The organism is Candidatus Brocadia sapporoensis (assembly GCF_001753675.2).
In the GTDB taxonomy this organism is placed as follows: Bacteria; Planctomycetota; Brocadiia; order Brocadiales; family Brocadiaceae; genus Brocadia; species Brocadia sapporoensis.
This window is the reverse complement of the sequence record NZ_MJUW02000056.1, coordinates 1-42,825: the sequence shown is the minus strand read 5'-3', so window position 1 is coordinate 42,825 and position 42,825 is coordinate 1. Positions and strand designations below refer to the sequence as shown.

General features: G+C 46.3%; 45 protein-coding genes and 1 pseudogene. 7 read left to right on the top strand and 39 right to left on the bottom strand.

Features of this window, described 5'->3' with window-relative positions; translation table 11 throughout:
• Window positions 1–154 precede the first annotated feature (154 nt).
• Both BIY37_RS04855 and BIY37_RS04850 read right to left on the bottom strand, forming a co-directional pair.
• Window positions 155–1,108, bottom strand: coding sequence for a carbohydrate kinase family protein (locus BIY37_RS04855; protein ID WP_070066708.1), 954 nt, complete (start codon window positions 1,106–1,108; stop codon window positions 155–157).
• A gap of 157 nt (window positions 1,109–1,265) precedes the next feature.
• A complete protein-coding gene (locus BIY37_RS04850) occupies window positions 1,266–2,165 on the bottom strand; it encodes a formylglycine-generating enzyme family protein (protein WP_080324851.1) in 900 nt (299 codons plus the stop codon).
• Window positions 2,166–2,259: 94 nt separating this feature from the next.
• On the opposite strand from BIY37_RS04850, the gene recQ reads away from it, so the two are divergent.
• Window positions 2,260–4,407: a DNA helicase RecQ gene (gene recQ / locus BIY37_RS04845; protein WP_070066710.1), complete on the top strand. Its 2,148-nt coding sequence runs from the start codon at window positions 2,260–2,262 to the stop codon at window positions 4,405–4,407.
• A 172-nt stretch (window positions 4,408–4,579) separates the two neighbouring features.
• On the opposite strand, the gene BIY37_RS04840 is transcribed toward recQ, so the two are convergent.
• Window positions 4,580–4,759: a hypothetical protein gene (locus BIY37_RS04840; protein WP_070066706.1), complete on the bottom strand. Its 180-nt coding sequence runs from the start codon at window positions 4,757–4,759 to the stop codon at window positions 4,580–4,582.
• Window positions 4,760–5,207: 448 nt separating this feature from the next.
• On the opposite strand from BIY37_RS04840, the gene BIY37_RS13115 reads away from it, so the two are divergent.
• On the top strand, window positions 5,208–5,519 hold the full coding sequence (locus BIY37_RS13115; protein ID WP_143299174.1) for a hypothetical protein: 312 nt from the start codon (window positions 5,208–5,210) through the stop codon (window positions 5,517–5,519).
• Window positions 5,520–5,669: 150 nt separating this feature from the next.
• Window positions 5,670–6,173 (top strand): annotated as a pseudogene (locus BIY37_RS13865) (ISNCY-like element ISCku10 family transposase); the annotation flags it as partial.
• Window positions 6,174–6,860: 687 nt separating this feature from the next.
• Here BIY37_RS13865 and BIY37_RS04825 read toward each other — a convergent pair.
• The 3 genes from BIY37_RS04825 to mqnB all read right to left on the bottom strand — a co-directional run bounded on the left by BIY37_RS04825 (window position 6,861) and on the right by mqnB (window position 9,954).
• The gene (locus tag BIY37_RS04825; protein ID WP_070066703.1) at window positions 6,861–7,097 is read right to left on the bottom strand and encodes a hypothetical protein; all 237 of its coding nucleotides are present in this window, start codon (window positions 7,095–7,097) and stop codon (window positions 6,861–6,863) included.
• A gap of 1,140 nt (window positions 7,098–8,237) precedes the next feature.
• Window positions 8,238–9,095 (bottom strand): 1,4-dihydroxy-6-naphtoate synthase, encoded by an 858-nt coding sequence (locus tag BIY37_RS04815; RefSeq protein WP_070066701.1) that lies wholly within the window; start codon window positions 9,093–9,095, stop codon window positions 8,238–8,240.
• Window positions 9,096–9,261: 166 nt separating this feature from the next.
• Complete coding sequence (gene mqnB, locus BIY37_RS04810) at window positions 9,262–9,954, bottom strand: futalosine hydrolase (RefSeq protein ID WP_070066700.1); 693 nt, start codon at window positions 9,952–9,954, stop codon at window positions 9,262–9,264.
• 350 nt (window positions 9,955–10,304) lie between these two features.
• On the opposite strand from mqnB, the gene BIY37_RS04805 reads away from it, so the two are divergent.
• The 4 genes from BIY37_RS04805 (at window position 10,305) to BIY37_RS04785 (ending at window position 14,750) form a co-directional block, all read left to right on the top strand.
• Window positions 10,305–11,081, top strand: a complete 777-nt coding sequence (locus tag BIY37_RS04805) for a tetratricopeptide repeat protein (protein ID WP_179129289.1) — start codon at window positions 10,305–10,307, stop codon at window positions 11,079–11,081.
• Between the two features lie 151 nt (window positions 11,082–11,232).
• Window positions 11,233–12,660: a hypothetical protein gene (locus tag BIY37_RS04800; protein WP_070066698.1), complete on the top strand. Its 1,428-nt coding sequence runs from the start codon at window positions 11,233–11,235 to the stop codon at window positions 12,658–12,660.
• A 647-nt stretch (window positions 12,661–13,307) separates the two neighbouring features.
• Entirely contained in the window at window positions 13,308–13,994 is a 687-nt protein-coding gene (locus BIY37_RS04790) for an aquaporin (protein WP_070066696.1), read from the top strand.
• A 108-nt stretch (window positions 13,995–14,102) separates the two neighbouring features.
• Window positions 14,103–14,750, top strand: coding sequence for an endonuclease III domain-containing protein (locus BIY37_RS04785; protein ID WP_070066695.1), 648 nt, complete (start codon window positions 14,103–14,105; stop codon window positions 14,748–14,750).
• A 94-nt stretch (window positions 14,751–14,844) separates the two neighbouring features.
• On the opposite strand, the gene BIY37_RS13110 is transcribed toward BIY37_RS04785, so the two are convergent.
• The 33 genes from BIY37_RS13110 to BIY37_RS04610 form a co-directional block, all read right to left on the bottom strand.
• On the bottom strand, window positions 14,845–15,057 hold the full coding sequence (locus BIY37_RS13110) for a hypothetical protein (RefSeq protein ID WP_143299173.1): 213 nt from the start codon (window positions 15,055–15,057) through the stop codon (window positions 14,845–14,847).
• A gap of 444 nt (window positions 15,058–15,501) precedes the next feature.
• Window positions 15,502–20,709 (bottom strand): LamG domain-containing protein, encoded by a 5,208-nt coding sequence (locus tag BIY37_RS04775; RefSeq protein ID WP_070066693.1) that lies wholly within the window; start codon window positions 20,707–20,709, stop codon window positions 15,502–15,504.
• Window positions 20,710–20,712: 3 nt separating this feature from the next.
• Complete coding sequence (locus BIY37_RS04770) at window positions 20,713–21,120, bottom strand: DUF6950 family protein (protein ID WP_070066692.1); 408 nt, start codon at window positions 21,118–21,120, stop codon at window positions 20,713–20,715.
• Window positions 21,117–21,860: a hypothetical protein gene (locus tag BIY37_RS04765; RefSeq protein ID WP_070066691.1), complete on the bottom strand. Its 744-nt coding sequence runs from the start codon at window positions 21,858–21,860 to the stop codon at window positions 21,117–21,119. The genes BIY37_RS04770 and BIY37_RS04765 overlap by 4 nt, the downstream gene beginning before the upstream one ends.
• Window positions 21,857–22,459, bottom strand: coding sequence for a hypothetical protein (locus tag BIY37_RS04760; protein WP_070066690.1), 603 nt, complete (start codon window positions 22,457–22,459; stop codon window positions 21,857–21,859). The genes BIY37_RS04765 and BIY37_RS04760 overlap by 4 nt, the downstream gene beginning before the upstream one ends.
• Before the next feature lies 1 nt (window position 22,460).
• Window positions 22,461–24,407, bottom strand: a complete 1,947-nt coding sequence (locus BIY37_RS04755) for a hypothetical protein (protein WP_070066689.1) — start codon at window positions 24,405–24,407, stop codon at window positions 22,461–22,463.
• Complete coding sequence (locus tag BIY37_RS04750; protein ID WP_070066688.1) at window positions 24,404–24,637, bottom strand: hypothetical protein; 234 nt, start codon at window positions 24,635–24,637, stop codon at window positions 24,404–24,406. The genes BIY37_RS04755 and BIY37_RS04750 overlap by 4 nt, the downstream gene beginning before the upstream one ends.
• Complete coding sequence (locus BIY37_RS13415; protein ID WP_230402440.1) at window positions 24,634–24,792, bottom strand: hypothetical protein; 159 nt, start codon at window positions 24,790–24,792, stop codon at window positions 24,634–24,636. The genes BIY37_RS04750 and BIY37_RS13415 overlap by 4 nt, the downstream gene beginning before the upstream one ends.
• Before the next feature lie 74 nt (window positions 24,793–24,866).
• The gene (locus BIY37_RS04745; protein ID WP_143299172.1) at window positions 24,867–25,265 is read right to left on the bottom strand and encodes a hypothetical protein; all 399 of its coding nucleotides are present in this window, start codon (window positions 25,263–25,265) and stop codon (window positions 24,867–24,869) included.
• 4 nt (window positions 25,266–25,269) lie between these two features.
• Window positions 25,270–26,538, bottom strand: a complete 1,269-nt coding sequence (locus tag BIY37_RS04740) for a hypothetical protein (RefSeq protein WP_070066686.1) — start codon at window positions 26,536–26,538, stop codon at window positions 25,270–25,272.
• Complete coding sequence (locus BIY37_RS04735; RefSeq protein ID WP_070066685.1) at window positions 26,535–26,762, bottom strand: hypothetical protein; 228 nt, start codon at window positions 26,760–26,762, stop codon at window positions 26,535–26,537. The genes BIY37_RS04740 and BIY37_RS04735 overlap by 4 nt, the downstream gene beginning before the upstream one ends.
• 126 nt (window positions 26,763–26,888) lie before the next feature.
• Window positions 26,889–27,326, bottom strand: coding sequence for a phage protein Gp37 (locus BIY37_RS04730; protein ID WP_070066684.1), 438 nt, complete (start codon window positions 27,324–27,326; stop codon window positions 26,889–26,891).
• Window position 27,327: 1 nt separating this feature from the next.
• Window positions 27,328–27,756, bottom strand: a complete 429-nt coding sequence (locus BIY37_RS04725; RefSeq protein ID WP_070066683.1) for a gp436 family protein — start codon at window positions 27,754–27,756, stop codon at window positions 27,328–27,330.
• A 16-nt stretch (window positions 27,757–27,772) separates the two neighbouring features.
• A complete protein-coding gene (locus tag BIY37_RS04720; RefSeq protein ID WP_070066682.1) occupies window positions 27,773–28,750 on the bottom strand; it encodes a hypothetical protein in 978 nt (325 codons plus the stop codon).
• Between the two features lie 30 nt (window positions 28,751–28,780).
• Window positions 28,781–29,125: a hypothetical protein gene (locus tag BIY37_RS04715; protein WP_070066681.1), complete on the bottom strand. Its 345-nt coding sequence runs from the start codon at window positions 29,123–29,125 to the stop codon at window positions 28,781–28,783.
• Between the two features lie 50 nt (window positions 29,126–29,175).
• Window positions 29,176–29,571, bottom strand: a complete 396-nt coding sequence (locus BIY37_RS04710) for a hypothetical protein (protein WP_070066680.1) — start codon at window positions 29,569–29,571, stop codon at window positions 29,176–29,178.
• A gap of 14 nt (window positions 29,572–29,585) precedes the next feature.
• Window positions 29,586–29,981 (bottom strand): hypothetical protein, encoded by a 396-nt coding sequence (locus tag BIY37_RS04705; RefSeq protein WP_070066679.1) that lies wholly within the window; start codon window positions 29,979–29,981, stop codon window positions 29,586–29,588.
• Entirely contained in the window at window positions 29,972–31,150 is a 1,179-nt protein-coding gene (locus BIY37_RS04700; RefSeq protein WP_070066678.1) for a hypothetical protein, read from the bottom strand. The genes BIY37_RS04705 and BIY37_RS04700 overlap by 10 nt, the downstream gene beginning before the upstream one ends.
• 718 nt (window positions 31,151–31,868) lie before the next feature.
• Window positions 31,869–32,384, bottom strand: a complete 516-nt coding sequence (locus BIY37_RS04685) for a phage virion morphogenesis protein (protein ID WP_070066675.1) — start codon at window positions 32,382–32,384, stop codon at window positions 31,869–31,871.
• Window positions 32,385–32,510: 126 nt separating this feature from the next.
• Window positions 32,511–33,800, bottom strand: coding sequence for a phage minor head protein (locus BIY37_RS04680; RefSeq protein WP_070066674.1), 1,290 nt, complete (start codon window positions 33,798–33,800; stop codon window positions 32,511–32,513).
• Entirely contained in the window at window positions 33,787–35,361 is a 1,575-nt protein-coding gene (locus tag BIY37_RS04675; protein ID WP_070066673.1) for a DUF935 domain-containing protein, read from the bottom strand. The genes BIY37_RS04680 and BIY37_RS04675 overlap by 14 nt, the downstream gene beginning before the upstream one ends.
• A 28-nt stretch (window positions 35,362–35,389) precedes the next feature.
• Entirely contained in the window at window positions 35,390–36,955 is a 1,566-nt protein-coding gene (gene terL / locus BIY37_RS04670; protein WP_070066672.1) for a phage terminase large subunit, read from the bottom strand.
• Between the two features lie 122 nt (window positions 36,956–37,077).
• Window positions 37,078–37,524 carry a helix-turn-helix domain-containing protein gene (locus tag BIY37_RS04665; protein WP_070066671.1) on the bottom strand — a complete coding sequence of 149 codons (447 nt, stop codon included), beginning with the start codon at window positions 37,522–37,524 and terminating at the stop codon, window positions 37,078–37,080.
• 91 nt (window positions 37,525–37,615) lie between these two features.
• On the bottom strand, window positions 37,616–38,140 hold the full coding sequence (locus BIY37_RS04660; RefSeq protein WP_070066670.1) for a sigma-70 family RNA polymerase sigma factor: 525 nt from the start codon (window positions 38,138–38,140) through the stop codon (window positions 37,616–37,618).
• Window positions 38,130–38,369, bottom strand: a complete 240-nt coding sequence (locus BIY37_RS04655; protein WP_070066669.1) for a hypothetical protein — start codon at window positions 38,367–38,369, stop codon at window positions 38,130–38,132. Before BIY37_RS04655 ends, BIY37_RS04660 begins: the two co-directional genes overlap by 11 nt.
• The gene (locus BIY37_RS04650; protein ID WP_070066668.1) at window positions 38,366–38,650 is read right to left on the bottom strand and encodes a hypothetical protein; all 285 of its coding nucleotides are present in this window, start codon (window positions 38,648–38,650) and stop codon (window positions 38,366–38,368) included. Before BIY37_RS04650 ends, BIY37_RS04655 begins: the two co-directional genes overlap by 4 nt.
• Before the next feature lie 19 nt (window positions 38,651–38,669).
• The gene (locus tag BIY37_RS04645; RefSeq protein ID WP_070066667.1) at window positions 38,670–39,398 is read right to left on the bottom strand and encodes a hypothetical protein; all 729 of its coding nucleotides are present in this window, start codon (window positions 39,396–39,398) and stop codon (window positions 38,670–38,672) included.
• Between the two features lie 346 nt (window positions 39,399–39,744).
• Complete coding sequence (locus BIY37_RS04635; RefSeq protein WP_070066665.1) at window positions 39,745–40,809, bottom strand: ORF6N domain-containing protein; 1,065 nt, start codon at window positions 40,807–40,809, stop codon at window positions 39,745–39,747.
• A 164-nt stretch (window positions 40,810–40,973) separates the two neighbouring features.
• Window positions 40,974–41,402, bottom strand: coding sequence for a Mor transcription activator family protein (locus tag BIY37_RS04630; RefSeq protein WP_070066664.1), 429 nt, complete (start codon window positions 41,400–41,402; stop codon window positions 40,974–40,976).
• Entirely contained in the window at window positions 41,399–41,851 is a 453-nt protein-coding gene (locus BIY37_RS04625) for a hypothetical protein (protein WP_070066663.1), read from the bottom strand. Before BIY37_RS04625 ends, BIY37_RS04630 begins: the two co-directional genes overlap by 4 nt.
• Window positions 41,841–42,044 (bottom strand): hypothetical protein, encoded by a 204-nt coding sequence (locus BIY37_RS04620; RefSeq protein ID WP_070066662.1) that lies wholly within the window; start codon window positions 42,042–42,044, stop codon window positions 41,841–41,843. Before BIY37_RS04620 ends, BIY37_RS04625 begins: the two co-directional genes overlap by 11 nt.
• Window positions 42,025–42,246 carry a DUF3310 domain-containing protein gene (locus BIY37_RS04615; protein ID WP_070066709.1) on the bottom strand — a complete coding sequence of 74 codons (222 nt, stop codon included), beginning with the start codon at window positions 42,244–42,246 and terminating at the stop codon, window positions 42,025–42,027. Before BIY37_RS04615 ends, BIY37_RS04620 begins: the two co-directional genes overlap by 20 nt.
• A gap of 60 nt (window positions 42,247–42,306) precedes the next feature.
• Window positions 42,307–42,687 (bottom strand): hypothetical protein, encoded by a 381-nt coding sequence (locus BIY37_RS04610; RefSeq protein WP_070066661.1) that lies wholly within the window; start codon window positions 42,685–42,687, stop codon window positions 42,307–42,309.
• Window positions 42,688–42,825: the final 138 nt, after the last annotated feature.

Here is a 42,825-nt window from a genome sequence, read left to right as displayed (position 1 = left end):
GATACCATGCCACCCCTACAGGGTTAACCGTCATTGCATAACGATATGCTATAATCATGACATCCCTTCGGAATTACAGAATCAATATTTTGTTCACTCATAGTGTTTGTGAGCAAAAGTACGCTGAATAGTTACAAAAGCTTAATGACTAATTTTAAAAAGCCTTTTCTCCAAAAGTAGCGCCGAATCGCTCATTAAATGATTCATAGGTGAAATGATAATTCTGTGGGCCATATACTTCTACACAATAAGCGGCACAAACAGCCCCTATCTTTGCCGCATGAATGATATCATGATTTGATGATGCGAGACCTTTAATTAATCCCGCCCGGTAAGCATCACCAGCCCCGGTAGGGTCATTTACCTGGTGGGCTTTAGCGATGGGGATATCTGTACTCCGTATTTTGTTGTTTTCTCTCTGCATGACGACGGAGCCATATTCCCCTTTTGTTACAATGAGTGTTTTCGTCTTTTCCAGGATATCTTCAACAGCCATTGCGGTTTTTTCCTGGGTTAATTGTAGCTCGTAGTCATTACAGATAAATATTTTTGACCCACTGATCAAATCTGTTAACAGTTCTTTCGTCCATGCAGGCAGGGATTGCCCCGGATCAAAGATATAGTCGATACCTTTCCTCTTATAGGTATTAGAGAAATTGACCATATCACCTAAATTTCCCGGTGCAACAATAGCAAGGGCTTTTTGGGCATCAATAGCATCGAAATGAAAGCTGGAACTGTATTTCATTGCTCCCGGATTGAACGCCGTTATTTGATTGTCGGACTTGTCTGTGGTTATATAGGCACCAGCCGTTAGTTCTTCGGGAATGATCTTTATATGCTGTGTAGAAATATTGCGCTGTGTTAACCAGTTACGGTAAGGTTCAAAATCACGTCCTGCCGTGGCGAGTATGGTTGGGGTTTCACCCATGAGGGAAAGTGCGTAAGCAATATTGCCGGCAGTGCCTCCAAAATTCTCGGCTAATCCATTTATCGTAAAACATACGTTCAGTATATGGATTTTATCCGGAAGTATGTGATCAGAAAACTTTCCCGGAAAGTCCATAATCCTGTCATAAGCCAATGACCCGGAAACAAGAATATTCATAGTGACTCCTTTTTGAACACGTCCATAATGAATCAGGCAAATGCTTCGCCCCTGTTTTTTTTAAAGTTAAATTATTGCAAATGTTATTCTGCGTTTGTCATGGATTGACAAGCTATCTTTTTTTGATTTATTTATGTAGGTAACTTTTGCAAAAGTTCTACTCCGGAGATTTAGCACAACGGAAACCGATAGTATCATTTTTGTAAGTGGGTTCGTCATAGTCCCGGTTTGAGCATCGAATATGAACAATACCTGACCCATTCCATGACCCACCGCGTAACACTTTGCATCCGCTGAGGGCTTTGCTTGTCGGAGAGGGTTTCAGGTCATAAATGGAGATGCCTACTTCTTCTGGTCTTCCAAAATAAGGGTTTTTTTCCGCCATTGTTGGTCCCTGAGGGTTTTTGTCAGAGGTGTAACGGTAGTATTGACTGTCGTACCAGTCTGCCGTCCATTCCCATACATTTCCTGCCATATCGAAACACCCGTAAATACTCTGGCCTTGCGGGTATTTTGTGACAGCGGTAGGCTTTTCAATCTTGGCCTCAGCACAGTTTAGGCGCGTTTTATCAAATTCATTTCCCCACGGGTATATTCTGCCATCCGTTCCACGGGCAGCCTTTTCCCATTCCGCCTCCGTGGGAAGCCTTTTTCCTGCCCATGATGCAAATGCCTCTGCCTCATACCAGGAGATGTTTACAACCGGACAATCCGCCTGGTCGTGGAAAGCGCCGTCCAGTTCGTTGTTTTCCAGCGGTTTCGCTTGAACAATATATTGCCATCCATCGTCCGACCAAAAGGTCTTTTGCATATAACCACCGGATTCGATGAACTTTTTATATTGAGCATTGGTAACAGGATATTTGTCGATAAGGTATGCATTCAAATAAACCTTGTGCTGGGGAATCTCATTTTCAAGCCGTTCCGCTTCAATATTATGGTCGAGTTCCAGCAAGTTAGTAATATCCTGTTTCGTGCTGCCCATGAAAAAGAGCCCTTCGGCAATGAGTATCATGTCCTCAGGAAGGTCTTGCTTTCTTTCATCTGTTCGTATCATAATTGTAAAAGTCTATCACAGAATATTCGAAATTCAAAATAGTTTCTCTTGTTTCCAATTGCTTCCGGAAATAAAAACCAGTATCATCCTTACCATGCTTATGTATGATTTACTGCAAAAATATTTTGGCTACACAAGCTTCTACCCGCTTCAGGAAGATATTATTAAGGAGGTGCTGGAACACCGGGATGTCTTTGTCCTCATGCCAACGGGAAGTGGCAAGTCCCTGTGCTACCAATTGCCGGCGCTTCTTTTCAGCGGTGTAACAATTGTCGTCTCTCCCTTAATTGCCTTGATGAAAGACCAGGTGGATGGGTTGTTGGCCAATGGGATTCCGGCGACATTCATTAATAGCTCTTTGAGTTATCACGAAATTGATACCAGAAGGCAGCAATTGTCAAATCATGAGATCAAGATCCTTTATGTCGCACCTGAGAGGCTTCTGATGTCTGAGTTTCTCGAATTCGTGCAGGGGTTAAAGGTCTCCCTGTTTGCCATTGATGAATCGCATTGTATTTCTGAATGGGGGCACGATTTCCGCCCCGAATACCGCCAGTTAAAAATATTGAAGGAGATATTTCCTCACATTCCTGTTATAGCCTTAACTGCCACCGCCACGCAAGTGGTTCAGGATGATATTATCAGACAACTGAAACTGTCCCGGTGTAAGGTTTTCAGAGCGAGCTTTAACCGGAAGAATCTGTATTACCAGATAAAACCCAAACAGGAGCCACTTCGTCAAATTCTGCAATATCTGGAGGGCCAAAGGAAGGATTCGGGAATTATTTATTGCCAGAGCCGCAAGGCTGTGGAAAACCTCGCGTCGGGTTTGCAGAAAAAAGGATATCGCGCTTTGCCCTATCATGCGGGGCTTACGGCTGAAGTCAGGACAGAGCATCAGGAACGGTTCATCCGTGACGACGTAGAGATTATTGTGGCAACGATTGCATTTGGTATGGGCATTGACAAGCCGAACGTACGGTATGTGATCCATTACGATTTACCGAAGAGTATTGAAGGATATTATCAGGAGACCGGGCGTGCCGGCAGGGATGGATTACCAAGTGAATGCATTCTCTTCTTTAGTTATGCCGATAAATTCAAGATAGAACACTTCATTCAACAAAAAAAGGATGAAAATGAAAAACAGATTGCATATAGACAATTGAGGGAACTGATAACGTATTGTGAAAGTAATGTTTGCAGAAGGAAGTTGTTGCTGGCCTATTTTGGCGAGACCTTCGAAGGGCCGAATTGCGGGGGTTGTGATGTCTGTTTAGAACCGAAGGAACGGTTTGATGGAACGATTGCTGCACAAAAGATATTATCCTGTGTTTACAGGACAGGTGAACGGTTTGGGATAAATTATATTGTCGAGGTCTTGTTAGGCACCAGAAATCAAAAAGTATTGCAGAACCAACACGACACCCTGAAGACCTATGGTGTTGGGAAGGAATACTCAAGGTTGCAGTGGCAGTCGTTCATCCGTGAATTAATCCAGTTTGGATACTTAAGATTGGACGGGGATGAATATCCCATTCTGAAACTGCACGAAAAAAGCCGACCTGTTTTATTGGGTAACGAAAAGGTTTCTTTGATAAAGCCCGAGGAAAAACTTCCTGTTCAAAAGACCGAAGAGTATGAAGCCTATGATCATACTCTGTTTGAGCGTCTGAGGACTTTGCGAAAAACACTGGCCGATCAGGAGGGAGTGCCGCCTTATATCATTTTCCACGATACCAGCTTAAAGGAAATGACGACTTATTATCCGCAGAGTTTGCTCGATTTACGAAAAATAAGTGGTGTCGGAGATCAAAAATTAATGAAGCACGGGAAGGTATTTATAAAAGAGATCGCCGATTATTGTGAACAACACCATATCATGCCAAAGCAGATCGCTCAGGAACATTCTGAATCTCCTGTAAAGCAGACGAAATATTCTACCGTTCAAACGACTTTGGGACTCTATCAGCAGCGCCTTTCAATTCATGAAATTGCACAAAAGAGGGGACTTGCATTGTCTACCATTGTTTCTCATCTGGAAAAACTTATTCTGAACGGCGAAAGTATATCCATCGATGGAATGGTTAATTCAGAAAAGCAGAACCACATCCGAGAAGTGTTGAATAAATTTGGCATGGATAGATTAACGCCCGTAAAAGAAAAACTCGGAGACGGCTATTCCTACGAAGAGATAAGATTGGTTAGGGTAAAGATGATGTGTGAAAGTGGGAGAAAGTAACGGACAAAAGCGTTTGGTTCTGCTATACTTGAAAACGTGACTCATCTGTGGAGGCTAACCTTATACAAAGCATCTAATTCCGGCCAGTTTCCACAAAACAAAAGGGCATCTCACGTGAGATGCCCTTTTGTCTATTACTTTTTAAACGATACCAAATGTTTTACCTAAAATCTTAGTGCTTCGCTTTATGGCATTCGCACTTGCAATCTTTACCTTCTTTTGCGGTATGCCCACATTTGTCACATTTCTTTTCCTCTGCCATAGCGGAGCCAACCAATACGCTATTTACAACACCAACACCCAATATCAACGCACCTGCTACAACCAAACTATAACCAAACCTCTTTAACATTTCCTTTTCCTCCTCGAATTAGGAATGCACAAGCCAAACCGTCGAGAACACTCTCGAAATACCTGGTTGGCTCTTCTAGATATAATATGTTACATTTTTGATATAAATACAATGAAATTGTTATTGTACGATTCAAAATAATGTATGTTTTTACATACACCTTAAAAATACCTTTGATGACTTGATAATAGAAACAATTATATGTATTCCACGTTGTCTGGTTAGAAGTTTGCCTATACGGTTTCTGTTATACCCGAACACCTTTATCGGGTATTCAGTGAACCAAAAACCTCATGGATTCCCGCTAAAAACATGCGGGAATGGCATCTCGAGAGGAACAAAACAAGACTTGCATATTTCTAACCCGACAGCAACGAGTGGATACAATTTAAGGGAAGAAGTTGTGATGAAAGTAAGGTGAAAAAGGGGTTGAAGAAGATGAAAAAAAATGGCAAGACACAACGATAGGAAAAAAGAAGCGGCTCCCGGACGAATATCATTTCCCCGGGTTTCGCCCGAAGGCAGAGATACAGGGGATAGTTGGCGATGCAAAGGCACGTGTTACCCGACTTGTTCGGACTCAAAAAAACGGTGTGCGGTTGTTGTGGTGATGCGCACCGGAGCTATTATACCAAGAAGGTCTGGTGGGTACGAGACACATTCTGCGCGGAGGTGCGGGAAGGTGAAACGAGAGGCGATGCCGGTCTATGACGATACAGGATGTGGCCAAAGAGTTGAAATTGGATTGGCATACGGTTAAAGAATTGGACAAACAATACATGGAGAAGCAGCTTCAGAGGACGGGAGTTCCTGCTCCCGGATCTACAGGATAGATGAAATATCGTTCAGGAAAGGCCATACGTATCGGATCATGGTAAGCGATTTGGTAGGGAAACGCCAATATGGTTTGGAGGCAAACAAAAGGGTGGAATTAGGGCATTGCATTCTGGTGGCAAGCGATCAATGGGGATTTATCGTAGAGCATCAGGTTGTTGAGAAAGAGGCGGAGGTGTCATTGTCGATTCCGCTGGCAGAGAGGTTGTTGAATCAATTTGGATAAGACGCGATTGGGAGTATCAGTTTTGACAAGGAGTTTTACAAACGAGAGAACAAGGAGTTGCTGAGTCTGTATATACCGGAGGTAATCATGACTAGGAAGGGTCGGAAAAACCAGGAGGAACAGGCAGAGGAGTCGGGCAGGACGTTTAAGAATCGCAGACATAAGCACTCAGCAGTGGAATCGGACATCAATCGTTTGGAACGTCACGGCTTGGACAGGTGTATGGACAAGGGGTTGCATGCATTTAAAAGGTATTGTGCACGGGGTGTGGTAGCTGCAAATTTACACAAACTGGGGAACGTGCTTCAGGAGAAGGCACGAAAGAAACACGATAAGTTAAGAAAGGCGGCCTAAAAAGCGTGGAAAAACAGTATGACAGGGAGATAGTATGCCCAGACGAGCCAAAATTAGTGGAAAAATGGGAAAAATGAGGAAAAGAACCTTCCTTTTGTCAAAAGACTAGCAGCAAATTTTAAGAAAAGATTTTAGTAAGCGAAAAACTACCCTGCCGTTTTTAAAAAAAAGCGTGTTTCCGTTCAGACCCTACGCAAGACAACAGATCACGCCCGCAACTGGCTTTTTTACCGGAAACATCAAGGATTATTCCTGTTACAATAGAATGAGTCGAGTGAATAGATGTTATACTGAAAATCTGACTTTGTGCTTTATTCCACTATCCTGTGGTATCGTGTAAAAACTGTACAGAATTTTCACTGCCAACGAGATTGATGAGGAAAGATTTAGCGTTGAAAGAGTCGGAGTGGTTTGCCGTGACGAATAAAGTTAATATGGGCATTCGAGAATGATTTTATGGAATGACTGGTGAACCAATGGACAAGGCATGACCTTACTGGAATGAAGCATGTTCGTGCTATTGTTTCACATGCCCTGTGCGATAATGTTCACTTATAGTAATCTCCATAAACATGAAGGACAACCACGTGGTTGTCCTTCATGTTTATAAATTTTTGGTTTTACATAACCCAAAAACGTTTTCGCGCTCTGTTTTAATTTTAATACCCTGCGTAATGATTTTAACAGCTAAATCAACTTTCCTGACTTTCCTTCTTTGTCTTTTTCTTCGTCTTTGTCTTCAGACTTAACAGGGACTGAGAAAGCAGTCTTTATGGCGCCAGGCATCAATTCTCCAGACTTTTCATCCTTCCCCTTTTCTTTGTCTTCTGCCATTACAGAGCAGGTAAAAGAACTATTCACAACACCTGCGCCAAACGTTAAGACACCAACAGCAATAATACCACAACCAAACTTCTTTAACATTTCCTTCTCCTCCTTAAGATTACAGAAAACTAAACCATGCGGTTGAGAACACTCTCATTATATCCGACTGGCTTTTTGAAATATGCTACTATATGTCATGCGATTGAATCATTGTCAACAAATTGTCTTCATGGTTTCAATAACATACTTATTTGAAATACCCTATGGTGTATTTAATGCGTATTTTTCTGACCACATTATTGAATTAGCAGATAATTTGTAATCCTTAGGCACGTTGTGTCGTGGGGTGATGCTGTGCTTTCACGCAACAAGCTGGTTAGTATTCCCAGTTTCCAGATAGTGTCTCTCTACGGAAGACCCTTTTGGTTTAATGATCGGGGTCTAGTGAATACGTGGTAGTAGATGTAAGCCGTGAGTGCGCTGTGCTGGTTTTATGAGGATAGATCACCATATTCTCCGGGTGATTCTGGGTCAGGCCTGTATTGAGATGCTTACACGAAAGCCAGACAGAAGCCTTCCAATTAGTGGCCCCACGACCCTCTTGTCAAACATTTTTACTCTCAATTTTAGCATCTTTCCAAACGATATTTTAACAGGAACAGGCACATGAAGAAGGAGTTGTTTAATAGAAGATTTTACGAAGGAATTAAACCCCTTTTTATGGGGATTTATTGGAACACTCAAAACTTCAGGCCATAATGTTAAGATAGGGCTTTTGCATAATATGTGCATTTGTGCTTTTCCGTAATCAGATACGAATATGTCATTCCCGCGGAAGCGGGAATCCAGAAAAATACGGGATTCCGGGTCAATCCCGGAATGACAGGCAGGTGTAAACTTATGTCGTTATGTATAGATCTCTACAATTAAAGGGTGTAAAAATACCCTTCCATGCAATGTTAATCTCCAATTGACGCATAGCGAGCCGGATGCCATGCCCTTGCCCCCATTCAAACAGATCCAGAAAGTCTGCATTGTGTATCTCTCTTAACCCCAAAACCCAGGTATGGGTACCGAAGAAAAGATGTGCAATTATCTTTGGAAAACTTTGGTAAAAGATAGGAGCAATGCCGCGGAGGCTGTGTGAGTATAAGGGGATAGAATTGCCCGAGAGGAAGGCGTGCATAGATCATACACACGTGTGCACATCAACACTGCCAAAGTATGCAGCGGTATCGATTACGCTGGTGGCTCTAACGATTCGGCCAAGGGAAGGAAAAGGTTCTCGTTGATTTTATGGATTAATTTATTTCTTCGTGCCCATGCAAAAAGTGTTGTGATGGCTTGCTTTCCGATGTCGCCCAAATTAACACTGTAGTTGTTAACGTATAATTGAATGTGTTGATTCCGGACGATTTCGTTCATCTCCTGGGCATAGCATCTGACGAACTCACGGGATGCTGCGGGGTAGGCAAGGGCATATTCTACACTTTTTCTTACAATACGATTTACTTTTTGAGCAATTTCAGCAGGGATATTTCGTTTTATGGCGATTCCACCCAAAGGGATGGGGAGCCTTGTTTGTGTTTCCCAATATTCTCCCAAGTCCATAATTTTAACCAGCCCTTTCCTCTGATAGGTAAACCGATTCTCGTGGATGATGACACCCGCATCTACCGTGTCGTGTACAATGGCATTTTCGATTTCTGAAAAAAGCATTTCGACTTTATTTGTTACCCGCGGAAATGCCATACTTAATAAAAAATTAGCAGTAGTGTATTTTCCTGGAATGGCGATGACCCGGCCTTCAAAGTCTGATTTTTGTTTTCCCGACTTTGTAATGAATAATGGTCCACAATTTTTGCCCAGAGCACTTCCTGCATCTAACAAAACATATTGGTTGGTTACGTAAACATAGGAGTAATAGCTGAGTTTTGTGATGTCTAAGGCATGACGAAAGGCGAGTGTATTTAGTTTTTCCACGTCGTTGACGACCAATTCAAACGATATTCCTTCTGTATCAATTTTATTATTTATCATGGCATCGAAGATAAAGGTGTCGTTGGGACAGGGGGAAATACCGAGAGTTAGTTTCATACGCTAAGGCATTCCTTTATAAAACGGACTTTTGCAGGCTTTTGTCCATGAAAAATCATCAAAAAATTCTTTGTAATTTTATTGTAAAAACATCTTTTTGGTAAGTTTTTCTTTGCGTCCTTCGACTTCTTCTTGGTCAAATTCTTCCGGTTGCGGCGTTATGGTTTTATAAGTGCTCGGTAATATGATGAATAATTTTTAAAGCGATTTTATTGAGATTTCCGATAGCCAGGGGGATGTTCCACCGGTCTTTGTTTCTGTCTTCTATATAATTTGAAACAGCTCTGATTTGAAGACAGGGGAGACGTTCCATAAAACAGGCATAAAAAAATGCCGCCCCTTCCATACTTTCAATGTCAGGATTGTATTTCAAAATGATTTTGTCAATACTGTATTGATAACCGTGGGCTTTATTAACGCTGATGCCTTTTACCTTTTTCAGCGCGGATACCCCATACACTGAGTCTGCGGTTGTGTTCACTAATTTGCCAGCTTGATAAGGGAATTGGTCCGGCGGCAAGAGGTGTAATTCTGTTACATCCAAAAAATTATCTTTATCTTCGGCGCCTAAATCCGCTACGGTCTCTTCTATAACGTTCACGGTCACGCCAGGTGCAATATCTTTCCTGAAACTACCTGCAATTCCAAATTGTAATGCCAGATCATAGGTATTTTTCGCTAAAACTTTTCCCATGAAATAGGCCGTATGCATAAGTCCGACCCCGGTAATAAGTGTATCTATGCTCAATTGGTGATAATGGAGCGTCTTTGTGCTAAAGTCTTTGGCTTCGCCCTGTCCGAGAGATGACATGAGCGGTTTAATTTCAGGGAGGGTTGCTGCAACAACAAGTAATTTCATAAAGTCGTTTCCTTAAAGGTATGGTGGTATTTTATAGGAAACGATTTGAAAAAGTCACGGCAAATTTTTCTTTTTTATATGTACCCTTGGTTTTAATCAAGATTATGGTATGCTTTATTAATTGTTTGATTTTGAAGGATGATTTTTATAAGATGCTAAATTCATTGTGTTGGTTTTTGTTTGTCGAACACCGGCATGATTTGTCAGATAATCTTAAGGATATGTATCATAGGCTAACTACTATAACTTTTTTATTCAGAACTCTTGTGGAGGGATGTTTATATAAAGGGATATTTTTCTTTCTGATAGCTGCTCTCTATTTTCCTTGTCAGGGCACATGGGCTGTCACTATGCAAGGAAAAATCTATAAAACCACATCGAAAAAACACAGTGCGCGGAAGTGGATTAAAAATGGAAATGCGCAGTATAAACGGGGCAGGTATGAACACGCTGTCAAAGCGTATAATAATTCCATAGCACGTTATCCAGGTTATTTTGAGGCGTGGGACGGGCTGGGTAATGCACTCTATTGTCTGGGGAATTATGATATGGCCGTTAAAGCCTATGAGAGGGCGTTGAGTATTAATCCCAATGCTAACTCCACCCTGGTAAATAAGGGAATTGCCCTCTATAAGCAAGGCAAGTTTGAAGAGGCCTTAGCATTATACGACAAGGTTCTTGCATCAGAACCAGGGTTTGCAGCTGCTTGGTATAATAAAGGTGTTGACCTGATTGCATTATTCAGATACGACAATGCAATGTATGCATTTGATAAAGCCATGGAAATCAACCCGAAAGAGGATTTGGCGTGGCATGGGAAAGGGTATGTCTTAATCCTCTTGGGGAGATATGACGAAGCTCTGAAGTTCTTTAGTAAGGCAGTAGAAGTAAATCCTCAAAGGGCATGGGCATGGAATAATATGGGGATTACCCTAAACCGGCTGGGTATGTACGATGATGCAATAAAGGCATTTGATAAAGCAATCGAAATCAACCCGAAAAGCGCAAGGGCATGGCACAATAAGGCAAATAGTTTTTATAACCTCGGGAAGTACGATGAATCTATGAAATTTTATAATAAAGCAGTGGAATTAGATCCCCTTTTGTACGCAGGAGCAAAAAAATAAAAAGTTTTCCGGAATCATCTCAATGATTATGGTAGGGGATAAGAAGAAAGATTTTGTATAATCCCGGTCGTTCAGTTCTTCGCAGACGTTTTAAGTGTATAATTGTTTATTCAGTTTCTGAGTGCACATACATAATGCAGTGAAAAATTTTATGAATACCACCTTAAGAACAATGTCCCGATCAATACTCATTTCTTTAATAGGCGTATTTCTTTGTGTCTTTGTTTATCAGCAGATGTCCGTAGCTGCATGGTCTTCTCATTCACAGGAGAATACGGCTATCTGTACAGCTTCCGGCCAGCAAAGTTCGCCGCAAATAATTGACGATGGTGTTGGTGGTGCTATTATTGCATGGGAAGATGCAAGAGATATCCATTTTGATATCTATGTTCAGCGTATTGATGCTCAGGGGAATGCCCTTTGGCAAAAAGACGGTGTACCTGTTTGTGCTGCACCAGAAAATCAAAAACGTCCAAGAATGGTAAGCGATGGTGATGGGGGCGCAATAATTGTGTGGCATGACATGCGAAGTGGTATTGGCAATTATGATGTTTATGCCCAACGTATTGATGCAAAAGGAAATACATTATGGATGAAAGATGGGATACCTGTTTGTAGTGAGGTGAAAGATCAGGACAGTCCCTGTATTACATCAGATGGAGTGGGAGGTGCTATTATTGTTTGGGAAGATTTTCGAACGAACTATGCGGATCTTTATGGCCAGCGAATTAATAAAAATGGAGAAACGCTTTGGGCGAAAAACGGGGTACTTGTCTGCGGCGTATCAGGTGCACAAAATGCACCAGAAATTGTATCTGACGGCACAGGTGGTGCTATTGTGGTGTGGCAGGACTTTCGGAGGAATTACGCAGATATTTATGCGCAACGATTGGACGCAAGCGGAACAATGCTATGGGATAAGTTTGGGATAGCGGTATGTACTGCTCAAGGGCATGAAAGTTTTGCTGTTGCTGTTAGTAATGGAGCCGAAGGGGCAATCATAACTTGGGTAGATACCCGTAATGGTACCAATAATAACGACATCTTTGCCCAGCAGATTGATGGGAATGGGGCAGTGCAGTGGTTGCTCAATGGAATTCCCTTATGTACTGCACCGGGAAACCAAAATTATCCGGTGATTACTACTGATGGAGCTGGAGGTGCCATAAGTGCCTGGTGGGATATGCGCAGTGGAGATTTCAATATCTTTGCTCAGCGCATAGATATTTCTGGTTGTGTTCAATGGGAAGACAATGGTACCGCAATATGTATAGAATCCGGTATTCAAAATCGTGTGTCTATAGTCAGCGATAACAATTGTGGTGCAATACTTGCATGGAATGATAATCGTGGTTTCCCGGCTGACTTTGATGTGTATGCACAACGAATCGATAGGAAAGGTATGCCTTTATGGAAAAAAAATGGAGTCGCTATCTCGACGGCTTCTGATACCCAGTGTTTTCCTGTGTTAGTTGGAGATGGAACTGGTGGGGCAATTATTACCTGGCAGGATGGCCGTCAGAAAGATAAGAATTATTGGGACCTTTATGCTCAAAAAATCAATAATGATGGTTTGTGAGGGGGGAATCAAGCGTTGAGTGACTGTTGCTTTGGTTTATCTGGTTATGCCGATACATTATTATTGTGTTATGTTCTTTTCCTCCGGCAACCACCTCTTCGGAAATTATTCCATTCCTACTTTCTTGAAAAATTTTTTACAGCGTATGACCTGCCGCGCTTATTGAATAATTGATACTATACATAGCGACATAAATTTGCACCTGTCTGTTATTCCGGGCTTGACCCGGGATTCCATGTTTTTCTGGATTCCCGCTTCCGCGGGAATGGCATATTCGTATCGGATGAATGACGCTGTGTATAGGATAGAAGCGAAGACGATTGCACCGCTCTTATCGGGAAACCAACCCCATACAAAGGTTTTATCGGCCTTCATGTATTGGCAAAATTGGAAAAAATCTTTTTGCTTGACAGGGTTCGTTGATTGTGTTAATTTGCTACAAATTTATGCATTTAGCGTAGTTATGTATAAATTACAATTTTGAAAGGAGGTAGTTTAAGATTGGTAGAGAACTTTAGTTAGTGTATAGAATAATGATAGCTTAAATTTTATTTCTGAAAATTTACAGCATCAGATGATTGTTAATATATAAACGTTTATGTTACGTATGAAGAAAGAATTCAGATAAAAAATATGGGAGAAAATGAATGAAAGCGTACAAAAAATATATGGCAGAGTTGGTTGGAGCCTTCACGCTAGTATTTATAGCTGCAGGCGCCGTATGCGCTGATTTTTATTTGAGGCGGGAAGGGGGGCAGGGGTTAGGTCTTTTGGGTATTTCTATTGCATATGGTGTGGTAATGATTGTCGTTATTTATGCAACGAGTTATATTTCTGGCTCCCATGTAAATCCGGCTGTGACGATCTCATTTTGGATTAGCAAAAGAATGGATCCCAATACAGCAATTATGTATATTCTCTCTCAAATTACCGGCGCAATAATTGCGGGACTGGCATTGAAAGTGCTCTTTCCCGAGGCGTTGAACACGGTATATCTAGGTACCTGCATGTTATCTCCCGGCGTTTCAATCGGTCGTGGCATATTAATGGAGTTTATTGTTACTTTTTTCCTGGTCTTTACTGTCTATGGGACATTAGTAGATAAGAGGGCTACTGCAGGGTTTGCGGGTGTCGCTATTGGTATGGTGACGCTTTTTGGGGCTATGATTGGTGGGACAATCAGCGGGGGTGCAATGAATCCTGCGCGTGTTTTTGGTCCCGCTATTGCGTCCGGGCAGTTTACCCATCACTATGTCTGGTGGATTGGACCGATTCTGGGTGGAATTGTTGCGGGTTTCGTATATGATCAACTCTTTGCAGATGTGAGAAAATAGGAATCACAAGCATAGGGTAAATCTTGTTGTTCTAAAACAGAAACTTAAAAAGAAGCGGCAACATGTAAACGCAGTTTGCATGTTGCCGCTTTTATTAAAAGAGTTAATTTGTTTGATATTCATAAAGTCCTCAGAATTCTTGAGCGAGAAAATAGACGGTTTGTCGAGCCCATCGTTACAACCATTTCCCGTGAACGAACCCCGTTTCACGTACTTATTTCCTGTATTTTAAGCCTCAGAACAAAGGATAGGACCACCCGCGAAGCTTCAGACCGGCTCTTTGCCCTGGCCGATAATCCAGAAGAGATGGAAAAGATTCCTGCAGAAAAGTTGGAAAAAATTATCTATCCGGTTGGATTTTATCGAATAAAGGCGAGGAAGATCAAAGAGATTTGTGCGGTATTGATTAAAACATACTCGGGTAAGGTGCCTGATGAAATTGATGAATTATTAAAACTTAATGGTGTAGGCCGCAAAACAGCGAATCTTGTGGTGACTTTGGGATATCAAAAACCGGGTATCTGTGTGGATACCCATGTTCACCGGATCACCAATCGCTGGGGATATGTTAAAACAGGGAATCCTCACGAGACTGAATTTGCCCTCCGTGAAAAACTTCCCAAAAAAAATTGGCTTACCATAAACGATATCCTTGTTACATTTGGTCAAAACATCTGTGTTCCTGTCTCTCCGAAATGCAGCATTTGTCCTGTCAATGTCTTTTGTAAAAGGGTGGGAGTGACAAGGAGTCGATAATTTTGTAATCGAGCGATAAACTTTTATAGGAAAACTAACAAACGAGACCAAAATTTGCGGTTCGATGGTATCAAACGGCGTTTGAAAAATGTACCTAAGCTAAAGACATGCCAAATTGTTGCAGGTGTAGGGCGTGGTGTGTGTGGCACAAGGGTTGCGAAAGGGTTCTTTTGCCAGACTTGTGGATCACGGTTTTAAAATCATTAGTTGCCTTCAAATATCCAACGAACTCATCAAATTCCCTGTGCTCCTTTAACCGTTTTAGTTCCTGCCCATCCTTCGCTATTAAATCCTGTTTTTCTTCCATCAATTACCTCCCTTTCTTTTTTAGAATTCCCGATACTATCCGGCAATTTCAAGGTAGTGGGATATTCCCTATGCGGGTTCAGGTTTGCAACCTGGACCAAACCTTCCAATCCTTTGCAGGCCGACTGCGACACTCTCCTCGCGGATCGACACCCTGGTCGAGCATCCTGCAAACATCCCAATTTTTTAGTAACGCTTTCCCTTCCGTCCACTGCGCCCTCCTTTCATTTTGGCGGAATAATTCCGCCGCCAAAAGTCATAAGTCCTTGATGTTGTTGAATCTAATTTTTTCATTTGGCGGAAAGTTCCGCCAAATCATTGTATATCGCAAGGCATTCTTCATCTTTTCTTTGCGTCCCCCATGCGGGTTCAGGTTTGTAGCCGGAACCCAACCTTGATCTGTGTTGCCGAAAGCACCTTGTGGATCAACTTTTTAAAATCAAAGTCAAAATGTAATGTAAATTACTCCGGAAAATGAAACGTCCGTTGGAGCAGTAGCCCAATTAGGAGTAACGCACTTTATTTCCATATAATCCCCTGCCGATACCGCTATTGCCAATGATGTATTGACCCATGTACGATCTGCACCTGCTACGCCAACCGTCTGTATCAATGTATCGGTCGTGTCGTTTCTTCTGATATACAGCGACCAATTTTCACCAGTCCCCGCAACATTGTTCGCCCTCGAGTAGATACGAGCCAATGTTATTGTTCCGGAAACAGGGAAATACAACCTTGCCTTAGCTCCGTTTGTTCGTGCAGGCGCAGCCGATGCTCCAAAGTAATAGGTAGTTGATTTAGCAGGGCTAAACTCATAAGAAAATACCTGCAAATTCATGCCTACATTTTTACCGTTTACCGTTACAACGCCAGTCCCACTTGTACTCAATGCTATGTTTTTGTTTGCCGTTGTGTTTGCAATGGTAACGTTATTACCGCTTGTTAAGTCAATATTGCCGCCGACAGACGCCTTGCTTAAAGTGCCGTCCCAACTAAACGCAGCGGGGAAATTGACTGAGGCTGTAATGGGATCAGACCATGACAATTTCAAGTCATCCTTTATATATAAGGTATCTACCGGTCCGGAGTTGCTAAATTGGATTCTATATCGTATGTATCGTTTTGCAGTTATTTGCAATGCGCCGACTTCAAGTCCAGAATACCAGGTATACAAGGAATCATCTGCACTAGTGCCTACGCTTATGGTTATTTTCCCTTCGGTATTTTCATCTGTGCCAATTGTAGGTGTCGATATCTTGAATACTTTAGAAACATTGGGCGCACCATTGCCCCTGTCATATGCAAGGCTTGTATAACCTCCGCTAACCACACCAAAATAAAAATTATCAAAAAAGGCGCCGGACTCACTTGCTTTATCCGTCATTGCTTTTAAATAAAAAGTGTCCGGGGCATATTGATCAGACGTGAACCTTATATCCAGCCGTTGCCACGAGCTATTGCCGCTATGATAATTAGAATACAGATAGTATTCTTTATAGGGATCATGAAAGGCATAGTCAAAATATAATCCAATACGGTCGGTATTTTTGGAGCTTGAATACACCCAGGCTGAGAAAATGTAGTTTTTATAACCATTAATCACACTCCCCAACTCTGTGTAACAGCTTACAGCTTTATCACAAGCCGCCCGCTTTAACGACGCCGGTGACGAATAATATCTTGCGGTACTTCTAACCCAGGACCCCTTCTCTATCGTCCATCCGGTTAGATTCGTATTGAATGATGGGTTGGAGATCTGATTCTGCGTTAACCATAAATAGTAAAGGCCGCCAGGTCCGACTTTCCTTTCCGTATCTGTCTTTGTGCCGGTCGTAAAGTTGCCGGTGATAATGTCAGTCCATGCCGGCTGCCCACCGCCAACAACAATGACTCCGCCATCCTGATCAGTAACCGTAAACGCCTTACTTGCAAGTGTCGTGGCGTTAGATGTCTTCCCGTTAGCGTCAACCGCTTCAACGAGGAAATACCACGTACCCGCAGACACGGGACACGAATACCAGGTAGTATTGGTTATGTCGCTCAACACAACTCCATCCCACGAATTACTTGAAGAGATAGCAACATTAAAATGCCGGTAATCCCGAACGTAATCTGAAACATAGGTATTTATATTGTATACCCATGAGACCTGTATCCGGTGATTAACGTTGTCGGTTGTAGTCACTGTGATATTAATCGTATTTGGATCAATATCGTCCATTGTGTTCGTATCGCCAATGGTATGCGTGAAGACAACGGACGTCGAAAAATCCTGCATGACGCCAAAGGTATTAACCGACAATATTTTGAAATGGTAGGTTTGGAAGCGTTGCAGGTTACTTACTTCAAACACATTGCTGTTTGACTTATCTATTTTAGTAAGAAAATCATAATTGTTTGCTGAAATATAATAGGTGTCAAAACAATACAGGTTATAAACATCAGCATCGGATAGTGCTTCAGAATACAAAACAAAACTCTTTATCTGCACATGGGAATAATTGGCTGCATATCCGCTGCCCAATTGCATAGCCGTCCTATTAGGCGGCACGATGGTATTACCTGCAGGGTGCATTTGGTAGTCCCGGGCAATGCCGTCGATCGACAGCGTTTGTTTCCCGGAAAAGGCGTCATACGTCACCGTTATCTGATGCCAACCATCTGTAGAGTTGACCATATCATAGGTCGCTGTTTTTGATGTCTTATTGTTGCTTGAGTCCTGAGTAACGAGCAACCATTTAAGAACATGGGAATTGTCGTCAAAATAGATACAATATCCGTCATTGTCGGTTGCATTTCTGTTATTCAGGAAGTAACCAGCTGATCCCACTTTTACGGCCAAACGCTTGAATCTGAATGACAATGTTATCTCCTCGTTGTTCAAAACGGTTGCATCAGCATAGTCATTAACGCCATCAAAAATCAATATGTCGCCGCCGTCGTTGCCCCAACCTACACCGTTATATAATGTCATATTGGCTTTGTCGCTGCCGCTATCACATAAGAGGGTTCCGCTACCTTCAGTTAATTTGTAATGCCTGACTTTGCGAACGTCCAAATAAACCGGGCGATTGTTGTACAGGTTATCAATTTCATCCGGCTCCAATATCTCATCGTAGATGACTAAGCTATCGATAATGGCATTAATATAATTAGCTCCAACCGTAGCGCCCACCAATAAATCAGGATTGGTGTTTGGCACGATGGTATTTCCCGCCGTATGTCCCGCTCCGGCTGCAAATGCGTTATTGATAAACATACGTTGCTTGCCTGTGTTTATGCTGTAAGTGCAAACGACATGATGCCAGGCATTAAGAGATGCCACCATATTGTAGGATATAGTTTGTTCTGTTTTCGTTCCGCCGCTGGTCTGAGTTACAAGATAGTACTTTAGCGTGTGAGAGTTAGTTTCAAAGTAAATATAAAAACCGCTTTTGGATACAGCAGTACCATTATAAATCAAAAAGTCACGTCTTGATGCATTCACTGACTTGCGATAAAACCAGAACGACACCGTTACCTCTTCGGTAATAACTGGCTTTGCACTTGCATATCCGGATGTGCCATCGAACAAAACTCCGTAATTAAATTTTCCCGTTGTCCATTCAGCTGAGCCGTATAAAGTCAAATCCGCCCTATCATTACCACAATCCGTTACATAATTGTTTGAGTTGTCGTCAAATTTGTAATATCGCACTCGTCTTGAGTCACTTTCAGGTTTCCAGTATACGTTTGAATATGCCCAAAAGGGCGAGGTTGGATTATCATATGTTACCGACAAGTCAATCACGCTATCGGCATTTTGCGTATTCTTGTGCTCAAGGAATACCACCTTGCTGACGCTGTCGGGAGGATCATTGATGTCCGGAAGATCTGTATCGTCTGAGCCAGATGTATCGAGGCTTAACGTCTCATAATCGTAACACGTGGCGTCATATTCCTCAAGCCCAATGCCAATTGTAGCGTTCGGATAATAATCGACTGAGGTAACCCAGAATTTCTTTTGCGACCAACCCAGCCGATCATATGTCACTGGCACAATATCGCCATATTTCAAAACAATTGCCGAATAATTACAAATGCAACTGCACCTGATTCCCTGCCGTGATTCTTTGCGAATAACCTGCGCTATTTGCAAGGCGGTTGTTTTGTTTGTGGTATATAATAAATCGATCGTCCTTTCATTTTCCTGCATAGCGTCTTCTGCAAGATACTTATTGTTTCTTCGCAAATCCGGCCAATAAACAAAATCGGTATCCCATTTCTTTTTAGGGTTTGTGAAGGATGCCTTAATCTGATTGCAGGTCGGCTGTATGCCAGGAGTCTCAAAACTCCAGTTGCCCACGATATTGTCCTTGGTTATTTCAAAGCCCACAGCACTACCAGCCTTGCGGATGAAAAAGGAATATTTACCCATATTGTAAACAATATTACCCCGGCACGACGTAAGTAATTTTTCAATATTCGATTTAACATCGTTTTCGTTTTGCACCAGCCCGCCAATTTCAAATCGCTTTTGTTGCTGGCCTCCGGAAGAAGTGTTATTTGTCGTAGGTGCAGCAGCCCCCAAAGACGCATCGGCAACGGAATCTGTCCAAATCAGCTCCCCCGCACTGGTGCTATTATCGATTGTTCCAGCAAGCTTGAACGTAGTCATATCTCCTGCTACGTTACGGTAAATATCAATCTTGGTAATAGTTGATGCCTCACATGCCTGAACAATAATCTTCACTTTGGTTTTTTTGTCGGTCGTAGTTACGGGGTTTGATTTTTTGCTTGCGGCTGTATGATTTCCGCCTGCATCCCGATATGCTATTTTGTAACGGTATTTGGTGTTTGTGGTTAGATTGCCGGATTCATTCAGCAATTTCACAGCAGGCGGCACAGGATCGCTTACCGGAGTACCGACAAGCTCATCGCAATAGTTTGCGGCCGCAATCCAGCTTGCCGTATCGATTTCGCCAGGCAGTGCACCGTGTCCATAAATCTTATTGCCCCTTGCATCCTTTTTGCCAACGAAATAGTCCAAAATTGCAAGTACAGGATTTGTGCTATACGCCGGTGTAGCGTTCGGCCAGGAACCATCCCGCACGTCCTGCACTTTTAATTGTTTTACAACCACGCCAATATCATTCGGTAACCCGTTTGGGAATACTTTTGCATCCAGATTTATTGAACCCAAAAAATAAGCAACGTAATTGCCCGTGCAATTAGAGTCCCAGCTATCGGGGAATAGGTTTATTATCGTAGAGTTTGCATTTTGCGCAGACTTTCCCTTGTATGCGGCCGTATTAATAAATCCAGCATACGGAGTCAGCGCTCCAGCCGAAGTTGCATCTTGTCCATCAGCCCAGGAAGCTGCCCTATTATTATCAAAATATAAGGCGTCTACATGCTCAATCTCGCCAACGCCAATTGCGCCGATATACCAATATACTTGCTGATTACCAGGATCAGCCGCGTGAAATACGATGTCAATACCTTGCTTGATTCTGCCATAACCAACAGACAGGTATTTACGGGTGTCTGTGATGCTGGCAGTTATATTCCGCTCGCCAGGCTTTAACGGCTTCTGCGTAAACTTTTGAATGGCATATTGCGCCATCATCATACCAGCACTTATTGCCATCGGTATCCATACTACTGCGGGCATTATTTATCCTCCAACAAACCGGAAAGCCTGCCAGTTATCCAACTCAAACAGAGACTTCATATATACACCTTTGTCGGGATCAATCAGAGGGCATTTACCATCAATTGCTACGGATGCCGTTTGCATTGGTTTTGTGTCCAATATAATAACGTCTCCGCTTTGTACATAATTTTTGGGTATCTTCTGCCAGCCATGTTTCTGTAAATACTCAACAAGCGATCCGTGCCTTGTGTACTCACGCAATGCGCCTTCCTTTGTGTCCCACGTATTCAGGTCGTCAAATGACTCCGGGAATATTGTTCGGATGCCGCCGATTGCAAGGCTAACACAATCAATCTTGCCCCATTGATATTTGCAGCCAAGCAACCCGTCAATCCATTTAACAAGCTCGTAATGTTTATCGATTATCATTTTTTCATTTTCTGTTTTAGTTGTATCTCTTTTGTTCGCAAACCAGGTACATTTCGGAAGAACATGTCCCCAGGACTGATCCTCTGGTGCGATGCAATATTTGTCTGCACTCCGGTTATCACCTCGATCTCGCCAAGTCTGTCGGTCATCCTGGCGACTACCGTGCACGTCGGGACGTCGTTCGTAAGGTCTTCTGATATCCGGAAACCTCCGTTTATGAGTCCCCAGAACAATAGCAATGGTGTGCCGTCTATCGTTCCGTCATCTTTATATTGCATCAGATACATTTTACAAACCCTTCCCACGTATTTTTTTTGCAGCACCAAAGCAATAATGCTCCTGTCAACGCCCGACAACGTAATATTTACCCCATAGCTGCTTAAATCGCTCGTTGACGATACCTTGTCGAATGCCATATTGCCGCCGACACCGCTCCAGGTCTTACTATCATACACAATATTTTGCGCCGCCGTACAAATATAAACAGGCTGAGGAATATCCAGATAACCCTTTGTGTCGCCAGCTACATACGCACGGGCAATGCGGAAACTATCCGCAGCTACATTTGAAATGGTAAATGTTCCATCAAAGGCATCCGTGCCGAGAATAGAGCAGGAGTTTCCGTTTGAAAGCCCGTGCGCTACACAAGTAACAGTCGTATTCCCGCCGCCAGCGTCAGCAAAGCCCGTAATATCTTTGATGATTGAAAAATCAAATTCAAACAGATACACAATGTTCATGGGCATTCCCTAAAGGTTAAAGTCAGGCCGGCGTAGTAAGTAGTTCCGCCAGAGCGAGCAGGCATCTTAAGAGATCCGGTTAAAGCAGCTCTGAATTTTACCCCCGTAATCGTGATTGTTGCACCATTAGATGGGCTTCCACCGGCAAAGATTGGCGGATATATGCTGATTGATCCGGCTGTTGGCGATGTCATGTCGGTCTTGATGTTGTAAACAAGATTTAATCCGGCAAATTTTATAATGTCTCCGGCTTTTAAGATCTTATTGAGCGTACTGGTTACGTTGATCATTGTGCCGGTTTGATTAGCGCCATTTACGCTAATAGCGCCGGTAATTGGCGCATTTGCCGGAGTCTGCATGTCCAGGTGTACTATGTCAAATATCGTCCTGGCGTGATACAGTTCGTTGATATAGGAAAAAAAAGACCTTGCGTTTGCGTCTTTTGCCGGGATGATGCCGTATTTCTCCGTCCATTGCCTGCCCACCTGCAAGGCCGTGTCAAATTGCGCCTTGCCGCTTATAGACCACGACTCAAAGCCGGTCGGAAATTCAGGGTAGGTATGTTCTGTTGGATTGAATATGCGATTGAAATCGGCCACGCTACCCTCCTCTTATCTGGCTGGCGTATGTCCTTGATTGCTGAATACCCTCGCTGACTATTTGCCGGATAGTCCCAGCCTGATTCTTCAATACTCGCGCTGAATCCTGTCCGTCCAGCGACGAGACATTAAAATTTACTGTTTGTTGAACAATCATGGCGGGGTCTTTTCCCCCGCCGAATTGCCCATTATTAATCTTGTCGAGCATATCGACTCCACGCCTGCTCACTACGTATTCACCTCTTTGCAGGATCGCAGGCACTTCGTCCCCGGACAGTCCGCCAGCGTGAAACCTGGGAATGATTCCATTTGCTGAAACTCTTCCTCCGGAATGCCCAAAAATTGCAAGTCCTCCGCTTTCTCCACCACCAAACCCGCCGCCTAATCCGGCCCCTGCAATGCCCAGCAAGCCCCCAAGCCAATCAAAGCCAGCACCCATTGCCTTGCTCATCATATCGGCCATGGCCTTTGCCCATGCCTGCTGTATCGTTTTCAGGAAGCCTTTAAAATAGTCTCCCAGCGATTTAAACTTAAGCTGCAGGCCGTCAAAGAAAACCTGCTGAAATGAATCATGCATTGCCTGGGCTGCGTCTTTTGCAAACTGAGCGCCCGATTGAAAGGCTGTATTAGCGTCCTGCATATACTTTCCAAAACCATAAACCATGCCTTCCGAAAGCGTGCCGAACTGCTCCTTCATGGCCAGATTAAGCTCAACAAGTGCCTGCCTTGTCTCGTTAATAGCATTCTGTTGTGCGTACCAGGATGCAGGGTCTTTCTCCTTGTCCAGCCCGGCAAGATACTCTTCTTGTATTTTCTGGAGCTCCTTATATAGCTGCACCCGCTGCCGCGTGGCTTCGGGCTTGTTTATAGCAAGGTTTTGCTGTGAAAGGTCTATCTCTTTGATTTGCAATTGGATTTCAGCCTCACGGGCTGCCTGGAGTGTCCTTGCGTGCTCTTTCTCGGCCTTGTCCCGTTTGTCTAAGTTGTCCAGGATTTCCTGCCCTGCCTTATCCACGGTATCGGCATACTGCCATTCCCATTCCATCCACTTGCGGCGGTCATCGCTTATTTGTTTCTGCTCACTCTCCGTGGTTATTTTCGGCGCAACCGACTTCCGCTCCCCTGGCGCAATAGCGGCATTGACTTCCGGGATCTCCCTGCCCATCGTGTAATCAAGCGCCTTATTGATGCCCTTGTTTACCAGGCCAATCGCGGCAAATGCATTGAATATCGGGGCAAGGCTTTTTACCGCAGATGAGTTCAGGACGTCAAACATCTTATTGAGTGTCGGCATAAGCTCATTGCCAATGGCGTATGTCAGCTCGCTCATATTGCGTTTTAAAGCGCCGATATTACTGCTGAATTTATTGGCCGCCAAAGCGGATTCTTCGGAGAATGCCTTTGCAATGTTCTGGCCTCCCTGCGCTATATCGTTAAGCACGGGTATGATCTGCGATCCGCTCCGCCCAAACAGCTGCATCGACAGCGCCATTTTATCCTCGCCGTCCCGCATTTGGGAGAATCGCACCGCCAGGTCTTTTATAACGTCCCCAAGTGGTTTTGCCGTATCAATTCCGAGCGTCTGAAATATTGCCCGAGCGTCGCCAGCCTTGGTCTTGGCCTCCAGCAGGTTTCTGGATAGTGCGCCAATTGCCATGCCCATCTCATCAAAGCCGATATCCGAGGACTCAGCAACGGATTTCAGCTCGTACAACGCCTCCACGCTCATGCCGGTGCGCTGGCTCATTTTATAGAGGGCGTCTCCCGTGGCAACGGTCTTTGCCAGGAGCAGGTCATAAGCCTTGCCGATATTGCCGGCAACGGATTGAAATGAATAGTTCCACACGGCAACTTTTGCGGCCAGACCCTGAAATGATGAGGTAATTTCCTGGAGCGCTTTATTGGTATTATTGACACAACTGATGATTAAATCTACTCGTTGACTCATATCTGTTTTCCTGTTATACTTTTTCTTATGGGACCAGCAATATTTTTTATCGCTTTTTTGTGCGCCTTACGCTCCTGGCTGCATTGCAAACAGACATTCAGCAATTGCCGCCGGATATCTGCAGAAAGGCAACCGCAACAACCTGCCAACGCCAGTTCCCTTTCATTTCGCCACCTGTACAAGGAACCACCCGTAATTGCGCTGATTATTGTTGTAATATTCGTTCTCATTTTCGGGTAGTGCAATTCCCGCACGCCCATTCAAAGAACTCGCCATACTCATATTTACACACAGCCTTTTGCCTGGCATCGCATCCCTTTCCCTTTTTCTTTGCCTTCCCGTCATTTCCTGCTCCCATAAACGCCAGCACAGACTCGCGGAACAATATTTCACGGCTCCGGTACTCAAGCCAGGGCTTGCATTCCTCAGGCGTATAATGCCAAAGGATATCGTCCCTTTTTATAATGTCTCCGCCTGCAAGGGCGATGATTGCCGGTTCGATCCAGTCGGCATCTTCATCCCCGCCATGATCCCCGTCAGCCTTTCCAAGAGTGACGCTGCCGGGTTGCAGACGAAAAAATCTTCCACCACTTGCACGACCTGTTCGGCCGTGATCTCATATTCAATTGCCGAAATCACTTCGTCAAGGTTCTTTTTCCGGATCTCCTGCCCCTCTTCCGTAAGCACAATGGCAAGGAATTTTGACAGATTGTCGCCAAGAATGCCTGCAATGGAAGCATAATTAATCTGCTCCAGTACCGTGAATGACTGAAACAGGGGTATGATCTGCTTTATCTGCCCCCAGACGAGCGGTTTCTGGATATAGGTTTTATTGCCGATTGTGTATTTTTTTCCCATTTCATTACGCCCCATACGTGGCCACTTTATTGGCCACCTGTGCCCAGACGGAACCATACGTGTCATCTTCCAGCACGGCAATATCCCCCGCCTCAGCCAGCACCTTGCCGTTGACGCTCAGAGGGGCCTTGAGCACGTTGCAGCGCGGGAACACGAGATTGGCATAATAGTTCTTGCCGGATTCAAACTCAGCCCCCACGGCGTTGATCTGCACGCCGAAATATTCATTATCGATCATGTGCTGCTGCAGGATGAAATCCCTCGCCTCACGGTTCAGCTTCAATGTCTGCAACCTGCCCTGCCTCAGGATATAGTTCGCATAAGTATCGTTTCCCCCGATGCGAAACTCAACCAGCATTTGATTATTCAGGTTATATTCCACGGAAGAAACCTCGGCGCTTAACGTGCGCCCGCCATTAAATGCAGAACCGTCCCACTTTCCGCCGATTTTAAACACAAGTCCGGCCGTCCTGAGCGGTGGTTCAACCACTCTGGCCGGGAACGTGCACCATGCCGCTTCCGTGGGCACATACATAATTTCATACGTAGTGGGCGTCGCTGCGCCTCCGGGCGCCGTGAAGGTTATCACGGCAGGCGTTGCATCGGATACCACAGTATACACGACCTCTTTCCACTCGTTTGTCGCCGGCACCTGCACCCTTATCCTATGGACGTTGTCCAGGCGCAGCGCTGCCGTGCTTCCCTGCACGCCATTGGCTGCAAGGGTGAAGGTGGTGGCGTTATAATCCGCCGTTACTTTTTCCGTTGTTACGTTATCGGTATACTTCCCCGTGCCTTTGATGCCCAGAGACAGCTTTGCCCAGGCGTCTTTTTCAAAGGTGGCCGTCAGGGTGTCGATTATGTTGGATGCAAACCGGCGCTTAAGGATCGTAGAGCCGAGGCGCATGGCTGCCGTAAATGTCGGGTTTGTGATATCGCTTGTTGGCGTTATGGTGTGTTTATAGCCTCCGCCCCATCCCGCAGTGCTTCTTGTGCCCAGCCCGTAAGTAAGCCCAAAGGCAAAGTGCTGAGCCTGCGCCTTCGGGAAATCGAGGGTGGCCGCGGAGAGGGAGCCAAGGTCGTAGACGGTGTCTGCCTCTTCCTTTCCGGTCAGCTCATCGGAATTACTCTCCCGGCGCTTGTCTAACTGCAGGATATTGGATTTGTCTATGAGCAGCGAGGTGTCTAAGGTTTGTTCCGTGTTTAATGCCGTTTCTTTTGTATTTGCGGAGACGGCCAGCAGGTCATAATTGGCAAGATAATTCCTGGTCATTGGTTAACCTCCACTTTCTTCTTTTTTCCACCCCCTGCACCCCCGCCAGCGGGGGACAATGGTTCTCCTTCGGAGGGGAATAAAGAAGGAGTAAATTCCGGGTCAAATTTATGCCGTTCTTCCGCTGGTATTTCGTTGTAGATTTGGCCTGACGTATATTTCCGCCCGGCATATGGGCCGTCAACTACTTCGAAATCCGGAACATTAGGTTTCAGGCGATACATAATCTCATTCCTCCCATAAAAATAATAAACACCGTACAGACGCACGGACCACTATATAAAGCGCCATAAGAAACAGAAACGCTTCTAAATAATGCCAGGAATCTATAACGTTCACGATGGTTTCTTTCACCATGAAAATGACGTCTGTATGTCGAAGCTATAAATACTGAATGCCCTGGTAATCAATGTTGGCTCTATCCGCACCGGATGAAGCGGCTCAATATCCATTCCAAGATCATTGTCGGTCAGGCGTGTTTTAACATCTTCCAGGATCGGATATATGGCCGCCCGCAGCTTGTCATTACCCCGCAAATCCTTTGCGATAACGATTACCGTAAAACTCGCCTCCTCGTCATACGAGCGGTTGGCCGTCTCATCGAAATTGGATCCGCCATAGAGCACGTAAATGGCAGGCAAGCGAATAATGAGCTGCGACGCCTGTGACACGAGATCGTCAATCTCTCCGTGATATGACGAGATCGTCTTGCAAACACTGCTGAGCGGAGCGAACGATTGCAAATATACAACAATCGAATCTTCGATTTGCGCTATAGAGTATGTCATATCAGAAACTCACCATCGTGCCTTTCGTAAAGACCCTGTCGTCCATCGTTGTGTTTGTCTGCACCCCGCCAGCCTCGGTTACAATACTACCGGGTTCTCCGATGGATATCCTGCCCGATGCAATGTCGCCCAATTGCCGTATCGCATTCTTATACCTCTCTGCCCTGGTTTCCGGTATCTCCTCAACTCTTCTCGAATAGAGGTTGTAAATGGCGATGTCCACGGATATCTTCTTCACAATATCTGGCACGGCAGCAAAGGGGACGGTGTACCGTCCCCCGCAATAGCTGTCAATCTCCGCATCGGCCTGTGCGATAGATTCATTTACCCGTGTTTCATTTGCTGTACCGATATTTTCATCATCCGTCAATTGAATGATTGCCGTTTCCGGAAGCAGCTTTTCAATGTCTGTTAAATTGGAATAGGACATATATAACCTATAAGACCTATGTTGAAAGCGTGTCGTACCAGAGAAATCCCAGATCGGCTCCGACCTGAAGGATGTGCGTCTCTTCGGCCACCTCATAAACATCCTGGTGTTCTGCCGGTTCTCTCCAGGTGGTTATTCGCCTTCCTCCGCCCTGGAGATATGACTTCCGGGCCTGATAACCCGCACTCAGGGTCTTGAGTCCTGCAACTGGCGGACGGTAGAAGAGAAATGCGGAGCCTTTACCGGCATTCTTTTCCCAAATGTTGCTTGCCGTAAAGTCCGTACCGTCCTTCTTTTCCTTCGCTGTGGAGTATATTGCTTCACCGATAAGCACTTCATCAAGCTCAAGGATGGCTGCAAGGAGCTCCTTTGTTAATACAGCACGTTCAGTATATTGAATCTTGCTCAGGACCGTGGACTCTTCTTTAAGGCTGTTGTAGGTGCCAAAATCCACAACCAGGACATTGGGTTTCATCCCGGTATTTGCGCGTATCGTTCCCACCCTCAGCCTCACGTCCTCCAGGAATGTGTTTCCGGTACCGGCAGCCCATTTCCCATCCGCATCTTCACCGGCAGCACCAGACCAGGTAGAACCAAGCACAATGGCGGCCGTCCTGCGCTCCTTTTTTAAATCTATCTTGTCCGTTGCAAACTCTATAGCGTCCTGATCAGGGTTCAGCGGTGGAGCATTGCCCAGCCTCGCAATTTCCCTGTCTTCGTCCGTCACTTCCTTTGCAAAAGCGTATTCTACGGTTGAAATATCCAGGTAATCCACTGGATATCCCCCGCGGTTTGCCCGTGCACCCGGGCCACGAATCCCGGCCTCATCCCTGAACCATGCGCCTTTGAGATATCGGGCAATCTTCGCATCCGGCGGCACGTTGTCAATAATAGGAAAAACCCTGTCAGCTATGTAGCTTTTGTTGCGGTATGCAATGCTTACGTTTTGCAGCGGCCCGGCAACAAGCTGCGACCGCGTGTTTGGTTGTGTCATTGTGTTACCCTCCTGAAAATAATAACTGAATTAAGGCGTTCCGACGCCCATATAATCCACAATTGCCGTAGACGACGTATTCGTTCCCACTGCTGAATACGCTTGTATCGTGATATTGCCTTTAGATTTCGTAACGACCAGCCGTACCGTGTCCGTGCCTGATTGCAAACCCTGCGACACTGCTGCAACTGCCGACGTCACCGTCCCCGTGGGCAACACATTTACGGTTTTTGATCCGACGCCAAGCGTTGTTGATCCGAAAAACAACTTCTGTCCGGCATCCGTCGTCATCAATTTATAGCTCTGGGCATGGGCACCCCCTGCAGGTATGAGCAGGATGGCCAGGATACCTGCTAAATATCCAATCTTCTTCATGTTCTTCCTCCCAAAAAATAAGTCCTATAAGTCCTATATGACTTATGCTGTTAGATTCCCGGCGTTGCCGGTATCAGATCCACGGTCGCCAAATCATCCTCAGCCGATGCACTGCCAACCACCAGGCCCACCGCATAACCTTCATTCGCCACAAGGGGCACAGCCTTGCCTGCGTCTGCTGCGTCATTGTACTCAATGCGCACAAAGGTGTTGTTCGTTAACGCGGCACCTGCCTGCAATTTTGTCACTCCAAGCCTGCGCACCACAGCGGCTCCGCCGGAGGCAGGGGCGTTTTGCAGAACGCCAAAAGGGATTTCATTCTGTGCGTCCGGCCTGCGTACCTTTGCCGGACTATCGGTTGTCAACACCACAAACCGGTACTGGTCATTCGTAAGGCTCTCTGCGGCCTCGAACGACAAATCCAGTACTCCATTTTCTGTTGCCATAAGTCCTCCTTAAGTTACGATACTGCGTTTACCTGATGAACCGCACCGGAAAGTAATACCTCGCCAAGTTCATCCTCATCCCCACCGGCAAGACACCTTCCTACGGCAAGGTCAAGAGCTCCATCTGCATCCAGACCCTTGCCAGCGTCCGATGCGCTTGAGTACTCGAGCTTTACCCACTCGTTCTCCGCCACCGTCTCTCCCAGCTGCACCTTGCTTATCCCTATAAGCCTTACAACGGCAGCTTCGCCGGATGCCGGGGCATTTTGCAGCACTCCCAGCGGGATTTCAGATGAGGAGTCCGGCCTGCGCACCTTACCGCTTGCCAGGACTACAATACGAAACTGATCGTTTGAGAGGTCTTCTCCGGCCTCAAACGTCACGTCTATACACCGGTTCTCTATTGCCATAAATCCTCCTTGTATTCGTGCACCAATTGCGGGTGCTCTTTCTGCACCTCAGTAAATGCCAGTTTGTAAGACATGTCCTTATTCTTCTCCATCTTGTCCTTTATGAGCACGGCGATCTTTTCACCTGCGTTGCCTTTTCTGCCGATATCCTTATCCGCACCGGCAACCTCGCCAAACTCGATCTGCTTCTTAAAAGACGAGAGGAAAGACGTCATAAAGTCGAACGGCGTTTGAGTTTTCTTCGTATCGCCATCAGAAAACTCAACCGGTGCCTCGATCTCCGCAATCCGCTCAAGAAAGGTCTGCATCCCCATGCCGTGCTTCGTCATGGCCGGGGTGAGTTTCCCTTCTTTACAAAGCCCCTCGCAGAAATCTTTGATATCCGCCTTTACCTTTTCAGCCTTCGCAGCCGCCAGCTTTGCCTTTTCCGTCTCCAGCGCTGCCTTTTGAGACGCAAGACCTTGCGTCTCTGCGGCTAATTTTTCGGCAAATTCCCGCTCCATCGCCTTCACCCTCTTTGCCACCTCGGCCTCAATATCCACCGCTGCCGGTACAGACGCACGAACGTGCGTCTCTACGTCGCTGAACGATTGGGCATCATCAATCGTCACCCCTTCGTCAGCGGCCTTTTTCTTCATCCACTCAAACCACTTCATCTTCACTTCCTTTCCCGCATTTTGTACAGACGCACGGCTGTGCGCCTCTACGGTTGCGCAAAAATTGTTTAATTGTTCACAGCCCTTACATGTCTTGCAATCGCCAAATTCAATAATAATCCCGTCTTTATCGTTAAACGCCACGTCCGGAAGTCCTTTCACTGCCGGTGGCACGGCGCCTAAAAACCCCACGTGTCTTAATCCCAAATCCGGATACAGTGAGATGGATCGCTTTTTGAATAACCCCTTGCGCACCATATCCACAAATTCGGGCACAAGGTCTTTAAATTTAGCGTAGAGGATATCTCCTTCCCGTTTTAACCCTTCCACCCAGCCAAAAGCCGGGCTGTTGTCTTTCGGATGCCCGATAACGACCGGAGCTTCGTGCCCTGCCGGATGATAACTTGCAGCGATCTTATCCAGGTCTGCATCCGTCCAGGTCTTTTCATTGCCTGCTGAATCCGTATGCGTGCCGGTCTTAAAAACCGGTATCCACTGTTCTGTGTTTTGCATCAATTACTCCTCAAATAGTACAGACGCACGGCCGTGCGTCTCTGCACTAACGATTTCATTCTATTCTATTTCATGCGGGTTCCTTTACAATTTGAACCCCTGTTTTATACCGCTCGAACTAAAACGCATTTAAACGCCACCAAAACACTTCGGAATACCCCAAGCGCCCGATACCAGCCACACCGTTTTCTTGACAATCTTGACACCCTGTCAAGTCTTCGTGAGTTCATGTTTTTGGAAAGCCCTTAGCCCGTCCAGGCATGGGTTTTTGTTTCCAATACCTTTTCGCTTAGGATTTGTCCCAAAACGATACGGATGCAGATAGTAAAGTCGTGTCTCGTGCAAAAGCCTTCCCGTGCAATCTTTCACTTCTTGTTTGGTTTCCACGCAATCCATACAATGCGCCTTTATCCGTTTCAATTTCGATAGGGATTTGTCGTTTAACTTACAAATCTTGCTTTGACACGTCCTGCCTCTTACCTCACCAAGACATCAATAGCATTCCTGTTTAATCGCCTTTGATGGACTTGTAATCATCATTCATTCCTCCTGAATTTAAAATCCGAAATCCAAAAACCGCAAAAACGCATTTAAAGCCCTTATAAGCCCTCCGGAGCGTTTTGATCGATCTAGACACGCAGGGCATTTTCTTGACAGTTTTTGAACATGTCAAGGGAAGCCGTTGGGGCATTTAAATGTGCCATCCCTGCATCCCAAATCATACATTGCCATCCACAAGGTAACTTCCAATCTTTTGTTTTATCTTTTCCAGATCGCCTGGCGTCAGTTTCATAAATGGCCTGGCTGGTATGCCCGGATGATGTATCTCTTTCTTCGTTACCCATTTGTCCCCGATCTGAAACCGCAAGTATGGTTTGTTTTTGGGACGGATAATAAACGGGCGCGTTCCGAACTGCTGAGCGGCGGCATACTCTTTGTTGTTGCTTACCCAGGCCGAATGATTGTTGTATCCCTGCGTATTGGCGGCAGCCAGTCCACCCTGGCTTAGCTGGAGTATCTTTCCGGGCCATTTTCCCTTTTTCGCCCTCTGCTCCTCTGTGGATTTGGCCAGTTTTTTCCATTTCGGACGCCCTTCCCGCTCAAAGTTCTCTTCAACGGCGTCGTGCATAATTCCGGATATGGCCCGCATGACCGGGCTCAGATTCTGCATGCGTCCCGACAGCCGGTTTAATAACCCTCTTACCTCTCCGTCTTCTACCTTGATTTCAATCATAGGTGTGATATAATTCTTTTAGGAATAGTGCAGGATGACAGTAGGAAATTTTCGGCGTTGCCTACGGCGTTTCCGGGTATCAACCGGCAGCGATATGATGGGAAGAAGCCGGCCATCCATTCTGCATTATTCCAATACTCCTTTTATCACCGTGTATTTTTTCTCCCTCAGGTTATACAAAGACACCTTGCCAGCAGTGTTCACAAAATTAACGACTCCCTTCTTTTTCAAATCCCAGTTTATTTCCACAACGATCTTGTTTTTCCTGTCGTCCGTGCCTGAGCTAAACACATAGAGAATGTTTTGTTTTTCTGCATCAAAGAGAATGGCCTCAGGATTTCTTATAACTTCCGGGATTCGCTTAATCTCATCAACGCTCAGGGCGGCCTCTTTCAGAATTTTTGCATCTCTTATGGCATGCATGATGTTTTTGTCATTCGTAACGATCACGGGCGTCTTCGGCTCTGCTCCCTTTTCTCTAAGCTTATTCAATAAAACGTCATCCATCCACCCAACAGTTATTGCAAAACCCTTCGCCTTTTGCTTCGCGAGTATCCCATCCACCCACGAAGGGAACATCTCCTGGTGTATCTTCGCCCTGGCCATCTCGCCGATAAACTTTTGCCGGATATTCGGGGGCAATTCCAGCGATTTCTCATAAGCCATCACGTCCATTTGCCACGCGGCGCCGGGATTATTGCTCCAGCCCTTGCCGGTCACGGTCTTTTCTCCGGTTACCGGGTCTTTATACAGTCCCACGGAGGTCTGTATACCCATAGGCATAATCCGGTCTTCCGTTGTCAGATTCTCCGGAGACGTCTTTTCAACCCGCAAATTACGCTCTTGTACATTCTCATGGTCCAGCGCCCTCACGCGACACCTGCATCCCCAGTCAATAGGCGGGTAAAAGTCGTTCCAAAACGGGTCGTCATACCGGAAGACCTTTCCGTGAAGCTGTGCATGGGCAGGACGCGTCCTGCCATCCAGCACCGCCACGTATTGCCAGTAGGGCCGGTCATCCACATTTTCCATAAACGCCTGGTATCTGCCAGCCATGTAAGCAGACTGGAGATTGTTCCGGTAGATATTCTTCAGACGGCGGGGCGATCCCAATTGAACCTCTTTCCCGTCCTCACCCATGACTTTCCCCCACCATCCCTTTGCCTTCAGGGTGGGTTCCAGTTCCTTTACAAACGTATCAGAAGTAATGCCTTCATCCAGAGCCTTCTGCACCATACCCCTTATATCCTGCAAGATATCGAGATTCATAGCCTTTGCCACCGTGAATGCCTTTGCGTGCGCCTCGTTAAGCATTTCATACCAGTTCCAGGTGATCTGGTACCCCTTTGCCTTAAAATATTCAATCGCCTTTTCCGGCGGCAATCCTATGGCGTACATGAGATCAGCGTCCGGCATTGAGTTTCCCCCAGAGTTCACTTACGAAGATGGCCCTCGTAAGCATATCGTCCAGACCTTTGTCCTCCATATCAGGATATGCCTCCGCAAGATTCTCCAGAATCTTGTTATAGTCTAATCCGCTCCGGATCATGTCGATGATGGGTTTTAATACCCCTTCCATCTGTTTCTGCAGGTCTGCGGGTTTCAGGGACTCTATGGTATCGTCAATTGTCTGTTGATCAGGAAACAACCCCCTATCCCTCTGGTAGGAGGAATTATTACCGGCAAAGCAGTGCGGACACCTGGATTCACCAAATTGCTGATTCTGCAAATCCCCCTTAATAAAGGGGGACAAAGGGGGTTGTCTCTCCCCATTAACAAAGGGGAACAAAGGAGGTTGTGTTTGTGGCATCTCAACCAATTCATCCCCGTCCTCCGGTTGCGGAATGCCGTAGGTTTCGTAAAAATACCGCTTCGTCACCGGCAGGCGCAAATCCCTGACTAATATCAAATCTCGGTCGGCAAGCGGCTTTAAATCCTTTTCCTCTTCCGTGCGGATCCATACCTTTGGATACGCCTTCACGTTCGGGAAGTTATAGTCCACCAGCCAGGGGATAAGCGTCTTGTTCTGGCACTCACACAATGAATCGGCATCGGCCTTGATGTAATCCTTCCGTATATCCACCGATTGCTGCTCGTTCCCCAGCCTGCCTGGTGTGGATTCTGTCGCCGCGCTATGGCCCAGCAATACCTTACTGATCGTTTTATCCATGTAGGCGCAAAACGTTTCATAGGTGTTTATAGAGCCCGTCCGTGCCGCTTCCAGAAGTTCTATGGTCATGGTATCGGGTATCTTAATGCCGGATTCCTGTTGTATCGCCTCAACGGCGTCCAGGAGTTTGTCCTGTTGCTCCTTTGGGGTGCCGGGTGGATATTTACCGATCGCCGTTGGCGAGCCGAATTTATCGCAGAAGATTGCCCAGAATTTAATGCCGTTCTTACGGAACCATACCGGCCAGTACAGATTCCTGCCAAGCCCGTCTCCATAATAGCTGCCGTTATCAGAGACGTTCCGGTACACGATAAATTTCCGTTCGGGCAGCTCCTCGCCTTCGATCATGTTCTGCAGGGTGAGCAATCGCAGATTACCGTCCAGGCCAAAGACAAAGCGCCGGGATGCCTTCCCGACAACGTCCTTAATCCAGACGTCGCCCTCAGAATATTCCCACAGGATTTCAGCGGGCTTATACCCCAGCACAATCCCGGATAAGAGCGACCTGCGCGTATCGTCATAGCCAAAGCCCAGGAATACATCCTTTACGAAGTCCGCTATCTTCACGTCTTCGGGGTCATCGGACGCCGGGATGATCTCCCATTCCTTACCCACCACAGCCAGTTTCCTTGTTTGCAGCGCGGAGCTGACTTCTGAATCGCGCAGGAGGTCTTCATATACCTCAATTCCTTTTCCGCTGCCTTCAAGCCTCAGCAGCGAGTCGGGATTCAGCGCCGTTCTGCCGATATAGTCCATGACTATATCGTTTCTGATGGTTGTTATTTCGTCGGTTATTGGTTTTTTCATAAAATATGTCCTATAAGTCTTATAAGACCTATGCTGTAAATCTCGCCATTTCCCTGCCCATCGATGGCCGCCTTTTGCCGGTGGACTGATATTCAATCACGCCGGATCCTTTTTCAGCCAGGTCAATGGCGCCCTCAAGGGCATCGGGGCCGTCGTCATTGACCGCAGACGAGGGGAAATAGATTAACTGCTCGATCAGCAAGTCCTGATCGCCCTGCCCTTTTCTGAATCTGACCAGCCCGCGCTCCACGTGGGGCGATATCCTGCCGATCCTGGCCTCCTTTGAAATCGTCTGTTTTATCCCTTTTAAGGGCAACTGATATTTCTTGTCCCGCGAGACAAGCAGAAACGGGCTATTGGCAAACTCGCCCAGGGCGTTTTCTTCCATGCTCATAACAAGCGGGTTATACTCCTCATACCGGCTATAGCCCACCCGCGCCATGGTATCCACCGAACACCTGCGGATGAATGCGTCCAGGACGTAGATAATGCCTTCCAGATCGATGCCGATGGTGATGATGGCCTTGTAGTCGCTGGATGCCCCTGATTCCATAGACGGGTCAATGGCTGCGTATTTTCGCAGGGTTTTGCCGATTACCTCTTCGGGATGGTAGTACCGTATCCATTCTTCACGGAATAACCCTTCGTCGTCTTTCGGATCGTTCTGGTATTCCTTGTTGAACCGTATGGAGCCAATCAGCTTCCTCTTCTGCGTAAGGCGCTCCTTTGTCCATCCGCCAGGCCAGAGGGGTTTGCCGTCATCGCCCAGGGCCTTGTAGAGACGCGAAATAAAACGGGGGTTTTCACCCACCCCTTTATCCTTATGCGGGTTCAGGTTTGTAACCGGAACCTCTTCCTTCATCGCAATCATCTGCGCCAGGACGCTCTTTTTTGAGAGTAACGTCCCGATCATGGTCATGGATCCACCTTCTGCCAGGGTGTTGATCACCGCTTCCAGCAGCCAGTCAATCCCTTCTTTAATCAGCCGCGGGTTTTTAACGTTTTTATCGTTTTCCAGGTCGTCAATCACAATGCGATCCACGCGGTATTGCCGGTTTCTGAGACCCCTGACCCTTTGTCCACGTCCACGCGCCTTTACCCGGATGCCGTTTTTCGTAATAAAATCCTTCGATTCCCAGTTGCCCTGGTTAGTCAGATCGCCGAAGTCCTGCTTAATCCGCTCGTTTTCCTCCAGTTCAAGCTGTATGAACTGGGAGAAGTCGGCAGCCAGGTCTTCCGTATCGGAGATGATCAGGATAAAATGCCTCTTTCCCGCACAGATATCATGCACCGGCACGCCCAGGGTGAAGAATGTCGATTTGGTATGCTCACGGGGCGCAGCGATAAAGACCGGTTCGTCAGCCACGTCGGCCAGGGTGTTCCACTCCCTGTGGAAATCGCCAAAGGGTTTGGAGAAATAATGGGGGAAATAGGTCACAAAGAACCAGAGACGGTCTTTCTTTGCCCGTTCAATACGCTCCTTTTTCGCCTTTTCGGAGTTGTCTTTAAAGGGCGTAGTCTCCTGTTTCATGCGGGCGATGATCTCTTTTGCCCTGAGTTCGTATTCGCGACGGGAGAATTTTTTGATTATCATAGTATTTCCCACGGGATTAAGGGGGAGGAGCGGACGCAGTAATCGATCGGCTCCTCCCTGAACAGGCCTTTTCGTGCTCCGTTTGAGCTATTGGCCTTATATGCCCTATAGACCGTATTGACCTACATTCTTCTCGTTTCTTCGAAAAATCCGTGGATACGCTCCGATATCTTTCCGATCAGTTGTTTGTCTTCTTCAGCGCGCATGAGGTATCTGGTGAACCTGTCCATTGTCTCGATCGTAGCGCCCAGCACGTCCCTGCCGCCTTCAATCTTCTCGATTGCGGCAATGATCTTTGTGATCTGGTCCGTTATCCTCGTGCTTTCCAGGATGTCCCGCGGATTAATCTGCTCCAGCATTTCTATAAGCGTCTTCTTCAGCTTGTCCGCAGGGCCGGTGCGGGTGGATACCAGATATTCCTTGCGCTGCCGCATCCATTCGCCATCGGACGACCATCGGGAGATCGTCTTTTCCGAGATGCCGAGCAGCTCGGATATCTCACGCTGTGTCTTGCCTTCCTTTACCGACAGGCGCTCTGCATCTTTGTAATAGTCCTGGAATTTGCTCATATTCTATAATCCCCTCCCGGGAGGGGTTAGGTTAGTGGTTAGTGGTTAGTGGCTCTCCACTGTCCACTGTCCACTGTCCACTCGCCACTCTTTATCTTGGATTATTCCCTATCCTTAGTTTCAACAGAGCCAGGGATTGTGTCCGTAGCCGGAATAGCGCATTTCTTTTCAATCCTGTCGCCTGCATCGTCTCTTTTACCGATATTTCATCGAGATAATACATCCCGACAAACCCTTTGTGTGGTTCGGGCAGCCCGTTAACCACACACCGGACATAGGCCATTTCATCTTCCGCATCGTATTCCGCGAACAAATCCGTATTGTCATACGGGTTCAGGTTTAAGGCGTTTAAGGATATGTTTGCCTTCTGGCATTTTTGCCGCACAAAACTCATGATGGCTTGCCGCGCCTTTTTGCATGCAAATGTCACAAAGCTGACGCCTCTTGCCGGATCATACTTCCTGGCTGCCTTAAGCAGCCCCAGAACCCCATAGCCCACCAGATCGTCTTTTTCTATATACTGCATGGCGTTTTTAAAATCCCGGTCGACAACATATGCCACCAGATCAATCCCGCAATTTTCCAGCGTGTCCAGCAGCGGGTAATCATAATTCATTTTCAATACGCCGCATCTCTTCCCTGAGCACCTTGTATTCATCCACAGCACAGCTCAGGTCTTCAAACGCCTGACGTGCCTTATCGAACTCCATACCCTTAATCCCTTCATAGGAAAAGAGGTAAATATTAATATCCTTACGACACCGGTCTGCCTTGATCTCCAGTTCGGCAAGCCGGTCTTTCTTGTGCGCAATCAACCCCTGTTTGAAAATCCGGTCCCTATTCACCCGTTTCCTCCTCCAAAGAACTTTGCGATGGCCGCGGTAATTGCCGCAACCCCAGCGGACATGCCACCCGACGCGTACCATACTTTTTTTTCCATGGAAACGATGCGCTGGTCCTGTTTCTCAACAATCTTTTCCACCCGATCCGCAAAGGCTTCCTGAGACGCCCTCATTGCCTTCATGATCTCATTCCCGGAGCTGAGCTGGCTCTTGATCTCGCCGTGTATCTCTTCCAGCTTTAACGCCACGTCGCAGTATTTCGACACACTACAATCATCGCCCATTATTATGCCCCCAGGTTAGTTATAACGACACCAATATCATCACATGCAACCGCGTGCCGGACATCGACGCCTTTGCCCGGAACCGGGTCGCCTGTGCCGCATCAAGAGTAAGGCATTGGGATATTGCCAGAGACGACACCCCATCGGTCAAAACCGGCTCGCTGCCGTCCAGGGTATACACAATACTGCCAACGGACACCCATACGAGCACCTCTTTGACCATTTCCGTGATGCCATAGATCCGGATTGAATCGCTGGCGCCGTACGTGGCTTCGCTGACAGACACGACCTTCAGCTTTCCCAGGTCGCTGACGCCACTTTTTCCTTCATATCCCTGACCGACTTTTTCAACGCTTCCTTGTCCTGCTCGTTCAGCGCCTGCGACTTCTGAATCTCCGCTACCAGGTTCGTGATGAGTGGCAGGAGCTGGGTAATTAACTGTACGATCGACGCCGGGTTCATTCGTGCTGCCTCCTTCTGTTTGTTGTGGGTTTTGCGCTGGCGGTTCATCCAGCCATAGCCCTATATCGGAAAGAATCGTGCTGACCTGCGTGATCAGCTCCGTGTAGGACGTTATATCCGCCGAATCCGTATCGATAATCTTCTCCAGGACATCTGACGCTTTTATGTAGCCCGACTGAGCCCGGAGCCAGTTGATGCGGATGGAATTATAGGTCTGCTGATTAATCACCTTTTGTGCATAGAGTGATTTAGCCTGATCTTTGGTGGACGCGAGCAATTGCCCCACCGCGGTATGCGCCGTGACCAGCGCCTTGCGCCTCTCCTTGCAGCCGGAAAGGCTTATGGCGCAGATGCACAGGATGCTAAGAAATACGAACAACGGGAAACGGGTTTTGGCGTGCACGGCTTTTTTCCTCCCAAAAAATTTTTTTTAAAAAAGTTCCGTGTTGGGCGAAGCCCAACACGGAACAGGAGATGAATGACGAGGGAATTGTACTACGATTTTGGGGGAGATGTCTTTTAAGCCGGTTTAGAATTTTCTTATTCCCCTCTTGGGAGAGGATTCAAAGGAAGTCCCCTCCTGGGAGGGGTCAGGGGTGGGTTTAACCTTATAATAAAAAGTTGCCAAAGACCTAATTCAACCGGTTTTTGAAATACTCCACGCACTTCTGGAGTTTCGGCAGATTTTGCGGAGGCACAAGGAGACCGCAAGCCTCCATCCGGCGGACGTTTCTCCGGACGGTGGCTATCTGTTTATGGGTTAGCAGTGCAATCTCATGATGGTTCAGGCCAAGCCCTTTATACCGAAGGATCTTCCTCCAGAGTGGCGACCGCTCCAGCAACTCCCTCCTCATGTTTTCAAAGACGACTTCGTTTCTCTCCGGCTGCGGATTCGGCTTTAGGGTAATCCTGCCCGACTTAACCTCTTCCATAAGCAGCGAATAGGTGCAAAAGCCTTTTACAATAGCCATTGCATGCCTTATAGCCTCATCGGTATTCAGGATCGTGGCAAACATATAGGCGCCCTCTTCGGTATAAACATAAGGCAGCGACGACCTGTATTTATCGGCTTCTCCAAGGTGATCACAAACGGTGACCTCCTCCTTTGTGAGTTGATAGAAGTTTACCCCTTCCGTAAACTTCTTTGGATTTCTCTCCCGTGCCTGATTTAGTGCTCTTGTCTCGACCCCATAAGCCCTTGCCAGGTCTTTGTCCAGCATGCAGGGTGGTTTCCCCTGCAGCTCAATTACACGGTCTTCCAACCGTTTTTCTCCTGCTTTTTCCAACATTGTCATTCCTCCTGTACTAATGGTTTTTGTGAAATGGCGTCCATGCAATCCGCGATTGCGTCCCGGACGCGGGAACTCTGAGAGGGTTTCAAACTCTGCCAATGCCTGCTGTATTGCCTCATCCGTACTCAGGATCGTGGCAAACATATAGGCGCCCCGCTTGGTGTAGATATAAGGCAGATGGCCACCTTTCCAGTCGAGGTCGACAGCTTTGACCTCGTCCTGTGTAAGCTGGAAATAATCCACATCCTCAACAAACTTCCTGGGATTCCTTTCCCGTGCCTCGTTGAGTCGCCTTGTCTCTACCCCATAAATCCTTGCCAGGTCTTTGTCCAGCATGCAGGGTGGTTTCCCCTGCAGCTCAATTACACGGTCTTCCAACCGTTTTTCTCCTGCTTTTTCCAACATTGTCATTCCTCCCATAAAGGTTTTTACAAAACAGCGTCCACAATCCGCGATTGTGGCTCACGCAAAGAATATCCAGTACACCAGAAACCAGAATGCCGCACAAAAAGACAACGCTATGATGAATCCCCGTAGTGCCATATTTTTCCTCCTTTATCCCCCGCCAATTAAAACAATTTCAACTGCTTTGCCGCCATGCGTTTCTTCTGCTGCTCCCGCCAGAGGATCTCGTAGACCCATTGTTCGCTATAGTGTGTGGCGCGTGCGAGTTCCTTATGATTATCGCCTTTGAAATGCTGCACGATATATTCGTACTTCTTTTGCCGTATGACCTCTTCCAGCCCGGCAAAATAGATAAGCTCGCCTTTAAAATATCTGGCCAGCTTTAAGGTGTTCTCAGTGCCGATCTGTCCGGCCATTTCCTGGTATTCTTTGCAGAAAGGCTCGCCCGGCTTTATCTCGGAAAAATAGAATCCCAGCTTGCTGTAGTATCCTGCGAGTTTTACGGTGTTTTCCAGCCCGATATGGCGCACGATGTCCTGGTACTGTGCGGGCAGTTGCTCGATTTTTATGTCATTCAGCCAGTTCGTCATCATTCACCTTTAGGAAATTGTTGTCCCCGTGGATCATCCCTTTGCAATTCTTTCAAACGCCGTTTGATTTCCTTTAACGCCGAAACACGCATCTTGCGGTAACCATCACTCTCGCCAAACCGGGCGCAGAGGTTATTGAGCGGGACGACAAAATCCTGTCCGAACCTGGCAACGGCCAGATCCTTCACCTCTTCCAGCAGCCCTGCTTTGCTGGATTCATACCGGTTCCATTGCCCCCCGCCGGCGGTGGGTTTGGGGGTGTAAGGCACGCCATGCAATGCCTTAATATGGTCCAGCACCCTGGCCACTTCCTGCACCTTTGCATCACTCAGCCGCTTGCCGATGACGCATGGCGCTATATCTTCCCGGAGTGTCTCCTGGCTAATACCATATTTTGCTGCCTCGGCGAATAATGCCTTTAATACCAGGTGTTTTGTATTTTTAGCGGCCATATACCAGGCAATTCAATTCAAGGTTGTGTTTATACTTTACGATCAATTCATCCAGCTTTTCCGCGTTGTTCTGCCTGGCCAATTCCAGGTCTTCCGGCGTGGCTGCTGAATACCACGCGATAAAATTCAGCCGTTCCAGATCTTCTTCCAGTGCGTTTATGATTCCGCTGCTTTCATTCCGCAGGTTTTCCATCTTTCCTGCCCTCCAAAAACCGATTGAGATACCAGATGGCCTTTTTAATGTCCGTTGACGGGTCTTCTGTCTTCTTGCCCGCCCGGAGTATGTATTTTGTTGCATTGGCCAGATAGAATCCCAGGCCGAAGGCTTCTATCACGTCAATTGCCTCCAGGCCGTTACCTTTGTAGTGTTGCGGATGATTTACGTTGTCTGTCATTTTGTCCTCATTCAGGGTAACATGGACAAACAAAGTTTGTCCATGCCACCCCAAAAAACATTATTCGTGTAATAAACCAATCTTCTCCGTGTTGACCCGTTTGCTTTCCCAGTAGTTTCCCTGCCTGCGATCCGCTAGTTCGGCGGTTTTGCTGGAATTCCAGTTAGATATTCTGCTGTAATACCCGACAATCCTGGTCACCCCGTACAGCTTCACAAACTCCCCCGTCTCCAGGGCATTTACGAGGTCGTCCAAAGGCGTGCTGATGATCGTGTCGATCTCCACCTCGTATGCCATCTCGCTCCGGTGGTTGATCACCTTCACCCGGCTTTCCTGCGTGATCTCGTTGCACGGTTGGCCGTCAATGGACAGGCCATCGATTTCCAGGACTTCGCTGGCATCGATGGCGGCGTCAAATGCCTTAAGCCGCTCCATGATCATGTCCGCAATACTCTCTTGAGAGGGGGCTTTTATACTCCCCTCTTGAGCTTAGCATGTCCCACAAATATTACTGGACAAACAGAGCTAAATAAGCTAAACTGGGGTGCATGAGAGAACATGAAAAGACCATTACAGAAA

Bases quoted from the DNA above. Each gene is read 5' to 3' on its own strand.
- BIY37_RS04675 (WP_070066673.1), bottom strand. From the start codon at position 35,361: ATGAAAAAACCAATAACCGACGAAATAACAACCATCAGAAACGATATA.
- BIY37_RS04630 (WP_070066664.1), bottom strand. From the start codon at position 41,402: ATGATGACGAACTGGCTGAATGACATAAAAATCGAGCAACTGCCCGCA.
- BIY37_RS04770 (WP_070066692.1), bottom strand. From the start codon at position 21,120: ATGATAATCGATAAACATTACGAGCTTGTTAAATGGATTGACGGGTTG.
- BIY37_RS04725 (WP_070066683.1), bottom strand. From the start codon at position 27,756: ATGTCCTATTCCAATTTAACAGACATTGAAAAGCTGCTTCCGGAAACG.
- BIY37_RS04735 (WP_070066685.1), bottom strand. From the start codon at position 26,762: ATGTATCGCCTGAAACCTAATGTTCCGGATTTCGAAGTAGTTGACGGC.
- BIY37_RS13115 (WP_143299174.1), top strand. From the start codon at position 5,208: ATGGCAAGACACAACGATAGGAAAAAAGAAGCGGCTCCCGGACGAATA.
- BIY37_RS04800 (WP_070066698.1), top strand. From the start codon at position 11,233: ATGAATACCACCTTAAGAACAATGTCCCGATCAATACTCATTTCTTTA.
- recQ (WP_070066710.1), top strand. From the start codon at position 2,260: ATGCTTATGTATGATTTACTGCAAAAATATTTTGGCTACACAAGCTTC.
- BIY37_RS04790 (WP_070066696.1), top strand. From the start codon at position 13,308: ATGAAAGCGTACAAAAAATATATGGCAGAGTTGGTTGGAGCCTTCACG.
- BIY37_RS04840 (WP_070066706.1), bottom strand. From the start codon at position 4,759: ATGTTAAAGAGGTTTGGTTATAGTTTGGTTGTAGCAGGTGCGTTGATA.
- BIY37_RS04750 (WP_070066688.1), bottom strand. From the start codon at position 24,637: ATGAGAACGAATATTACAACAATAATCAGCGCAATTACGGGTGGTTCC.
- BIY37_RS04855 (WP_070066708.1), bottom strand. From the start codon at position 1,108: ATGAATATTCTTGTTTCCGGGTCATTGGCTTATGACAGGATTATGGAC.
- terL (WP_070066672.1), bottom strand. From the start codon at position 36,955: ATGATAATCAAAAAATTCTCCCGTCGCGAATACGAACTCAGGGCAAAA.
- BIY37_RS04815 (WP_070066701.1), bottom strand. From the start codon at position 9,095: ATGAAACTAACTCTCGGTATTTCCCCCTGTCCCAACGACACCTTTATC.
- BIY37_RS04740 (WP_070066686.1), bottom strand. From the start codon at position 26,538: ATGACCAGGAATTATCTTGCCAATTATGACCTGCTGGCCGTCTCCGCA.
- BIY37_RS04755 (WP_070066689.1), bottom strand. From the start codon at position 24,407: ATGAGTCAACGAGTAGATTTAATCATCAGTTGTGTCAATAATACCAAT.
- BIY37_RS04650 (WP_070066668.1), bottom strand. From the start codon at position 38,650: ATGGGCGATGATTGTAGTGTGTCGAAATACTGCGACGTGGCGTTAAAG.
- BIY37_RS04825 (WP_070066703.1), bottom strand. From the start codon at position 7,097: ATGTTAAAGAAGTTTGGTTGTGGTATTATTGCTGTTGGTGTCTTAACG.
- BIY37_RS04715 (WP_070066681.1), bottom strand. From the start codon at position 29,125: ATGAAGAAGATTGGATATTTAGCAGGTATCCTGGCCATCCTGCTCATA.
- BIY37_RS04610 (WP_070066661.1), bottom strand. From the start codon at position 42,687: ATGATCATGGAGCGGCTTAAGGCATTTGACGCCGCCATCGATGCCAGC.
- BIY37_RS04700 (WP_070066678.1), bottom strand. From the start codon at position 31,150: ATGCAAAACACAGAACAGTGGATACCGGTTTTTAAGACCGGCACGCAT.
- BIY37_RS04730 (WP_070066684.1), bottom strand. From the start codon at position 27,326: ATGACATACTCTATAGCGCAAATCGAAGATTCGATTGTTGTATATTTG.
- BIY37_RS04680 (WP_070066674.1), bottom strand. From the start codon at position 33,800: ATGCCGGACGCTGATCTCATGTACGCCATAGGATTGCCGCCGGAAAAG.
- BIY37_RS04685 (WP_070066675.1), bottom strand. From the start codon at position 32,384: ATGATTGAAATCAAGGTAGAAGACGGAGAGGTAAGAGGGTTATTAAAC.
- BIY37_RS04705 (WP_070066679.1), bottom strand. From the start codon at position 29,981: ATGGCAATAGAGAACCGGTGTATAGACGTGACGTTTGAGGCCGGAGAA.
- BIY37_RS04710 (WP_070066680.1), bottom strand. From the start codon at position 29,571: ATGGCAACAGAAAATGGAGTACTGGATTTGTCGTTCGAGGCCGCAGAG.
- BIY37_RS04775 (WP_070066693.1), bottom strand. From the start codon at position 20,709: ATGCCCGCAGTAGTATGGATACCGATGGCAATAAGTGCTGGTATGATG.
- mqnB (WP_070066700.1), bottom strand. From the start codon at position 9,954: ATGAAATTACTTGTTGTTGCAGCAACCCTCCCTGAAATTAAACCGCTC.
- BIY37_RS04720 (WP_070066682.1), bottom strand. From the start codon at position 28,750: ATGACACAACCAAACACGCGGTCGCAGCTTGTTGCCGGGCCGCTGCAA.
- BIY37_RS04620 (WP_070066662.1), bottom strand. From the start codon at position 42,044: ATGGAAAACCTGCGGAATGAAAGCAGCGGAATCATAAACGCACTGGAA.
- BIY37_RS04765 (WP_070066691.1), bottom strand. From the start codon at position 21,860: ATGAACATTGTGTATCTGTTTGAATTTGATTTTTCAATCATCAAAGAT.
- BIY37_RS04850 (WP_080324851.1), bottom strand. From the start codon at position 2,165: ATGATACGAACAGATGAAAGAAAGCAAGACCTTCCTGAGGACATGATA.
- BIY37_RS04745 (WP_143299172.1), bottom strand. From the start codon at position 25,265: ATGGGAAAAAAATACACAATCGGCAATAAAACCTATATCCAGAAACCG.
- BIY37_RS04805 (WP_179129289.1), top strand. From the start codon at position 10,305: ATGCAAGGAAAAATCTATAAAACCACATCGAAAAAACACAGTGCGCGG.
- BIY37_RS04635 (WP_070066665.1), bottom strand. From the start codon at position 40,809: ATGTTGGAAAAAGCAGGAGAAAAACGGTTGGAAGACCGTGTAATTGAG.
- BIY37_RS04625 (WP_070066663.1), bottom strand. From the start codon at position 41,851: ATGGCCGCTAAAAATACAAAACACCTGGTATTAAAGGCATTATTCGCC.
- BIY37_RS04660 (WP_070066670.1), bottom strand. From the start codon at position 38,140: ATGAATTATGATTACCCGCTGCTGGACACGCTGGAAAATTGCGGGATT.
- BIY37_RS13110 (WP_143299173.1), bottom strand. From the start codon at position 15,057: ATGGAAGAAAAACAGGATTTAATAGCGAAGGATGGGCAGGAACTAAAA.
- BIY37_RS04615 (WP_070066709.1), bottom strand. From the start codon at position 42,246: ATGACAGACAACGTAAATCATCCGCAACACTACAAAGGTAACGGCCTG.
- BIY37_RS04665 (WP_070066671.1), bottom strand. From the start codon at position 37,524: ATGAGCAAATTCCAGGACTATTACAAAGATGCAGAGCGCCTGTCGGTA.